Raw genomic sequence first — 57237 nt, 5'->3', positions numbered from 1 at the left:
TGTCGGCGATGTGCTGTTTCAGGGCAGCATAGGCCGCACCGATTTTCCGCGCGGCAACCACCAAGACCTGATCACATCGATCACCCAGCGGCTGTGGCCCTTGGGCGAGGACGTGATGTTCATCCCCGGCCACGGCCCGACCAGCACCTTTGGCCGCGAGCGCAAGACCAATGCGTTTGTGAGCGATTACGCGCTTTCTTGATTGTGCTCGCGCCTCCGCGCGAGCATCCTCGGTGCTGTTCCCTCCGCTCCGCTACGGGGCACCTGCGGGCGGCCGGTCGGCCTTGCGGCCTGTCCTTTGGCGGGCCGAGACGCGTTCGTAGATAGTGGGTTACATCACCCCCATGACAACCAGCACAGCCACCACCGCAAGGCCAACCTGCACCAGCATCGTCGTGAGCGTCCCGATCATTCGGCCGACCTTGAGATTGCCGCCATCCATCCCGAAGCCATGCGCCACACGCCCGATGAAATAGGCCGCCGCGACGTAAGCCAGCCACCAGCTGCCCCGGCCCGCCAGTTCAAGCGCGCCGATCAGCACCAGCACGAAGGCGGTGTTTTCGACATAGTTCAGCTGCGCCCGCATCCGGCGCTGCAGATTCTCGTTCCCGCCATCACCAACCGAGATGCCAAGCGCCGTGCGCACCGCACCGATGCGGATCGACAGCCAGATATTGAGTATGGCAGCAGCCGCCGCAGCGGCGAGCGTTACAGGCAACACAGTCATGATGAGATCCCCTCGATGATATGCCCGCGGTGCTAGGGCCATGGGACGCGGGTTGCAACGCGCGAATTTTGCGTTATAGCGCGCGCCTTCCCGCCGCTGCTGGCCAAGGAATGCGTGCACCTGCTCGTGCTTGTGCGTGCTGCTTCCTTGCCGTAAGGGCGGCCTTCGAGAATCACGCCGTCGCAATCCGCAGGGCCGGTGGCGCAAACAAACGTATTATTTGAGGAATTGGTGCCGCCATGGCTGTCCCCAAGAGAAAAGTATCGCCTTCCCGTCGCGGCATGCGTCGTTCGCACGATTCGCTCAAGGTCGAAGCGTTCCACGAATGCCCGAACTGCGGCGAACTGAAGCGCCCGCACAATATCTGCGGCCACTGCGGCCACTATAACGGGCGTCAGGTTGTGGCCGTCGGCTGATCGCCGCAGGCCCAGACGATAGACCGGAGATTGACACCATGACCTTGCCGCGTATCGCCGTTGACGCGATGGGCGGCGATGAAGGCGTGCGCGTGATGGTCGAAGGCGCAGCGCTCGCCCGCCGCCAGCATGCTGACTTCCAATTCCTGCTGGTGGGCGATCAGCCACGCATCGAAGCCGCGCTGGAAAACCACCCGGGCATGCGCGGCGCCTCCGAAATCCTTCATTGCGACGATGTGGTGGGCGGCGACGAATTGCCCAGCCGCGCAATGCGCCGCGCCAAAACCACCAGCATGGGCCTGGCCGTCAACGCCGTGAAGACCGGCGCCGCCGGAGCCGCGGTCAGCGCGGGCAACACCGGCGCGCTGATGGCCATGAGCAAGATCGCGCTGCGCACCCTGCCGGGGATTGATCGCCCGGCGCTCGCCGCGATCATGCCGACCTTGCAGGCGCATGACGTGGTGATGCTTGACCTCGGCGCCAATACCGAAGCTGACGCCCGCAATCTTGTGCAATTCGCGGTGATGGGCGCAGCCTATTCGCGCATCGTCAACGGTTTTGAACGCCCGGTCGTGCGGCTGCTCAATATCGGGACCGAGGAAATCAAGGGTACCGAGGAATTGCGCGATGCCGCCGCGATGCTGACCGCTGCCTCGGCGCGCACCGATGGCGGGCTGGCGCTGGAATTTGATGGTTTCGTCGAAAGCGACAAGATCAATCGGGGTGAGACCCATGTGGTTGTGACCGACGGGTTTTCGGGCAATATCGCGCTGAAGGCGATCGAAGGTTCGGCACGTTTCGTCACCGATCTGCTGCGGCAGGCGTTCACGTCGTCGCTGCGGTCGAAGGTCGGCTTTCTGGTATCACGCCCGGCGACCGAACTGCTCAAGCACCATCTCGATCCCAATAATCACAATGGCGCAGTGTTCCTCGGCCTCAATGGCGTGGTGGTGAAAAGCCACGGCAGCGCCAATGCCAAGGGCGTGGCCAACGCGGTGGCGGTTGCGGCGCGGCTGCTGGAAAACAAGCTGACCGAGCGGATCGCGCATGACCTTGGCGCGCTGGGGCAGGATGCCCTTGGCCGCAATGGCAAGGCGCGCGGCGACAATGGCAGCGAGGCAGCTGCGTGAACGGTTCGCGCCTGCTGGGCACCGGGTCGGCACTTCCCCGGCAGGTGGTGACCAATGCCGACCTTGCCGAGCGGGTCGATACCTCGGACGAGTGGATCGTCGAGCGCACCGGCATCCGCCAGCGCTATATTGCCGGCGAGGACGAAACCACCGCCACGCTGGCCACGGCCGCGGCGCGCGCGGCGTTGGCTGATGCGGGCGTCGATGCGGCAAGCATCGGGCTGATCGTATTGGCCACCGCCACCCCCGACAACACCTTCCCCGCCACCGCCACCAAGGTGCAGGCCGCACTGGGTTGCACCGGCGGGATCGCGTTTGATGTGGCGGCGGTGTGTTCGGGATTTCTCTACGCGCTCGCCACCGCCGATTCGCTGCTGCGCACCGGCATGGCCAAACGCGCGCTGGTGATCGGGGCGGAAACCTTCAGCCGGATTCTCGACTGGGAAGACCGCACCACCTGCGTCCTGTTCGGCGACGGGGCCGGGGCCGTGGTGCTGGAGGCACCTTCGGGCGACGCGGCTGGCAAGGATGCGCCCGGTATCATCGCCACCCGTTTGCATGCCGATGGGTCGTGCCATGACATGCTTTATGTCGACGGTGGGCCCTCGACCACGCAGACCACCGGCCATGTGCGCATGAAGGGCCGCGAGGTGTTCCGCCATGCGGTGGTGAACCTCTCGGATGTTCTCAAGGAAGTTATTGAGGAAGCAGGGATTTCGGTTGATGAGATCGATTGGGTCGTGCCGCATCAGGCCAATGCCCGGATCCTGGATGCGACCGCGAAGAAGCTCGGCATTGCGCCTGAAAAGGTGATCGTGACTGTTCACACCCACGCCAACACATCGGCGGCCTCGGTGCCGCTGGCGCTTGATGTCGCGCGCAAGGACGGGCGGATCAAGCCTGGCGATCTTGTCATGCTGGAGGCGATGGGCGGGGGCTTTACCTGGGGGGCAAGCCTCATCCGGCTGTGAACTCCGGGGTGAGGTTTGCGGCGTGGCGCAATGGTAACGCTAACACAATTGCTGAAAACTCAACATTCAGCATTCCATCGCATTGCAATCTTGGCGGAAAATAGTAAGCTCAAGTTCTTCTGATGGGTCGCGCCAACGAAGGAGAAGGCGCATGATGCGTTCAGTAGGCACTCTGACCCGGGCTGATCTGGCCGAAACCATCAATCGCAAGATGGGCTTCAGTCGGGCGGAATCGCTCGAAATGGTCGAAGCGATCCTCGACAAGATGAGCGATGCGCTCGCCAAGGGCGAAAATGTCAAGATTTCCGGTTTCGGCAGCTTCGTGCTGCGCGACAAGAACGAACGGATCGGCCGCAATCCCAAGACCGGGGTGGAAGTGCCGATCACGCCGCGCCGGGTGATGACCTTCCGCGCGAGCCAGCTGCTCAAGGAACGGATTGCCAAGGGCTGACGGGCCACGGGCTGACAGGCAAGGGTAAGGGCCAATGACCGAATTCGGTGACGGGAAGGACGAGGGCGCGCTGCGCACCATCGGCGAAGTCAGCGAGGCGCTCGGCATCAAACCCCATGTTCTGCGCTACTGGGAGCAGCAATTCCCGCTGCTCAAACCGTTGAAGCGCAGCGGTGGGCGGCGCTATTATCGTCCTTCCGATGTCGCAATGGTCGAGATGATCGACCGGCTGGTCAACCGCGAGGGCTATACGCTGAAAGGCGCCGAAGCGGTGCTGCGCGCGTCGGGCAAGCCTGGCATTGATCGCCGGCACGAGGATCGCCGCAGCGGTGATCGCCGTGCCGTTGCCGATGGGGCCGACAGTCCGGGAGTGCAGCTGATGGTGACCGAAGGCCCCGAGATGAGTGAAACGATCGCGGCGATCAAGGCGATCCGCGCGCGGCTCGCAGCCGCGCTGGAGGCATGAAGGGGGCTACTCCGCCGCTATCAGCGCGGCTTCACCCAGATCGACGCTGACCAGGCGCGAGACGCCTTTTTCCGCCATCGTCACGCCGAACAATCGATGCATCCGGCTCATTGTCACCGCGTTGTGGGTGACGATCAGATACCGCGTGGTGGTGCTGCGAACCATCGAATCGAGCAGGTCGCAAAACCGTTCCACATTCGCATCGTCCAATGGCGCGTCGACTTCGTCTAGCACGCAGATCGGCGCGGGGTTGGTGAGGAACAGCGCAAAGATCAGCGCGGTCGCGGTCAAGGCCTGCTCGCCGCCTGACAGCAACGACAGCGATTGCAGTCGCTTGCCCGGCGGCTGGGCGTAGATTTCAAGGCCTGCTTCCAAAGGATCATCGCTGTCGACCAGCGCCAGATGCGCAGCGCCGCCTTCGAACAACCGGGTGAACAACACGCGGAAATGGCCGTCGACTTCCTCGAAAGCGGCGCGCAGCCGTTCGCGACCCTCGCGGTTGAGACTGCCGATGGAACCGCGCAGCCGGGCGATCGCTTCGGCAAGGTCGGCCTGTTCGCTGACATTGTTGCCATGCTCGGTCTCGATCCGGGCAAGCTCCTCAGCGGCCACAAGGTTGACCGGGCCGATCCGTTCACGCGTTGCGGTCAGACGTTCGAGTTCCTCAGATTCGCTGCTGGCGGGCGCGATGTCATCCTCAGTAAAGCCGAAATGTTCGCCCAGCAGCGGGGGCGGGCACTGAAAGCGTTCGCCAGAAATGCGGGCGAGTTCGGTGCGGCGCGATTCTTCGTTCTCGGCCCGTGCGGCAAGGCTGGCCCGGCCTTCGCGCGCCTGCGCCAGCGTTTCGGTGCGGGCGGCCAGTTCGGTATCGGCGGCGCGTTGGCGGGCCTCGGTCTCGCGCATCTCGCCTTCGGCCGCGGCGAGTTCGGCGGTCAGCCGCGTGCGGGTGGCCTCGCCCGCCTCGATCTCGGCGGTCAGCGCGGCGGGTTTGGCGGCGTGGACGGCGCGTTCTTCGGCGATTTCGGCCAGCCGCCGCGCAGCTTCGGCCATGCGCCGTTCGGCATCGCTCGATCGTGCTTTCCACCCGGCCTGCTCGGCCTGCTGCGCGGCCAGCCGCTCGCGCGCCACGGCCAGCGCCTGATCCTGCGCGGCCAGTTCGGCAAGGGCAGCCTGCACCGCGTTGCGGGCGGCTGCGTTCTTCGCTTGCGCAGCTTCCAGCGCCGCGCGCCCGGCATCGCGCGCGGGCAGGCGTTCGCGCGCCGCGCGGGTGGTTGCAAGATCGGTGTTCGCCGCCTCCACCTGTGTTTCCAGATCGCTGGCACTGGCGGCCAGTTCGGCCAGCCGCGCGGCAAGCCGTTCCTTCGCTGCCTCGGCCTGATCGAGCCGCCGCAGGGCCTGCCGTTCGGCCTCGATCGCGCCCGCTATGCCCCGTTCCTGCCCGACCAGCGCGGTCTGGAGCGTTGCCAGTTCCTCGCGCACGGCCTTGTCTTCGGCCTCTGCCGCAGCGGCGGCTGCGCGCAAGGGCGGGAGCGCTGTATCCAGTTCGGCAAAGCGGTTGGCGGCTTCCAGCTGGGCGGCTTCCGCTGCCCCTTCGCCGCGCGCGATGAACCCGTCCCACCGGCGCAAGTGGCCCGCGCGGGTCACCAGCCATTCGCCGGGGGTAAGCGTGCGGCCATCATCAGCATCCACGCAATGCACCATTGCAAGGCGGGCGCGCAGTTCCTCAGGGCAATTCCCCAGATGATTGAGCAAGCTGTCGGCCAGCGGTGCGGGCGCTTTGGCCCCGGTCCAGAACCGCCCGTCCTGCGGGGCGGCGGGCGCACCCAGAGGCGACTTGCCGTCACGCCCGAGCACCGCGGCCAGCGCACGTTCATGGCCCGGCGCAACCGTCACCCGGTCAAGCGCGGTGGCCAGCCCCTGGCGCCCGGCCTCGCGCTTTGCCCGCGCGTCCCGGTCGCGGGCCAGCGCGGCATGTTCGCGCTCGACCCCGGCGAGTTCTGCCCTTGCGGTGGCGAGCCTTGCCGATGCCTCGTCGCGATGGGCCTGCAATTCGCCCTTGCGCGCCTGACCGGCGGCGAGTTTTTCCTGCAACCGCGCCAGTTCGCCCGCCGCTGCCTCAGCCGCGGCGCGCGCGGCGACCACCTCGGCTTGCGGATCGCCGCTTTGGGAAAGTTCAGCGCGCGTGCGGGTGAGCCGTGCCAGTTCCGCCTCCTGCCGCGCCAGCCGCGCTTGGGCCTGCTCCACCGCTGCTTCGGCGACGCGCCATTCGGCCTCGACCCCGGCGTGATCGGCGGTCGCCTTGGCCAGCGCGAGTTCGGCGCTGCGGCTGGCGCGATCGCTGTCATCAGCGCGGTTGGCAAGCGCCGGGCGGGCGGCTTCGGCGTCGGTTACCGCGGTGCGGCTGGCTGCAACCTCGGCATCGAGCCGCGCCAGCGCCGCAACCGCGCTGCTGGTCAACCTGTCGGCGTCGGCGCGGTCTTCCTCCAGCCGCGTCTGCTGGCGGGTGAGATCGGCCAGCCGGGTTTCGGCAGCTTCGAGCTTTTCGGCGAGCGCGGCCATCCGGTGTCCATGGGCGCTGGCATCGTCGCGCCGGTCGGCCAGTTCCTCGCGCGCATCGGCGAGCTGTTGCGCGGCCTCGGCCTGTCCGGCCTGCGCTGCGGCGACCAGGCCTTGCGCCTCGGCAACGGCGGCATTGGCGCTTGTCGCGGCGGCGCGGGCTTCCTTTGCGGCAAATGCTGCTTCGCGCCAGCGGGCGAACAGCAATCGGGCCTCGGCAACCTGAATTTTCCGGGTCAGTTCGGTATAGCGTTCGGCCTGCTTTGCCTGCCGTTTCAGCGTGGACATCTGCGCGTCGAGCCCGGCCATCAGGTCTTCCAGCCGGGCAAGGTTCGTCTCAGCCCCGCGCAGCTTGCTTTCGGCATCCTTGCGGCGGACGTGCAGCCCGGCGATCCCGGCGGCTTCTTCCAGCATGGCGCGGCGTTCGGTCGGCTTGGCGGCGATCACCTGCGCGATCTTGCCCTGGCTGACCAGCGCCGGGGAATGCGCGCCCGTGGCCGCATCGGCAAAGGTCAGCGCCACATCCTTGGCCCGCACATCGCGGCCATTGACGCGGTATGCCGAACCCGCGCCGCGTTCGATCCGGCGGGTGACGACCAGTTCATCGTCGCCGTCGTCGCTGGCGTGCAGCACCACTTCGGCGAAATCGCGCGGGGGGCGGGTGGATGTGCCCGCGAAGATCACATCCTCCATCCCGCCCGACCGCAGCGACTTGGCCGAGGTTTCCCCCATCACCCAGCGGATCGCTTCGAGCAGGTTGGATTTGCCGCAGCCATTGGGGCCGACCACGCCCGTCAGCCCTGGCTCGATGCGCAGTTCCGCCGGCTCGACGAAGCTCTTGAATCCGCTGAGCTTGAGCCGGTGGATCTGCATCAGGCTATCGTTTCGCCCCGGTTGCCGTCAGCGCGCGCCGGCGCGCTGCAGGATGGGTTCAAGCTGCGGCCACTGGGTCACGTCGAGCTTCTTGCCGTTGAGCACGAAAGTCGGGGTGCCGGTGATGTTGAATTCCTTGGCCTGGGCCTCGGTCGTCTCGACCATGGTGGTGATCTTCGCGCCATCGCCAAGGCAGCTGCGGGCCTGATCGGCGCTCAGCCCGCGGGCGGCGAAGAAATCGATCAGACCGGTCACTTCGGCAATACGGGCAAAGCGCTGGTCGACCGGAAGCTGACCGGCGGCCTGCACCGCATCGGGATTGCCCTGCAATCCGGCGAAAACCTGCTGCAGGTTCTGCCATACTTCGTCCGACAGCGGCTGCATCCGTTCCTTTGCACCGCACTGGGCCATGGTGGCGATCACGATATCGAAGGGATTGAGGAAGATTTCGCGCTGCTCGAAGCTGACCACGCCGCTGGCGACATATTTGTCCTTGAGCGTTGGCTTGCCGGTCACCGAGAAATTGGCGCAGGCTCCGCAAGTGTGCGAGGCGAATTCGACCAGTTTGAGCGGGGCTTCGGGATTGCCGATCCTGTAGCCGCCTTCGGGGGTAACGGTGACGGTTTCGGCCCAGCTCGTGCCTGCCGGTGCGGCAATCGCGGGCAGGGCTTCGCCATTGGCGACCTCACCGGGGCCGGCGGCATCATCGCACGCGGCAAGCGCGAGCGGTGCGGCGGCGAGCAGGCAAAGTTTGAACAGGCGGCTGGCGTTCATCGGGAAAGGGTCCTTGGACTGGTGGGCAAAGAAAGATAACCGCGCGCGCGCCGTTGCAGCAAGGGTGCGCGCGGACGCTGTGAACAACTCGGTCAGCCGGAGGTGGACAGGCCGCCGTCCGGTGCAGGGGTGAAGTGGGCCGACAGCACCGGATAGAGCGAATCCCAGTTGTGGACGTTCTCCAGCAGCTTGCCATCAAGCGCAAAGCTCGGGGTGCCTGCCACATCGAATTCGGCATTGTCGGCGGCAGCATTATTGACCAGCTGCTGCGCTGCTGCATCATCCATCACGCAGGCATTGACTTCGGACAGCGATTGGCCGCGCTTGACCAGCATGTCGGTAAAGCCCAGCGCATTGGCAGCATTCATGCGCGAGGCCTTGTCGCCGCGCGCCCAGGCCGACTGCTGGCTTTGCGGCGCGTTCTGGTACTTTGCGATCCAGTCCCCCTGGCTGTACATGAAGGCGCGGTGGCGATCCTTGAAGCCCGCCGGATCGCCGCACTGCGCCAACAGCGAGATGGTCAGATCAAGCGCGTTGCGGATCACCGGACGCACTTCCACCCCAATCTTGCCGGGCATCAGCAGCGTCAGATCAAGCGCGGGCTCCCCCTGAACCGCAAAATTGGCGCAGTGGCTGCACGTGTAGCTGATGAATTCGATCAGGCGCGTGTCGGCATCGGGATTGCCGATCAGGTGGCCACGCTCGGTCCGGGCGATCACCGCGTGCCAATTGCCTTGCGGGCGATCATCGACGAAATCGCTGCCGGGATTGGCAAGGCTCTGCTGGCCAGCAACCGGCGTGCTCAAAGTGATCAGCGCGGCGCCAAGGGCGGCAAGGGGACGCAGGGAACGCAAGATCATGTCGGGTCCTGTTCCTGATTGGAGGGTTCGTTGTCGCCAAGGCTGCGGGCGAGAGATTCGAGCACGCTGCGCAATTCGGGATCGCCGATGTCGCGCAAGCTGTCGCCCAGTTCAAGCGGGATCGGTTTGAGCGATGGCGGGGCCTTGGCGGGCTTGTCGGCCTGCGCCGGCTTGACCGCGCCCTGCCGCAGCTTGACCCGCGCCACCGCCTTGTAACCGAAGAAGCGATTCACCCGGTCAATGATTTCGGGGATGACCTGGCTGATCAGCGGGGCATGGGCGGGGACAACCACCAGTTGCAGGATCCCTTCAGCCTTCTCGCCGGGAGGAAAACGGATCGCTTCGGGGCTGCAGATGCGGGCATGGGCCGGGCCGACGATTTCCGGCCAGCGGGTGACGACCGAGCTTTGCACAAAGCCGAACCGGCGGAACGCGGTGCGACCGATTTCGGGCATCAGGTCGCCAATCGCGCGCGCGCCGGTGCCGCGCGGCCGGGTGTAAGGCCGCGCTTTGGACGGTTTGCCGATCTTGCCTGTGTTGTCGCTTCCCATGAGACTTGTCGCCATGCCATAGGCGCGGCGTGACTGCCAGTATCTCCGATCATTTGCTCGCCTGGTACGACAAGCATGCGCGCGCCTTGCCATGGCGCCTGCCGCCCGGTGCGCCGTTGCCCGATGATCCGGCATGGCCGTACCGCGTGTGGCTGTCGGAGGTGATGCTGCAACAGACGACAGTGGCGGCGGTGAAGCCCTATTTCGAAAAATTCACCGCGCTGTGGCCCGATGTCACGGCGCTCGCCGCTGCGCCTGATGATGCGGTGATGGCTGCGTGGGCGGGGCTGGGCTATTATTCGCGGGCGCGCAATCTGATGAAGTGCGCGCGCGAAGTGGCTGTGCGCGGGGGTTTTCCAACGACCGAGGCGGAGCTGCGCCAGCTTCCCGGACTGGGCGATTATGCCGCTGCGGCCATCGCCGCGATCGCCTTTGGCCAGCGGGCCGTGGTGGTCGATGCCAATGTCGAGCGGGTAACGGCGCGGCTGTTTGCGATCACGGACCCGCTGCCGGGGGCAAGAAAGGCGATCCGTGCGGCGACCGCCGGTATCACGCCCGCAACGCGCGCGGGCGATTTTGCGCAAGCGATGATGGATCTGGGTGCGCAAACCTGCACCACCCGCAGTCCGCGCTGCCTGTTATGCCCCCTGCGCGCGCATTGCCGCGCCCATGCAGCGGGCGCGCCCGAACGCCTGCCGGTCAAACCGGCGAAGAAACCCGTGCCCGAACGATCCGGAACCGCGTTCTGGATCACCCGGCAGGGCGGAGCCGAGGTCTGGCTTGTCACCCGTCCGGGCAAGGGGATGCTGGGCGGGATGCGCGCACTGCCCGATGATGGCTGGAGCGCGAGGGCCGATGGTTCGGGCATGGTGCCGCTGGCGGGCGACTGGCGCGAACTGGGCGCGGTGCGCCACGGTTTTACCCATGCGCAGCTGACCTTGCGGGTGATGGCGCTGGACACGGATTCGCCGCCGCCGGGCGAAGGCCAGTGGCGGCCCGTCAGCCAGATCGAGGACGCGGGGCTGGCGACCCTGTTTGCCAAGGCCGCACGGCTGGCGCTGGCGGGCGGTTAAAAGAATCCGCCGCCCAGCATCAGCCGCACCGCCGCAATCAGCAGCACGACAAGGCAGAAATTGCGCCCACCGTCCTTTGACGACAGCGCGCCAAGGATGATCCCGATCACGATCAGCGGCAGCGCGAACCAATTGGCCCATCCCAGCAACGGGATCTGCGCGGGGATCACGATCACAAGGCTGACAAGGCCGACAAGATAGGCAAGGGCGTTGAGCATGTGTTTTATATGCATAGGACACCTGCGATTTGCAAGGTTTTGCAACAATGCAGCAGCCTGAGGCGATTGACCCATGCGCCCGCCTGCCGCAGACAGGGTAGGAAAATGTGCCTTTCGGAGATTCATTTCCCATGACCATCACCGCATTAGACTCCGCCGCCCTGTCGCGTCGTGCCCTGTTCCGGGGCGGTTCGTTGCTGGCGGCGGGCGCGGCGCTTTCGGGCCTGCCGTTCGGTCGCGCCTTGCTGGCCCATGATGTCAGCGAAGCCTGGCCCAATGTCGCGGCGATGGCCAACCGCTATGTTTCGGAACGCAAGGTCGCCAACATGTTCCTGACCTTCGGCTGGGGCCGTGAAAGTCATGCCCATACGGTTGGCGGCGGCACGCTGTCGCTGGCGCGGCCCACGCCGGTGGACGAGGATTCGCTGTTCCGCATCTATTCGATGTCCAAACCGATCACCGGCATGGCGACGATGATCCTGATCGACGAAGGCCGGCTTGCGCTTGATCAGCCGCTGCATGACATCCTGCCCGCCTTCCGCGACATGCAGGTGCTGGTCGACCCGGAAGGGCCGCTGGAGGATACGGTTGCAGCCGAACGTCCGATCACCATCCGCCAGCTGCTGACCCACACCGCCGGGCTGGGCTATCAGATCATCAACAAGGGGCCGCTGCTCGATGCCTATAATCAGGCCGGGCTGGTCGGTGGCAGGGTCAGCCGGATGCCGATTCCGGGCTTTCCGCCGGTCACGCCTGCGCCGGGGCTGGCGGCTTTCGCCGATCGCCTTGCAGAGCTGCCGCTGATCCATCAGCCCGCGACCAAATGGAGCTATTCGTGCAGCATCGACCTGCTCGGCCGGGTGATCGAGGTGGCGAGCGGGATGGCGTTCGAGGCCTTCCTGCGCCAGCGCATCTTCGAGCCCTGCGGCATGACCAGCACCTGGATGCAGGTTCCGCAAAGCGAGGCGGCGCGGCTGACCGACAATTACGGCATCATCGCGGGCAATGCCTTTCCGATCGATCCGGGCGTGAATTCGATCTTCCTTGACCCGCCCGAAGTGCCTGCTGGCGGCGGCGGGCTGGTGTCGAGCCCGAGGGATTATGACCGCTTCCTCAGGATGCTGCTGGGTTATGGCACCATCGACCGGGTGCGGGTGATGGGGCAGGAGGCGGTGCGGGTGGGCACGTCCGACCTGTTGCCCGCCACGGTCGATACCACCGGCAGCTGGATGGAAGGGCAGGGCCACGGCGCCGGCGGGCGGGCGGTCGGGCAAAGCTTTGGCTGGGGCGGCGCGGCGGGGACGCTGGCGGCGGTCGATTACGGGCTGAAATTGCGTTCGACCCTGTTCACCCAGTACATGCCGTCCGAGGCCTATCCGGTGCGTGACGAATTCCTTGCCGCGATGGAGGCTGATATGGTCGCCATGCGCGCAAAGAAGGCAGCGTGATGCATTTGCCCGTTTCTGCCGTACCCCCGATGGCCTTTGCCGGTTCGCCGATCGACCGTGCGGATAATATCCGCGTCGATCCGGCGGCGCTCGGCAATCTGATGAACTGGCGCGCGCGGGTGCTGAACCTTGATGGTCTGCTGCCCGAATTCGATGATGACGGGCGGCTGCTGTGGCACACGCTGGCGGATGTTGGCGAAGATACCGAACTGGTCTTCCTTGGGATGATGGACGACCGCGCGCATTTCGCGCCGGTCCCGGTCGAGGGCGCCAGCGGCCCCGCCATGCCGCGCGCGTGGCAGGTGATGCAGATGCTCCAGCCGGAAGATCTGGCGCTCTATGGCGGGGCGCGCAGCCTGATTGATTGGCACGCCCGCCACCGGTTCTGTGCCAATTGCGGTGCGCCGACCAAACCGGCCAAGGGCGGCTGGCAGCGCAATTGCGATGCGTGCGGCGCGCAGCATTTCCCGCGCACCGATCCGGTCACCATCATGCTGGTCGAACATGAAGACCGGCTGCTGCTGGGCCGCCAGCCGCGCTTTCCGCCGCGGATGTATTCTGCGCTGGCAGGCTTCGTCGAACCGGGCGAAACCATCGAGGAAGCGGTTGCGCGCGAAATCCACGAGGAAGCAGGCGTGCGCGTGCGCGATGTGCGTTACATCGCCAGCCAGCCTTGGCCCTTCCCCAGCCAGCTGATGATCGGCTGCACCAGTGTGGCCGACGATCCGGAAATCACCATCGACCGCACCGAGCTTGACGATGCGCGCTGGTTCACCCGTGCCGAACTGGAGGACGCCCGCGCCGCCGGGCCGGACGGCAACGAGCAGATGATCTTCCCGCAGAAATTCGCCATCGCCCATCACCTGATTGCATGGTGGCTTGACCAGTGACCGGCAACGAACCCCGGCGTCTGACGATCGACATCTATTCCGATGTCATGTGCCCGTGGTGCCTGATCGGCTATGGCCAGATATCGCAGGCGCTGAGCCAGCTTGAGGGCGAAATCACCGCCGAGATTCGCTGGCGACCGTTCGAACTCAACCCCGACATGCCGCCCGAAGGCGAACGGCAGGAAGCGCATCTGCAACGCAAGTATCGCCGCTCGGCTGAGGAAGGCGCTGCGCTGCAAGGGCAGATGAAGGCGATTGCCGAAAGCGCCGGGGTGTCCCTTTCCTACGAAGGCGCAGGCGAGGCGCCGCCGGCGATGATGTGGAACACCCGCGATTGTCACAAGCTGCTGGCCTTCGCGCTGGAACAGGCCGGGCCGGAGGCGCAGACCGCGCTCAAGCTCGCGCTTTTCCGCGCCCATTTCAACCGGCGTGAACATCTGGGCGACCGGGAGGTGCTGCTCGATATCGCCGCCAGCGCCGGGCTCCACCGCGAGGCGGCGCGGGCCGCGCTTGACGATCCCGATCTCGAAGCGCGCGTGCTGGCCGAGGAACAGCAGGCGTGGGACATGAACATTTCCGGGGTTCCGGCGATGATCGTGCAAGACAAGTTCCTGATCCCCGGCGCGCAGGCGCCCGAGGTCTATGTCAACGCGCTGCGCCGGGTGGCAGAGAAGATTCGCGCCGCCGGTTGATGCCGCATCCGCTGCGTCCGGCAGTCAGGGTGAATCCGCTATTCAGCTTTGGGGATTGACGCTGGCGGCGCAATGGTTGACGCTACGTCAATATTCCGGAGTCGTGCTGATGCCCTGGCATTACCGGTACGTCGGAAGCTGGGCTGCCTTTAAGGTGGGATGTCCGGAAGTCGAGAAAATCCGCGGACGGGATCATCCGCCGGGTTGTCGCAAGGGGCCGCGAAGAAGCCCCGCCGGTCTGCCCGCTTGTCCCGAACCGCGCAGGGGAGGGTGCAATGCAGTTGCATACGGGATCCGTCAGCACAAATTCAGCCAGCTGGATCGGCTGCCTGACCTATCAGAGCCGCGCGGTTTTGCGGCCTTCGGAAAGCGAACTCGAACAGCTTGTAGCCCACGCGCGGCAGCGCAATCGCAGCCTTGGCGTGACCGGGATGCTGCTTTACGAAAACGGCCGGTTTCTCCAGACGCTCGAAGGGCCGCCTGATGGATTGGCGACCGTGTGGTCATCGATCCAGTGCGACAAACGTCACCGCGATATCGAAATCCTGACCGAACACATGGTCTCGGGCCGGCTGTTTTCGGACTGGGATCTGCTGCTTTACAGCCGTGAGGACAATCCGCGCCGTACCACCCGCGCCAGTGATCTCGCCCCGCACGCGCTGGCGCATTACGTGCCGGGCCTGGCACAGCTCGCGCTGGCAGGGGATGATGCGCGGATCAACGCGCAACTGGCGAGCATCGCCGAACAGGGCTGGAGCGCGGATGACATCCTGTCGCACCTGATCGAGCCGGTGGCGCGGGCGATGGGCGATGCCTGGCTGGCCGACCAGTGCTGCGAATTCGATCTCACCATCGGGATCAGCATGCTGCAGCTGGCAGGCCATGCGGTGCGCACCCATGCCTGCACCGGCACCCTGCGCCGCAGCCGCTATTCGATCCTGCTGGCGACTGCGCCGGGCGAATCGCACATGCTGTCCACCGCGATGCTGGCCGACCAGTTCACCGATGCCGGCTGGCAGGTCGAAATGGCCTTTCCCGAAACCAAGGAAGCGCTTGCCAACCAGATTGCGGCGCAAGGCCATGACGCGGTCGATATTGCCTTGTCCGATGCCCTGACGCGTCAGCGCGCGCTGGTAAAACTGCGCGAGGCGGTGGAGGCCAGCCGCAAGGCGTCATCCGGGCATCTGGTGGTGGTTTCGGTCGGCGGGCGGCTGTTTGCCGAAGCGACGGCGAGCGCGGCCACGGTCGGTGCCGATCATGCGCGCCGCAATGTCGGCGGCACCAGCGTGCGGCTGGCGCAGTTGATCCGGCAGGGGCGCACGCTGCAATAGCAGGTCACACCAGCCCGAGCCGCTCCAGCTTCATCGCCAGCCTGCCGGGCAGCGCATCGCCGATATCCTCGCCCGCGGCAACATCGCGCGGAGCCTTGTCCTCAGTCAGGTAACGCCAGCCCTGATGCGCGCGTTTGGGCTGGGTGTGGACGCGGATCAGATCAGGCGTGAGGCAGATGTCCCAGCGCCCGTCCTCGGTCTTGGCAAAGCCGGTGATCGGCGAACGCGCGACAATGGCGTGATTGATGATCCAGTACAGCGATCCGCCCACCACTTCTTCATGCCGGGTCGGGCGGTTGCGGGTGGTCAGCCGGATATCGGATCGCCCCTCATACCATCCGGCCAACTGGTCATAGCTTTTCGCGCCGAACGCGATCTTGGTCAGGTGAAGTGGCATGGTGCCAATGTGGGCCAAAGCCTCGCGCGATCAAGCGATAGATAGGCCCCCGTCCACAATGAAGGGCGCCCCGGTCGCAAATTTGCTTTCGTCGCTGGCGAGATAGACCACCAGATGCGCGATATCATCGACCTCGCCCATGCGGCCGATGGGTTGCGCCACCGAAAACGCCGCGCGGGTGGCGTCCGGATCAGGCGTTCCGGCGATCACGCTTTCGACATTGGGCGTGAGGATCGTGCCCGGCTGCACGCAATTGACCCGGATGCCGTTCTGTTCGCGCGCGCAGTAAAGCGCGATGGATTTGGTCAGTGTCACCACCGCCGCCTTGGCGCTGTTATAGGCGGCCAGATCAGGCGAAACCTTGTTGCCCGCCGCGCTGGAGAAGTTGACGATGGAGCCCCCGCCAGAGCGCGCCATCAAGGGGATCGCCGCCTTGCAGCCCATGAAAATCGAATCGACATCGACCGTGTAACAGCGCTTGAAATCCTCCGGCGAAATGTCGGCGATCGAACCGAACACGGTGATTGCGGCATTGTTGACCAGCACATCGAGCCGGCCGTGCGTGGTCTCAACCTCGGCAATCACGTTCTGCCAGCGCGCCCAGTCTGTCACATCCTGCGGCAGGTATTCGCAGCCCAGTTCGGTTGCTGCGGCGCGGCCCGCCGCCTCGTCGATATCGGTGATGATCACGGTTGCGCCTTCGGCCAGCAGCGCCTTGGCCGAAGCCTTGCCCAGACCCATTGCGCCGCCTGTCAGCAGCACCACCTTGCCTTCAACCCGTCCTGCCATGATTTCTCTCCCCGATCATCTCTCGGGGAGGGGGTTAGAGCGGGGCGAGGCCTGCCGCCACTGCCAAACCTAAGAAGGCAAAGAAGCCCATCGAATCCGTGATCATCGTCACAAACACGCTGCTGGCGACGGCCGGATCCTGATCCAGCCGTTCAAAAATCACCGGCACCAGCACGCCTGCAAGGCCCGCCACCGCGATGTTGATCACCATCGCCAGCGCGATCACCACGCCCATCATCGGGCTGAACAGCAGGCCCGCCGCAACCCCGATCAAGGCTGCGATGGTGCCACCATTGAGCAGCGCGACGCGGAATTCGCGCCACAATATCCGCCGCGTGTTGGCGCGGGTCAGCTGGTTGGTGGCAATCGCGCGCACGGCCACCGCCATCGTCTGCGTCCCGGCATTGCCGCCGATGCTGGCGACAATCGGCATCAGCACGGCCAGGGCCACCAATTGTTCGATTGCCGCCCCGAACAGCGCGATGATCGAAGACGCGACCACCGCCGTGCCGAGATTGGCGATCAGCCAGCGCACCCGGCTGGAGAAGGCCTCGCGCAGCGGTTCGTTGATGTCGCCATCGCCAGCGCCCGACATCAGCAGCGCATCCTCGCCCGCTTCTTCGGAGATGATGTGCACCACATCATCCACCGTCATCTGGCCCACCAGCCGCCCGCTTTCATCCACCACGGCGGCGGAAATCAGCGCATATTTCTGGAACATCAGCGCGACTTCTTCCTGATCCATCGTGACGGGAATCAGGGTCTGGTCGCGCTGCATCAGGTCTGTCAGCCGGACAGAGCGCGGGGTGGTGAGGATCCAGTTCAGCGCGCAGGTGCCGACGGGGTGGTGGCCTTCATCGATGATGAAAACCTCGAAGAAATCATGCTCCAGATCGCCTTCGTCGCGCAGGAAATCGATCAGGTTGCCCACGGTCATGTGTTCGGGCACCGCCACGAAATCGCGGCTCATCAATCGGCCCGCGGTTTCTTCCGGGTAGGCCAGCGCGCTGGAGACAGCGGCGCGGGTTTCCGGCTCCAGTTCCGCCATGACGGCGCGCTGATCGGCCTCGTCGAGATCCTCGATCAGCTGCACTGCATCATCGGTGTCGAGCTGTTCGGCGATGACCGCCACTGCCTGCGCGGACAGGGTGTCCATCAGGTCTTCGCGGACGTAATCGTTCAGTTCCGCGATGACATCGCTGGTCATCAGATCGCTGATCGCCGAGGCGAGCTGCGCGCGTTCCGAGCGGTCGAGCAGTTCGATCAGGTCGGCAATGTCGGCGGCGTGGAGCGGCTCGACCAGATCATAGACCGCGCCCTTGTCGCCCGCTTCCAATGCGATGTGGACCGCGCTGACATAGGCAGGCTTGAGCCGGTTTTCCTGATCGTGGCGTTCGTCATCCACGCGGTCGTCAGGGCGCACTTCGACCTCGCCCGTATCGGCGATGAGCAGATCGTCGTCGGGAATGCGATCTTCGGCCATGTGCAGGCGTTTAGGCAGGGGGTGATGAAAAGCAAGCGGGGAGGGTGACAGTCACGCCACGCGCGCTATAGAAGCCGCCAAATTCATTCAGGAGACACGACATGGCCGATACCCTCACCTTCACCCTCGACACCGGCGACGGCGAGGCCCGCGACGTTGTGATCAAGCTGCGCCCCGATCTCGCCCCCGGCCACGTTGCGCGCATCACCGAACTGGCGAGCGAAGGCTTTTATGACGGGGTGATCTTCCACCGCGTGATCAATGGCTTCATGGCGCAGGGCGGCGATCCGACCGGCACCGGCATGGGCGGCAGTGACAAGCCCGATCTGGCGGCGGAATTCAACGCCGAACCCCACGTCGAAGGCGTATGTTCGATGGCCCGCGCGCAGAACCCGAACAGCGCCAATTCGCAGTTCTTCATCTGCCTCGACGATGCGCGCTTCCTCGACAAGCAGTACACTGTGTGGGGCGTGGTCGAAAGCGGCATGGAACACGTCCACGCCCTGCCCAAGGGCGAACCGCCGCGCGCGCCGGGCAAGATCGTCAAGGCGACCGTTTCGTAATTTCCCACAAGTGAGTTCCTGCGAAAGCAGGAACCCATTCTGCCAACACCCGTGCGCTCCTGCTTGCGCAGGAGCGCACGGGTGTTGGCATCTGAGGCGCATGCCGCTAAAGGCGCGGGCCTCATGAAACCGCAATCTCCCCCCAAGACCTACCGGGTCAAAAGCTTCGGCTGCCAGATGAACGTCTATGATGGCGAGCGCATGGCCGAATTGCTGGGGGAACGCGGCATCCAGCCCGCGCCCGAGGGCGAGGAGGCGGATCTGGTCATCCTCAACACCTGCCACATCCGCGAGAAAGCCGCCGAAAAGGTCTATTCCGACATTGGCCGGCTGGTGAAGGCGGGCAACAAGGCGGAGGCCCAAGGCGGAAGGGCGCCGATGATCGCGGTCGCCGGATGCGTCGCGCAGGCCGAGGGTGAGGAGATCATGGCGCGCGCGCCTGCGGTCAGCATCGTGGTCGGCCCGCAGGCCTATCACCGCCTGCCCGAGATGCTCGACAAGGCGGCGCAAGGCGAGCGGGCAACCGATACCGACATGCCCGCCATCGCCAAGTTCGACGGGCTCCCGGCGCGGCGCAAGCGCGGTCCCAGCGCCTTCCTCACCGTGCAGGAAGGCTGCGACAAATTCTGCACCTATTGCGTCGTGCCTTACACTCGCGGCGCGGAAATCTCGCGCCCGTTCAGTCATCTGGTCACCGAAGCGCGCAAACTGGTTGAGACCGGCGCGAAAGAAATCACCCTGCTCGGTCAGAACGTCAACGCCTGGAGCGGAGAGGACGAAAAGGGCAGGGCGGCGGGCCTTGCGGGCCTGATCCACGCGCTCGCCGCAATCGACGGGCTGGAGCGTATTCGCTACACCACCAGCCACCCCAATGACATGGACGAAGCCCTGATCGCCGCGCACGGCGAAGTCAGCAAGCTGATGCCCTACCTGCACCTCCCCGTGCAAAGCGGCAGCGACCGGGTGCTCAAAGCGATGAACCGCCAGCACACCGCCGAAAGCTACCTCAGGCTGCTGGAGCAATTCCGCGCCGTGCGCCCCGATATCGCCCTGTCTGGTGATTTCATCGTCGGCTTCCCCAGCGAAACCGAGGCCGAGTTCGAAGACACGCTGCGGATCGTCGATGAAGTCCGCTACGCCCACGCCTTCAGCTTCAAATATTCCCCGCGCCCCGGCACGCCTGCGGCCACGATGGACGGCCAGATCGCGCCCGAAATCATGGACGAGCGCCTGCAACGCCTCCAGTCGCGTATCGCGCAGCATCAGTTGGCGTTCAATCAGGCGAGCGTCGGCAAGACCTGCAAAGTGCTGGTCGAGCGCACCGGGCGCAACCCCGGCCAATGGCTCGGCAAGTCGCCATGGCTGCAATCTGTGTGGTTTGATGGCGACTATGCGATTGGGGACCTCGTCGAGGTGCAAATCGCCGAAGCTGGGCCGAATTCGCTGATGGGGCTGGTGCGCGAAAACGCCGCGGCCTGAACCCCGGCCATCCTGCCGAGGTTGCAACTCGGTGACTTTCCACCGCCATCTCATCGTCCCCGGCTTGCTTTGCCGCCAGCCGCGCCTACCTTTCCGACTCAAGCGCCGGGCTTTTCCTGCGCCCCGAAGCAAAGGAACCTATGGGCCGACGACCCTCACGCGCCGCCAATCCGGCCCTTTCGCCCGATCCGCGCGGCATTCCCGCTCCCCGGCGCGCCCGGGTTGAGCTGACCTTCGAGAACCAGTCATTGCTCGGCCCGCTGTTCGGCCAGTTCGATGCCAATCTGGTGCAGGTGGAAAACCGGCTCGGGGTGTATATCCACGCGCGCGGCCATCAGGTGGTGATCGAAGGGCCGGAGGATGAAGTCGCCCGCGCCCGCCAGACGCTGAAAGCGATGTATGAACGCCTCTCGCGTGGCGAGGATCTGGATAGCGGGGCGATCGAAGCGCTGATCGCGATGTCCAGCGAACCGACTCTGGAAGGCATCATTTCGGGTGAGAGCGATGCGCCGCCGATCATGATCCGCACCCGCCGCAAGACCATCGTCCCGCGTTCGGCCACCCAGATCGAATATATGCGCAGCCTTGCCAAGGACGATATCATCTTCGCGCTCGGCCCGGCAGGCACGGGCAAGACCTATATCGCGGTGGCGCAGGCGGTCAGCCAGCTGATCACCGGCTCTGTCCAGCGTCTGATCCTGTCGCGCCCGGCGGTGGAAGCGGGCGAAAAGCTGGGCTTTCTGCCGGGCGACATGAAGGACAAGGTCGATCCCTATCTGCGCCCGCTCTATGATGCGCTGAACGATTGCATGCCGCCCGAACAGGTGGAGCGGCGCATTGCCTCAGGCGAGATCGAGATTGCGCCGATCGCCTTCATGCGCGGGCGCACGCTGGCGGACAGCTTCATCATCCTTGACGAAGCGCAGAACACCACGCGTGAACAGATGAAGATGTTCCTGACCCGCTTCGGCCAGAACAGCCGGATGGTAATCTGCGGCGACCCCAGACAGGTCGACATCCCCGGCGGCCCGAACATGAGCGGGCTGAATGACGCGGTGACGCGGCTGGAAGGCGTGGACGGCTTCGGCACGATCCGCTTCACCGCCGCCGACGTGGTGCGCCACCCGATCGTGGGCCGGATCGTCGAAGCCTATGAGGGCGAGGGGGCCTAGACCAGCCCCGCGTCTCACGCCCCACGCCCCACGCCTCACACCCCGGCCCTTGCGTGCGCTCAGCCCGCTTTGGCAACCTGCCGCCAGTGGTGCAGCAGCGGTTCGGTATAGCCGCTCGGCTGCTCCACGCCCTTGAAGATCAGGTCCTTAGCGGCGCTAAAGGCGGGTGCATCCTCGTTGCCGGTCAGCGGGGTATAGAGCGGATCGCCTGCGTTCTGGGCATCGACCTTGGCGGCCATGCGGGTGAGCGAATCCATCACCTGCGCCTCAGTGATCACCCCGTGCAGCAGCCAGTTGGCGATGTGCTGCGATGAAATGCGAAGTGTCGCGCGGTCTTCCATCAGGCCGATATCATTGATGTCCGGCACCTTGGAACAGCCCACGCCCGCATCGACCCAGCGCACGACATAGCCCAGCAGGCCCTGACAATTATTGTCGAGCTCCTCGGTGATCTCGGCCTCGGACCAGTTCACGCCCTCGGCCAGCGGGATGGTCAGCAGCGCGTCCAGTCCCGCCGGTTCGGGCAGGGTCTGCTGGATCGCGAACACGTCTTCGGCATGATAATGCAGCGCATGCAGCGTCGCGGCGGTGGGCGAAGGCACCCATGCGGTGTTGGCACCGGCGCGCAGGTGGCCGATTTTCTCGACCATCATCTGCCCCATCAGATCGGGCGCGGCCCACATCCCCTTGCCGATCTGCGCCTTGCCCGAAAGGCCGTGCTTGAGGCCGATGGCAACATTGCGCGCCTCGTAAGACTTGAGCCAGTCCGAACCCTTCATCGCGCCCTTGCGCAGCATCGGCCCGGCGCGCATCGAGGTGTGGATTTCATCCCCGGTGCGATCAAGAAAGCCGGTGTTGATGAACACGATCCGGTCGCGCACCGCATGGATACAGGCGGCAAGGTTGGCGGATGTGCGGCGTTCCTCGTCCATCACGCCGACCTTGATCGTGTGGCGCGGAAGCTCCAGCAAATCCTCAACGGCGTCGAACAGGTCATTGGTAAAAGCGCATTCTTCCGGCCCGTGCATCTTGGGCTTGACGATATAGATGCTGCCCGCCCGCGAATTGCCGAAGCGCCCATGGCCTTCGACATCGAGCGTGCTGATGGCGCTGGTGAAGACCGCGTCCATGATGCCTTCGGGGATCTCGGAGCCGCCTGCCCCGGCCGCCGAGCCGGGGTCGGGCAGGCGGATCGCCGGGTTGGTCATCAGATGGCCGACATTGCGCACGAACATCAGACTGCGGCCCGGCAATGTCTGATCGCTGTCATCGGCTGCCTTATAGGCTTTGTCGCCCGCCAGCGTCCGGGTGAGCGTACGCCCGCCCTTTTCGAAGCTTTCCGACAGATCGCCGCGGATGATGCCGAGCCAGTTGGTGTAGGCCAGCAGCTTGTCTGCCGCATCGACCGCCGCGACCGAATCCTCGCAATCGGCAATCGTGGTGAGCGCGGATTCGACCATGATGTCGGCAATCCCGGCGCGGTCGGTTGCGCCGACGGGCGTGCTCGAATCGAAGACGACTTCGATGTGCAGGCCGTTGTTTTTGAGCAGCGCACCCTTCTCGGTTGCGCCGATATATTGCGCCGGTTCGGCGAGCGTGATGCCGTCGCGTCCTGCCAGATCGGCCCAACTCCCGCTTGCCAAGGGGAAGGCGGAATCAAGGAACTGCCGCCCGCGCACGATCACCGCTGCGCCGCGTTCCTCGTCATAGCCACCGGGCTTGGCGGGCGGCGCATCCAGCGCGTCGGTGCCGTAGAAGGCATCATACAGGCTCCCCCAGCGCGCATTGGCCGCATTCAGCAAGAACCGCGCGTTGAGGATCGGCACCACCAATTGCGGGCCTGCCATGGTGGCGATTTCGGGATCGACGTTCTGCGTGCCGATCTGGAACGCGCCCGGTTCGGGTACGAGATAGCCGATTTGCGTCAGGAACGCCTTGTAAGCTGCCGGATCATGGGGCTTTCCGGCACGCTCTGTATGCCATGCGTCGATCTGCGCCTGCAAATCCTCACGCTTGGCCAGCAGCGCCCGGTTGCGCGGGACAAAATCGGCCAGCAGCGCGGCAAAGCCTTTCCAGAACGCCTCCGCATCGCGGCCCAGCGGCGCCAGAACCTGCGTTTCAAGGAAGCTTGCCAGCCGGGAATCGATGGCCAGGCCGGCGCGGGTGGTCATTTCAGTCATGCGTGTCCTCTTGGGCTCCGGTTAAGCGGATCCTGGGGAGGAGAGAACGGGCCGCGCTATGACGCAGGGGAGGGCCGATTGCAACGGGTTGGACTGGCGCGCGTGGGCGGCTAGAGGTGGAAGGCCATGAATGATACCAACGCCTTTTCCGCCTTCGATGGCGCCGCCATGCTGGCGCAGGTGCAGGCGTGGAGCGCGATCAACACCGGCACCGGCAATCTTGCAGGTCTGGCCAAGCAGGCCGCCGCGCTGGCCGAGGCTTTCGCCGCGCTGCCCGGTACCGTCGAACTGGTCGATCCCGCCCCCGTCACCGCGATTGCCGCCGATGGCAGCGCCTTCGACAAGCCGCACGGCCAGCATCTGGTGGTGCGCGTGCGCCCGCAGGCCAATCGCCGCATCCTGCTGACCGGGCACATGGACACGGTGTTTCCGGCCGACCATCCCTTCCAGCACCAGCGCTGGCTCGATGACGAGACGCTGGGCGGCCCCGGCGTTGCCGACATGAAGGGCGGCATCGCGGTGATGCTGCATGCGCTGCTGGCGTTCGAGGCGACCGCCAGCGCCTCTGCGCTCGGCTATGACGTGCTGATCAATTCGGACGAGGAGACCGGCTCGCTGGCGAGCAGCGCACTGATTGCCGATCTGGCGGCAGGCAAGCTGGCGGCGCTGACCTATGAGCCCGCGGCCCTGCCCGATGGCACGCTGGCGCATGAACGCGGCGGCACGGGCAATTATTCGATCACCTTCACCGGCAAATCCGCCCACGCCGGGCGCAATCCGCATGAAGGGCGCAACGCGATTGTCGCGGCGGCCGATCTGATCTTGCGGTTAAAGGCGTTGGAGCGTGATGATATCACCATCAACCCCGCCAGGCTGGAAGGCGGGGCGGCCAATAATGTCGTGCCCGATCATGCCGTGCTGCGCTTCAATATCCGCCCGAAATCGACCGCTGCGATGGATAGTTTTGATCGCGATCTCAAAATCTTGCTGGATCAAATTGAGGCTACGCACGAAGTATCGACCCATCGCCACGGAGGCGTCACCCGCCCGCCCAAGGCGGTTGATGCGGCGGCACAGCGCCTGTTCGATCTCGTGCGCGCATGCGGCGCGGAACTGGGGCAGGACATCCGCTGGCAATCGACCGGCGGGGTGTGCGATGGCAACAACATCGCAGCTTGCGGCGTGCCGGTGGTCGATACCATGGGCGTGTGCGGCGGGGCGATCCATTCGCCGCAGGAATATCTGATCGTCCCCAGCCTTGCATCCCGCGCCGCCCTGTCCGCCCGCGTGATCGAGCGATTGTCTCAAGGCGCTTTGACACAAGGCGCGCTTGCCGAAGGAGCATTGCCATGAGCTTCCGCCTGCGCGCCGCGCGCGTCTCTGACCTTGAGGCGCTGTATGAAATGGCCAAGCTGACCGGCGGAGGCTTCACCAATCTGCCCCCCGATCGCGGCGCGCTTGGCGCGAAGCTCGAACGCGCCGAGGCCGCCTTTGCCAACGCCGTCGATGTGCTGACGGACGAACAATTCGTGCTGGTGCTTGAAAACGCGCAGACCGGCGCGGTGCGCGGCACCTGCCAGTTGATGACCAAGGTCGGCCAGCGCTGGCCGTTCTATTCCTATCGCCTCAACACCCTGACCCAATATTCGCAGGAGCTTGACCGCACGGTGCGGGCCGAACTGCTCAGCCTCGTCACCGATCTGGAAGGATCGAGCGAGGTCGGCGGGCTGTTCCTTCACCCCAATGAACGCGCCGGCGGCCTTGGCCTGCTGCTCGCCCGGTCGCGCTATCTGTTCGTGGCGATGCACCGCAAACGCTTTGCCGACCGCATTCTGGCCGAATTGCGCGGGATCATCGACGAACGCGGCGGATCGCCCTTCTGGGAAGGGGTGGCTGGCCGGTTCTTCGGGATGAGCTTTCAGGACGCGGATTATTTCAACGCGATCAACGGCAACCAGTTCATCGCCGACCTGATGCCCAAGCACCCGGTCTATATCGCGATGCTGGATGACGATGCGCGTTCGGTCATCGGCGTGCCTCATCCCACGGGCCGCGCGGCGATGCGGATGCTGGAAAACGAAGGTTTCCGCTATGAAGGCTATGTCGACATCTTCGACGGCGGGCCGACCATGATCGCGCCAACCGATGCTGTTTCCAGCGTGAAAAACAGCATCTGCAAGACCGTTGCCGGCCTGTCGATCGAGGAGGGCGAGCGCGCGATTCTGGCAACCGGCCACCTTGGCACCTTCCGCGCCTGTTACGGCGCACGGGTGCTGGATGCGGACGGCGGCATTGCCATCGATTCGGCCAGCGCCGATCTGCTCGACGTGTGCGCGGGCGACGAAGTGTGGAGCGTGGCGCGATGAGCCTCACTGAAATCAATTTCGACGGGATCGTCGGTCCTTCGCACAATTACGCCGGGCTCAGCCTCGGCAATATCGCCAGCGCCAGCCATGCGGGCGATCCGTCCTATCCGCGCGCCGCTGCCTTGCAGGGGGTGGCGAAGATGCGCAGCAATCTCGCACGGTTGGGGGTGCAGGGCTATCTGCTACCGCTGCCGCGCCCCAACCACGCGCTGGCCGCCGCGCTGGCACTGGACGGCAGCGAGGTGCCGCAGCTGCGCGCCGCGCCGTGGTCGGCATCGAGCATGTGGACCGCCAATGCCGCCACCGTCTCCCCAGCGCCCGATACCGCCGACGGGCGCTGCCACCTCACCCCCGCCAACCTCGTCACCATGCTCCACCGCGCGCAGGAATGGCCCGATACCCAGCGCCAGCTTGCCATCGCCTTCGCCGACACCCGCCATTTTGCGATCCATGATGCCGTGCCGCCCAGCTTCGGCGATGAAGGCGCGGCCAATCACATGCGGCTGTGCGAAAGCCATGACCAGCAAGGCGTCGAAGTCTTCGTCTATGGCCGCACCGGTGGGCGCTTTCCCGCACGCCAGCACGAACAGGCCAGCCGTCTTGTCGCCCGCGCCCACGGCCTCGCGCCAGAGCGCACCGTGTTCATCGAACAGAACCCGCAGGCGATTGCGGCGGGCGCGTTTCACAATGATGTGGTGGCGGTGGCGAATGGCCGGGTGCTGTTCACCCATGCCGAGGCCTTTGCCGACCAGCAGGGTGCCTATGACGCGATCCGCGCCGCCTTCCCCGCGCTGGAGGTGGTCGAGGTGCCATCGCGCGCGGTCAGCCTTGAAGAGGTGATCCGCACCTATCTGTTCAACGCGCAATTGCTGACCCTGCCCGATGGCACGATGGCGCTGATCGTGCCCGAGGAATGCCGTGAAAGCCCCGCCGTGTGGGGCTGGGTCCAGACCATGCTCGCAGGCAATGGCCCGATCCGGCAGGTCATCCCGGTCGATGTGCGCCAATCCATGGCCAATGGCGGCGGCCCGGCCTGCCTTCGCCTGCGGGTGGTGTGCGCGTCCGAAACGGTCGATCCGCGTTTCCTGCTCGACGAAGCCCGCGCCGACCTGATCGAGCGCACCATCGCCGCCCACTGGCCGCAGCAGATCGACCCGTCCGATCTGGGCAGCGAAAGCCTTGCCGCCAGTGTGATTGCGGCCCGGCTGGCCTTGCTCGATGCGCTCGATCTGGCACAGCTTGGTTAACGCGTTTGCGCAATTGCCCGCGATGGGTTTAGGGTCGCCCCAAGGTCAAAGCGGTGCCCAGGGACGGTGCCGGGATTTCGGGAGAGACCATGCTGCGCAAGGTCGGACGGCTGTTCGTGATCAAGAATCGCTTTGAGGCGTTCGCGATCATCTATGCGCTGGCCCTTGGCGCGACGGCGCGCGGTGCGGCCTATCTGGACGAATTTCCCGGCTTTGGCGGCCAGATGCTGTTCATGGCCACCACCGGCGCGGTGTTCCTTGCCGGGGCCAAGATCCTCGATTGCCTCAGGCTTGAACGCGAATTGGCGGTGCTGCGCGCGGATGATGGCCCGGCCTCTGCCGACTGAACGGCGCGGCGCGCTTTCCTACCGCCGGTTCTTCGCGCTATTGGCCAGTGCCATGAACCACCTGCCCATCCCGGTTGTTGTTCCCGCCTGTGCATTGCTGCGCGGCAGGGACGGGTTTTCTGTTCCTGGACAGTGTCTCATGTGTCTCCAACAGGCGCGCGATGCAGCTTGATATCGACATCGAGGATTGGCCTGCGGGCGCGTGGGACGCGCTGGCGCAGCGCGCCGCAATGGCGGCGGGGGCGGGCGAATCGCTGCTCGCCAATCCGCGGCTGATGGTGAGCCTGCTGTTCACCAGCGATGCGGAAGTCCACGCGCTGAACCGCGAATGGCGCGGGCGCGACAAGCCCACCAATGTCCTGTCCTTTCCCATGCTGGGGCGCGATGAACTGGCTGCGCTTGGGCCGGATGGCCCGCCGGTCATGCTTGGCGATATCGCGCTGGCGCACCAGACCTGCGCGCGCGAAGCGGACGAGAAGGGCGTCAGCCTCGATCATCATGCCGCGCATCTGATCGTCCACGGGTTGCTGCATCTGGCCGGTCACGACCATGTCGATTCGGATGCACAGGCCGAGGAAATGGAAGCATTGGAGACAGCGATACTTGCAAAACTGGGTATCGCTGACCCATATGACGCATGACAACAGGAGGAGCATTGTCAAAGGCCATGGCCGATTCCCCATCTTCCGCCTCTTCTTCGGGAGACGCGGACAGTAGCAGCGGGCTTTGGCCTGCTCTGCGCAAGATCCTGAAGCTGGAAAATGCGCGGTCCCTGCGCGAACAGCTTGAGGAAGCGATCGACGAACACGAGGACGAGAACGGCACCTCGGCTGCCGAGGATAGCGGCCAGCAGCGCGGCGACCTGTCGCGGGTGGAGCGCCAGATGCTGCGCAACCTGCTGCATTTTTCCGAACATGATGCCGACGATGTGGCGGTGCCGCGCGGAGAGATCATCGCGGTGGATGCGTCGATCAGCTGGGACGAACTGGTCGCGGCTTTCTCGGAAAACGGCCATTCGCGCATGCCGGTCTATCGCGAGACGCTGGACGATGTGATCGGCATGATCCACATCAAGGATGTCTTTCCGATCATCGCCAACGCTGCTCCGCCGCCCGCGGACTGGACCACGCTGCTGCGCCAGCCGCTCTATGTACCGCAGGCGCGCGGTGCGCTCGACGTGCTGGCCGACATGCGTGCACGACGGGTGCATCTGGCGATCGTGGTTGACGAGTTTTCGGGCACCGACGGGCTGATCACGATCGAGGATCTGGTCGAGGAGATCGTCGGCGAGATCGAGGACGAGCATGACGAAACGCCCGAAGCGCTGATCGTGCCGATCGGCGAGGGGATGTGGGATTGCGATGCCCGCGCCGAGCTGGATGATGTCGCCGAGCAGGTCGACCCGCGCCTTGCTGAGGTCGAGGAGGCGGTCGATACGCTGGGTGGGCTGGCCTTCGTGCTGGCCGAGGCGGTGCCGCCGGTCGGGACCATGCTGGAACATCCCAGCGGCTGGCGGATTGAAGTGACGGCAGGTGATGAAACCCACGTCAAACGCCTGCGGCTGCATCCTCCCGTGACGGAGGGCGAGGTGCAATAGGCGCAACTCGTCGGCTCTGGATGCAATTTTTCTTCGGTTTTTTGCATCCCTTTTGTGTTTTGTCCGTATCTCCTCCCAGCAAGGAGAGATTTTCATGCCGTCACGTCGTCTGCCCCCATTGCGCGCGCTTGAGGCCTTCATGCGCACGGTCCGGCTTGGCTCGGCCCGGGCAGCGGCCGAGGAGATCGGATTGTCCCCTTCGGCGCTGTCGCGGCGGATCACCAATCTGGAAGAATTCGTCGGCAAGAAGCTGTTCACCCGCGCCCGCCAGTCGATGCAGCTGACCGATGAAGGTCAGGCCTTCTACGAGGCGGTCAACCCGCACCTTGAAGCGCTGGCACGGGCGGTCGAAAGCCAGTCGGACAATATCGCCTTGTTGCGGCTGCGGCTGGGCGTGCTGCCGATGTTCGGCAGCCAGCGGCTGTTCCCGCGGCTGGGTGAATTGCGCAAGCGCCACCCGCTGCTGCATATCGACATCGACACTGCGCCGCATCTGGAAGACCGGGTGGGCGACACGCTGGATGCCGCGATCATCCTGTCGCGCGGGCCAGCCAGCGGACTGCACGCGGTGCGGCTCGACCACAATCTCGTCCATGCGATCTGCAGCAAGGAAGCGGCGCGCGCGATCGGCTCGGAAATCACGCCGGAAAGCCTGGCGAAGCAGACCTTCCTGATCCACAATGAACTGCCCGAAAGCTTCATGGCCTGGAAGAAGGCCAACCAGCTCGATGACATGGAAGCGGGCGCGATCGATCATTACGATTCGGGTGCACTGATGCTGGAGGCTGCCGCGCAGGGCCTCGGCATTGCGATCATGCACGATGATCACCTGCGGCGCGCCAATGACAACCGGCTGACCAATCTGCCGGGCGTGGCGGTGGAAAGCCCCTATTCCTACTGGTTCGTGTGCAAGCCGGTGTCGCTGGAAAGCCGCCCTGTGCGATTGTTCCATGATTGGCTGGTAAGGGCGGGGCTGTAGCGCGATTGGCACCGCCGCGCGGCACGGATAGCGCGGCCATGCAAACCGCTCTAGTCGGCGGCTTCGGTCTTCGGCTGGTAGCGGACGGGCGGCACGGTGTGGGCGAATGCCCGAAGAGGCCGTCCGAGAATGTCCAGCAGCGCTTCCTCGATCCGGCGCCGCGATTCATTGCCGATCGCCTTGCGGCCGAGGAAATCTTCCGGGCTGAAGGGTTCAAGGTAATGCAGGTGCAGCCGGAAAGTGCCCTTGCGCGCGAGCACCCGCTTGGCATTGTTGAGCCCGCCTTCCTCGCCGATCCAGCCGATCCACTCGGCCACCGGCCCGTAGTCGAGCACCACCGGCTGCACCAGCACGCCCGGCGGCGGCGGTTCGAGCACCGAAAGCATGCTGGTCTTGAACGGCAGCAGCGATTGCCCGTCGGTGGTGGTGCCTTCGGGAAAGACGGTGACCGACCAGTTGTCGACCAGCGCTTCCTTCAAGGCATTGATCTGCTCGGCCACGCCCATGCGGTGTTCGCGCTTTACGAACACGGTGCGGTTGAGGCTCGCCAGCCAGCCGACCACGGGCGATTGCGCGAGCTCGGCCTTGGCGACGAAGGCCGTGCCGCTGGCCCCGGCGAGCGCGAGGATGTCGATCCACGAAATGTGGTTGGCAACATAGAACACATCGCGCCGCAAATGCGTGCCGATCACCTCGACCTTGGCGCCGCAGACCCGCGCGGCATAGCGCAGGAACAGCATCGGGAAGGGCGAACCATAGGCGACCATGCGGTAGAGGAAATGCAGCGGCACAAAAACCGCGATCAATGCGACCAGCGCCAGCGTCCGCAGCGCGATGCGCACCCAGCCCATGGCCGGGATCGGCGTGATCTCGCCTCGCGCCGCGGCCAGCCTCAGGTCCCAGTCGTGCTGTTCCGAGGCAGACGAGCGCGGCGCGCCCGCCGGATCAGTCCTCACGCGAAAGCCGCACGCCATATAGCTCCATGCGGTGATCGACGAGGCGATAACCCAGCCGCTCGGCAATCTGGCGCTGGAGGGCTTCGACTTCGGGATCGACGAATTCGACGACCTTGCCGGTTTCGACATCGATCAGGTGATCATGATGGGCCTCGGGCACAGGTTCATAGCGCGACCGTCCGTCGCCGAAATCGTGGCGGTCGAGGATGCCCGCTTCCTCGAACAGGCGCACGGTGCGATAGACCGTCGCGATCGAGATCTTGGAGTCGATGGCCGAAGCACGCGAGTGGAGCAGTTCCACATCGGGGTGATCATCGCTTTCGGACAGCACCCTTGCGATGACACGGCGCTGTTCGGTGATGCGCAGGCCTTTTTCGGCGCATAATTGCTCAAGATCGATTTTCTGGCTCAATGACAGCTCCATCGCCAAAGGGGGCGCGGCCCGCAGGTCGGGTCCATGAATAGCAAAGCAACCCCTTCCTTATAGAGACGGGGCTGCTTGCTCAAGCTGGCATGCCACCCCTCTCAACAGGGGCGGGACGCGAGCGTTCAGGCCGGCTTCTTGGTCCGGCGGGGGGTGCGCGTGGCTCCGGGCTTGCGACCCAGACCGATCTTCTTGGCCAGATCACGACGCTTTTCCGCATAGGCGGGGGCCACCATCGGGTAATCGGCAGGCAGGCCCCAGCGCGCACGGTATTCTTCCGGCGTCATGTTGTAATTGGTGCGAAGATAGCGCTTGAGCATTTTCAGCTTCTTGCCGTCTTCAAGGCAGACAATATATTCAGGCTTGATCGAATTGCGGATCGCCACCGCAGGCTGCGGCTTGGGCTCTTCGACGACGGGCTTTTCGCCGAGATTGGCCAGCGCGGCATAGACGTTGGTGATCAGGCTCGGCACATCGCCCACGGCGACGTCATTATTGCTGACATGCGCGGCAACGATATCGCTCGTGAGGGTAATGAGCGTCTCATTCATTTCCAATTCCTGATCTTGCATGATTTCCTCTGCATATTGCTTCGGACCTTTCCGATTATTCAATCATGGCCGAAGCGCGGAGAATTTGCAACTCGGAGAATTTGCTTAGGACCAAGCTTTTGACGAAGCTGTTTCAACTAAACCGAACGGCCAAAAGTAATGGCATCGATTCTTTCGCCATTGGCCATGCGATAATAGTTGGGACGGTGTCCAATTGGCTCGAAGCCCAGCTTGCGATAAAGGCGGATCGCGGGGTTTCCGTTACGCATTTCCAGATAGATGCGGACTATCCCGCGGCTCTGCGCAGCCTCGAACAGCTGCGCGAACAACTGTTCGCCAATTCCGCGGCGGCGGCAGCCGGGAATTACCGCGATCAGCAGCAACTCCTCCTCGTCGAGGACATGGCGGCTCAACACGAAACCAGCCGGATCGCGCCCCGGGCCGACACCTTCGGCAATCGGATGACCATCGGCATCGACCACCAGCGCATGGGTGCTGGCAAGGGTGAGGGCATCGGCGACCTGACGCCGCTTCCACGCCTCGCCATAGGCTGGTTCGAACGCCGCCTCCATCACGGCCATGATCCGGTCGAGATGGTGCGGGCAGGGGGTCATGCGCGCGCCCGCTCTGCCATCGGCTTCGCATCGGCTCCCCGGCCATAGATCGGGGCGAGGTTGGCGGTCAGCAGGTTTTCAGGAACCATTCCGACCTCGCCGGCATCCGGCAGCAGTTCGATCACCAGCCGTCCATCGTCCAGCAGTGCGGCAAGTTCTTTCGTACGATTTCCGGCGATCGCCTTGTGCGCGCCGGCCTCGACCGCCGCCGCCGGAGCAAGCGAGCGCAATGCGTTGTCGGGAAGGCCATTGATGAAATCCTGCACAAACCATTCGCCATGGCCGCCATTCATGCACACGGTGACTGCTGCGCCGGGCTGTTCGGCCCGGGCCTGCGCCGCGACCAGTGCCAGCGTGGGATAGCCCAGCACCTCGGCACCCCAGGCAAAGCCCAGCGCGCGGGCCGTGGCCAGCCCGATCCGCACACCGGTAAAGCTGCCCGGCCCCAGCGATACGAGGATGCGCCCGGCCCGGCCCTTGTCCGGAAGCGCGGCGATCATCGGCACCAGTGCCTCTGCATGGCCGCGTCCGATCAGGCGGTGATCGCGCGCAATCACCCTACCACCTTCGATCAGGGCGATACTGCATGCCTCTGAGGCGGTTTCGATGGCGAGCACCCGCATGGCCCAGAGCGATGCCTCAGCCGGTCGCGGCGTGCAAGCGGCAGATGCGTGTCAGGCGATGCGGTTGAAGGTCGCGAAGTCCGGGCGCGGGCTGCGTTCGAAGATGCTGGCCGGGTCGCCATAGCCGATCGCGCAGATGAAATTGGCCCGGTGGCGCGGGTTGTCGGCGAAGAAGACGGCATTCACCGCATCCGCATCAAACCCCGACATCGGCCCGCAATCGAGCCCCAGCGCACGGGCGGCAAGCATCAGATAGGCGCCCTGCAAGGATGAATTGCGGAACGCGCCTTCCGTGCGTCCTTCCTCGTCGCCGTCGAACCAGCTTTTCGCGTCGGTATGCGGGAACAGCCACGGCAGTTCTTCGTGGAAGTCGATGTCATAGCCGATCACTGCGATCGCGGGGGCGGATGCAACCTTGGCCTTGTTGCCCTCCATCACGCATTCCACCAGCTTCGCCTTGGCTTCAGGTGATTTGACCCACACGATCCGGGCCGGCTGCATGTTGGCCGACGTCGGGGCCATTTTCATCAGGTCCCAGATTGCATGAAGCTGATCATCCGTCACCGCGCGATCGAGCCAGTCATTATAGCTGCGCGCTTCGTTGAACAGCTGCGCGAGCGCCGCGTCCGGCAGGACGTGGTCGTGAAATTTCGTCGTCATGGGAAATCCCCGTGGTGTTGGAGCGGTTTCGAGCGCGGAGCAATCACTGCGCGACTCGGAAATCGCGGAAAAAACATAAGCCTGGAACGTTCGGTCTGATGCAATCAGATCGGAAGCCGCTCTATTGCAAAACTCAGGCAGCCCTGACTTCAACGACTTCGGGGACATAATGTTTCAGCAGGCCCTCGATCCCGTGCTTCAGGGTCGCAGTGCTCGACGGGCAGCCGGAACATGATCCCTGCAGGGTCAGATAGACCACCCCGTCGCGGAAACCGCGATAGGCGATGTCGCCCCCGTCGCCTGCCACGGCCGGGCGCACGCGGGTTTCCAGCAGTTCGTTGATCGCGGCGATGACCTCGGCATCTTCGGCACGCTCTTCCACCACGGCCTCATCTTCCGGCGGAACCGCAAACCCGCCAGCGCTGCCGCCCGCGAACAACGGCGCTTCGGAGACGAAATGATCGAGCAGGATGGCGATCACCTGCGGCTTCAAGGCGCTCCAGTCCGCGCCGGGCGCTGCGGTGACGCTGACGAAATCGGCGCCGAAGAAGACGTTCACGACTTCGCCCGTATCGAAGATCGCCTGCGCCAGCGGGCTGGCTTCGGCTGCTTCGGGCGTGGCGAATTCGCGGCTGCCGGTATCCATCACGGTCTGGCCCGGAAGGAACTTGAGAGCGGAGGGGTTGGGCGTGGTTTCGGTTTCAATGAACATTCTCCCAATCTAGGTGACGGCGATGCCCCCCGCAAGCACAGATGCATGTGCAAGCATTCACTATCGCTTCAGGGTTCAGCGCCCTATAAGCCCGGTCATGACGTTGCTTTCCCGCGCGGCCCGCGCTTTCGCCCTCGTTCTTGCTCCGCTTGTGCTGGTGCAGCCGCTGCTGGCCGGGCAGGCTGCGCAGGCGCCGCAGGAAACGCCCCCCGCCGCGCCGCAGGTGCCAGCGCCCAAGGCGTTGCAGGCCGATGGCGAGGTGCCGTGGCTCTATCGCGGCTCGGACGTTCCGGTCGATGAAAAATGGCTGTTCGGCGAGATGAAAAACGGGCTGCGCTATGCGGTCCGGGGCAATGGCGTGCCGCCGCGGCAGGTGTCGATCCGGGTGCGGGTGGACGCCGGATCGCTGCACGAGGAAGACCCCGAGCAGGGCTTTGCCCATCTGCTCGAACATCTGCTGTTCCGGGAAAGCAAATATCTCGGCCAGGCCGAGGCGATTGCCGCTTGGCAGCGGCTGGGCGCGACCTTCGGCAGTGACACCAACGCCGAAACCAGCCCGACGCATACGGTCTACAAGCTCGACATTCCCGATATCAGCGATGCCAAGCTGTCGGAAAGTTTCAAATTGCTGTCGGGGATGATCCGCGATCCCGTGCTCAATGATGCTAATGTCGCTGCCGAACGGCCGATCGTGCTCGCTGAAAAGCGCGAACGGGGCGGGGCAGGACAGCGCATGGCCGATCTTACGCGGCGGACCTTCTTTGCGGGACAGCGGCTTGCCACCCGCAACCCGATCGGCACCGATGACACGCTGAACGGCGCGACCGGCAAGGCGGTGAAAGCCTTCTACGAACGCTGGTACCGGCCCGAAAACACCGTGATTGTTGTTGCTGGCGATGCCGATCCGGTGGTGCTGGCCGGGCTGGTGGAACAGTGGTTCGGCGACTGGCAGGGCAGGGGCAAGCCCGGCGTTGCGCCCGATTTCGGCGATCCTGTACCGCCGCCCGGTGCGCAGCAGAACCCGGTTTCTGGCACGGCCATCGGCGAGCTGGCGGTGGGGATCGAGCCCGATCTGCCGCGCAGTCTGACCTATGCGATCATGCGCCCTTGGCGTCCGGTACAGGATACGATCGTCTATAATGAAGGCCTGCTGATCGATGCGATCGCCCAGGCGATCATCAACCGCCGGCTCGAATCCCGCGCGCGCGGCGGCGGCAGCTTTCTGTATGCGCAGGTGCAGCAGGACGACATCTCGCGGTCGACCGATGCGACCTTCGTCACCTTTGCGCCGCTCACCGATGACTGGCAGGCCGCGCTGGCCGATGTGCGCGCCGTGATTGCCGACGCGCTGACCAATCCGCCCACGCAGGAAGAGATCGACCGCGAAGTGGCCGAATTCGACGTGGTGTTCGCCAACCAGGTCGAACAGGAGAGCGTGGAATCCGGCCCCAATCTTGCCAATAATCTCGTCAACGCGGTCGATATCCGCGAGACCGTGGCCGCTTCTCAAGTGGTGCTTGATGTGTTTCGCGGGATGAAGCAGCGGCTCAACCCGGCCGAAGTGCTGGCCCACACCCAGACCCTGTTCGATGGCGCGGTGACACGTTCGGTCTATGTCACCCCGGCGGCGGGCGAGGCGGACGAGGCTGCATTGCGGCTGGCGCTGGCGCGCGAGGCCGCAGTCGATGGCAGCGCGCGCTTGGCGGCGTCGAGTGTTTCTTTCGACCAATTGCCCCCCGTCGGCGAACCCGGCACGATCGTGAGTCAGCAGCCGCTGGGCGTGCTGGAGATCGATCAGGTCGATTTTGCCAATGGGGTCAAGGCGCTGATCTGGGCCAATGATGCCGAGCCGGGCCGGGTCACGGTGCGGGTGCGCTTTGGCGCGGGCTATCGCGCTTTCGATGCGGACAGCGCGGTCTATGCCGCGCTTGGCGAATCCGCGCTGGTCGGATCGGGGCTGGGCGAGCTTGGCCAGAACGAGATCGACCGGCTGGCGACGGGCCGCAAGCTCGGCTTTGATTTCGGTATCGACGATGCGGTGTTCAATTTCACCGCTCAGACCCGCTCGGACGATGTCGCCGATCAGCTGTATCTGTTCGCCGCCAAACTCGGGATGCCGCGTTGGGATCCCGATCCGGTAATCCGCGCCAAGGCCGGGGCGGAACTGGCCTACAACACCTATTCGACAAGCCCCGGCGGCGTTCTCAACCGCGATCTCGAATATCTCGTGACGGGGCGCGATGCGCGCTTTGCCACCCCTGATCCGGCGACGCTCAGGGGTGTGACGCCCGAAGGTTTCCGCAAGGTGTGGGAGCCGCTGCTGCAGCAAGGCCCGATCGAAGTGCTGGTGTTTGGCGAGTTCGACAAGCCTGCGCTTGTCGAGCAACTGCGCCTGACCTTCGGCGCGCTGCCACCACGCGCGCCAATCCCGGCCGAGATCGCCGCGCGGGTGCCAGACTTTGCGCCGACCACGCAGGAACCCGCGATCGTGACCCACCGCGGCGATGCCAATCAGGCCGCAGCCGTGGTCGCCTGGCCAAGCGGCGGTGGGGTCGCATCCTTGCGCGAAAGCCGCCAGCTCGAAATCCTGACCCAGCTGTTCAACAACCGCCTGCTCGAAGCCCTGCGCGAACGGGCCGGGGCGAGCTATTCGCCGCAGGTCTTTTCCAAGTGGCCCGAAGACCTGCCGAGCGGCGGGCGCATCACCGCGCTTGCTCAGCTTGAGCCGGAATTCGTGCCCATCTTCTTCACCGAGGCGGATCGTATCGCCCGCGAACTTGCCACAGAGCCGCCGACTGCGGACGAGCTTGCCCGCGTCACCGAACCGCTGGCGCAGCTGATCCGCCGCGCCTCGACCGGAAACCAGTTCTGGCTCTACAACCTCGAAGGCGCGACTCAGGATCCCCAGCGCGTTGCCCTGCTGCGCACGCTGCTGGCCGATTATTCGCAGACCAGCCCGCAGGTGATGCAGTTCCTTGCTGATCGCTATTTCGGGCAGGTCACGCCGTTCCGGTTGGCGATTATCCCTGAAGGGCAGGAGCTGGCCGAGGCGCCTGCGCTGGGGACGGCAATTTCAGGCCGGGCCGCAGCAGTCGGCGCGGCAGGGCGTTGACCGGCTTTGTCGGATACACACAGCGGGAAATAAAGTTGTCGCAAAAGCCATTCCCGCTTTACAATTGAAACCCGCCTCCTGTAGCGGGCGCCCCCGCGCCTTGCGCGCCGCAGAGTGAATGAAAGAGTTTGATCGTGCCCAAGACCTGGAATCCGGAAAGCTGGAAAAGCCACGAAGCCCGGCACCTCCCGCATTACGAGGATGCCGCCGAACTGGCCGAGGCCGAAACCACGCTTGCGTCCTATCCGCCGCTGGTTTTCGCCGGAGAGGCGCGCGCGCTCAAGGCTGATCTGGCCGAGGTCGCTGGCGGTCATGGGTTCCTGTTGCAGGGCGGGGATTGCGCGGAAAGCTTCGCCGAATTCCACCCCAACAATATCCGCGATACCTTCCGCGTGCTGTTGCAGATGGCGGTGGTGATGACCTTCGCCAGCAAGCGTCCGGTGGTGAAGGTGGGGCGCATGGCCGGCCAGTTCGCCAAGCCGCGGTCCTCTGCCACCGAGACGATCGGCGACATGACCCTGCCGAGCTATCTCGGCGATAATATCAACGGCATCGATTTTGATCCGGCATCGCGCCGTAATGATCCCCAGCGCATGGTGCGCGCCTATTCGCAGGCCGCCGCGACCTTGAACCTGCTGCGCGCCTTTGCGGGCGGTGGCTATGCGAACCTGCGGCAGGTTCACCAATGGACGCTGGATTTCATGGGCCGCACTCCGTGGGCCGAGAAATTCAGCCAGATGGCCGACCGGATCGGCGAAGCGCTCGATTTCATGGAAGCGTGCGGGATCGATCCCGGCACCGTGCCGCAATTGCAGGGCACCAGCTTCTACACCAGCCATGAAAGCCTGCTGCTGCCCTACGAACAGGCGATGACGCGGCAGGATTCGCTGACCGGGGACTGGTATGCAACCAGCGCGCATATGCTGTGGATCGGGGATCGCACCCGCTTTCCGGGCAGCGCCCATATCGAATTTGCACGCGGGATCGGCAATCCGCTGGGCATGAAGTGCGGGCCGTCGCTGGAACCGGACGCATTGCTCAGGCTGCTCGATGAACTCAACCCGGCGCGCGAGGCCGGACGCATCACGCTGATCAGCCGTTTCGGCCACGACAAGGTCGAGGATGGCCTGCCCCGTCTGGTGCGCGCAGTGACACGCGAAGGCCATCCGGTGGTGTGGAGCTGCGATCCGATGCACGGCAATGTCGTGAAATCGGACAGCGGCTTCAAGACGCGCCCCTTCGATCGCATCCTGCGCGAAGTGAAAGGATTTTTCGCGGTCCACCGCGCCGAAGGCACGCATCCGGGCGGGATCCATATCGAGATGACCGGGCAGGACGTGACCGAATGCGTCGGCGGGGCAGTGGCGATCACCGAGGAACGCCTCGGGGACCGCTACCACACCCATTGCGACCCGCGCCTCAATGCCGAACAATCGCTTGAACTGGCGTTTCTTGTGGCCGAAATGCTCAACGAGGCAGCCGGATCGCGCGATGCCGAGGTCAGCGCCGACGCGGCGTAAACGGCCGGCCGATTTGCGTTCGCGGCAAGCGGGAGGCTATGCCTTTCATTTGTCACGGGCCTACGGCATGGTTGGCCCCTCGAAGCAAGGCGGCAACAGGAGAAGCCCGTGCCCCGAAGCGAGCCCATTGGCGATGCCGGTGATCCCGCAGCAGCATCGCCGAGCGCGCAATACCGTTCCACTCGCGCCCTGACAGAGGCGCTGGTTGGCCCGCTCAGCGATGCCGATGCGAGCCTTCAGTCGATGGAGGATGCGTCCCCCGCCAAGTGGCATCTGGCGCATACGACGTGGTTCTGGGAAACCTTTCTGCTGCGTGCTTCTGCGCCGGGATACCGGCTGCACAATCCCGAATGGCCGTTCCTGTTCAATTCCTATTACGAGGCAGAAGGCGCGCGGATCGACCGGTTTGCGCGCGGGATGCTGTCGCGCCCGACGCTTGAAGACGTGCTGGAATGGCGTGCCGCAGTGGATGACGCCATGACGCCGCTGCTGGATGATCCGGCGCTGGTGGGCCTGATCGCATTGGGTGTTGCGCATGAACAGCAGCACATCGAATTGCTGCTGACCGATATCAAGCACGCCTTGTTCCAGAACCCGCTTGGCCCGGCGATGTGGGGCGGGAGGCCGCCGCCCGCAGCGCCGTGCGCGCCGCTCGGCTGGCTTGAACATCCCGGCGGAATGGCGCTGGTCGGCCATCAGGGTGATGGTTTTGCTTTCGACAATTTTGCTTTCGACAATGAAGGGCCGCGCCACCGCGTACTGCTTGAACCTTTCGCGCTGGCTGACAGGCTGGTGACGAATGGCGAATGGGACGAATTCATCGCTGATGGCGGCTATCGCGAGCCGCGCCTGTGGCTGGCCGATGGCTGGGGCTGGGTGCAGCGCGAAGCGATCACCGCACCCCTTTACTGGCGCGAGGACGGCTATTTCACCCATCAGGGCTGGCACGAGCGCGACCCCAACGCGCCCGTCACCCACATCTCGCATTTCGAGGCCGATGCCTACGCCACTTGGGCCGGTGCGCGCCTGCCGACCGAGTTCGAATGGGAGGCGATAGCCGCTGGCCATGATCCGGCTGGCGGCAACCAGATCGATCATGCCGCGCCGCCCATGCCCCGAGGCGCAGCGGGCCTGTTCGGCGATGGCTGGCAATTCACCCGCTCGGCCTATCTGCCCTATCCCCGGTTCCGCCCGGCAGAGGGCGCGGTGGGCGAATATAATGGCAAGTTCATGAGCGGGCAGGTGGTGCTGCGCGGGGCAAGCTGTGCCACGGTAAGGGGCCATTCGCGCGCCTCCTACCGCAATTTCTTCTACCCTCATCAGCGCTGGCAATTCACCGGTCTGAGGCTGGCAAAGGATGTCACGACATGACGAGCCCCAAGGGCCTCAAGCTCGTCGAGAGCGATGCCAGCGGGGTCAATCCCGCGTTCCGCGCCGATGTGCTGGCCGGCCTTTCCGAGGCGCAGAAGGCGATCCCAGCCCGCTGGTTCTATGACGATGCCGGATCGCAGCTGTTCGAGGACATCACCCAGCTCCCCGAATATTATCCGACCCGTGCCGAGACCGAGATCCTGCGCGCGCAGGCTGACGAGTTCGCGCGGTTGATCGGGCCGGGGCGGGCTGTGGTGGAATTCGGCTCGGGCTCGTCGGTCAAGACCCCGCTGCTGCTGTCGGCCATTGCGCCGAGCGCCTATGTCCCGCTCGATATCGCAGGCGATTTCCTGCGCGCGGCGGCGGCGGAACTGGCAGCGAAGTTTCCGGGGCTTCCGGTCTGTCCGGTCGAGGCCGATTTCATGCGCCGGGTGGAATTGCCGCGCGAGGTGGATGGCCTGCCCAAGCTTGGCTTCTTCCCCGGATCGACCATCGGCAACATGGTCGCCCGCACGGCGACCGACCTGCTGCGCTCGATGCGCGAGACATTGGGTGTGGGGGCATTGCTGCTGATCGGCATGGACCTGATCAAGGACGAGGACATTCTGGTCGCCGCCTATGACGATGTCGCCGGTGTCACGGCACGGTTCAACCTCAACCTGCTGGCCCGGATCAACCGCGAGCTGGGCGGCGATATTCCGATTGATGCCTTCGTCCATGAGGCGCGCTGGAACGATACCTATGCGCGGATCGAGATGCATCTGGTGGCGCGCAAGGCTGTGACATTCACCGTCAGCGCACAAAGCTTCGCCATGGCCGAGGGTGAGAGCATTCACACCGAAAACAGCCACAAGTTCACCCGCCGCACCGCCAATGTCCTGCTGGCGGCGGGCGGATGGGAGCCGCGCGCGCGCTGGACCGATGGCGAGGGGCGCTTTTCGCTGTTGCTGGCGGAGGCTCGGCCCCCACGCAGCGCACCCTGAAACTTCGCCGCGCCGAAACCTCTTGTGAGTTTGGGCGTTGGCGCGGGATGGACGGACATTTCAGCGATTTTCTTGTCATTGGTGCGGGCATGGCCGGGCTGGCCTGCGCCGCGCAATTGTCGCGCACTGGCGCAAGCGTCACCGTGATTGACAAGGGGCGCGGACCCGGCGGGCGGATGGCGGCCCGGCGGGCCGAGATTGGCGGGCAAAGCGTCAGCTTCGATCACGGCGCACAATATTTCACGGCGCGCGAGCCGGCGTTTCAGGCGGCTGTCGCGGCATGGGAACACGCGGAGGTGGTGGCGCGCTGGCCTGCTGCTGGCGACGATGCATGGGTCGGGGTTCCGGGCATGAATGCGCCGATCCGCGCCATGGCCGATGCGCTCGACGTGCGCTGGGGCGTGCGGGCCGAGACGATCACGCGCGCTGCGGATGGCTGGCAGGTCGGGGCAGGCGCGCAAGTCTTTGCCGCTGCCACTTTGCTCGTCGCCATTCCTGCCGAGCAGACCCAGGTGCTGCTTGCGGAAGTCGCGCCTGACCTCGCAGCACTCGCGGGCTGCGTTGAGTCCGCGCCATGTTGGGCGGTGATGGTCGCCTTTGGCACGCGGCTGCCAATCGCCGAAGACGCGTTCCGCAGTGGCACCGCGCCGGTCAGCTGGGCGGCGCGAAACTCCGCCAAGCCGGGACGAGCGGGCGTTGAGAACTGGGTGATCCACGCCAGCCCCGCGCGCAGCCGCCAACTTATCGATCTGCCCAAAGACGCGGCCGCCAAGACCCTGCTGGCCGATTTCTTCGCCGCCACTGGCATCATGCCCGCCGCGCCCCTTCACGGCGATGCGCACCGCTGGCTTTATGCCCTGCCCAAGGCGATGCCGGGCGAGGGCGCGCGGTTTGACCCGGCGCTGGGAATCGGGATCGCGGGTGATTATCTCCACAGCCCGCGCGTCGAAGGCGCGTGGCTTTCGGGCCGGGCGCTGGCGGAAATGGTGCTGGCCTAGGCTGCGACCGGCGCGGGACAATAGCGCGCAAGATAATCGCCGTGCCCCGGCATGTGCTGGACGAGATAGCGGATCGATTTTTCCATCTCGTCGATCTCGCTCCGGGTCTTGCCCGGATCCAGCGCGTCGGCCATCGCGTTGTGCCCGTCCATGCCGATGCCCTGACCCATCATCACCGCCGCCCAGCTGGTTTCGGTGAACAGCTCGTCCTCCTCGCGGAAGATCTGCCCGTTGGCTTTGAATATCTCCACCTTTTCGGTGAGCGTATCGGGCACCTCCATCGTGCGCACATAGTTCCAGAAATCGGAATCGTCGCGCTGCGTGGCGTTGTAGTGCAGGATCAGGAAGTCACGGATGCGAGCATATTCGCGCCCTGTCAGGCGGTTGAAGGCATCTTCCTGCGCCTGCGTGATCCCATCAAGCGACAGCAGCGATAAGAGCTTGTCGAGCCCGGTGTTGATGAGGTGGATCGACGTGGATTCAAGCGGCTCCATGAACCCTGCCGCAAGCCCCAGCGCCACGACGTTCCTGTTCCAGAACTTCTTGCGCCGCCCGGTGACAAACCGCAGGAAATTCGGCTCGGCCTGCGGCTTGCCCGCGATATTGCCGAGCAGGATGTCGAGCGCTTCGTGATCTTCCATGTAACTTGAACAATAGACATGGCCGTTGCCGTTGCGGTGTTGCAATGGCACCTGCCACTGCCATCCGGCCTTGTGCGCGGTGGCGCGGGTGAAGGGCGGGGGCGGGCTGCCGTCCTCGCGCAGGCAGGGCAGGGCGACCGCGCGGTTGCAGGGCAGATAGTGGCTCCAGTCGTCATAGCCGGTTTGCAACGCCTGCTCGATCAGCAAACCGCGGAAGCCCGAGCAATCAATGAACAGATCGCCGGCGAACTGGCGGCCATCATCAAGCGTGACCCCGGTGACGAATCCGGTTTCGCCGTTCAATGCGACATCGGCGACCTTGCCTTCCTGCCGCACCACGCCCCGGCTCTCGGCAAGGCGGCGAAGAAAGGCGGCATAGCGGCCCGCATCGAGGTGATAGGCGTAATTGATCGGCGGCAGATCGTCGCGCGCAAAATCCTCGGTCCGGGCAAACTTGCCGAAATAGGCGGCCATGGTTTCAAGGTTGAAGACCTGGATCGGTCGCTTGTCACCGGCGTCTGCCATGCGGTGCCAGACATGGTGGAAGGAAATCCCGCCCATCGTGTAACCATAGGCACCAAAGGGGTGGATGTAACTGTCGCCCAGCTTGCCCCAGTTTTCGAACTGGATGCCCAGTTTGAAGGTGCCGCCCACCGCTGCCAGCATTTCGCGCTCGTCGACGCCGATCAGCTGGTTGAAGCCGACAAAGGGTGGAATCGTTGCCTCGCCCACGCCCACAGTGCCGATGCTCTCGGATTCGATCAGGGTGATTTCCACAGGCCGTCCGGCCTTGAGGCGCGACAATGCGGCCGCCGCCATCCACCCGGCCGTGCCGCCGCCGACGATGATTATGCGTTGAATTACCATATGTTCCTCGATCCCCGCAGAGCGGTTGTGCGCTTGATCTCCGGGTTTCTGCCGCCCCGACAAGTGTTGCCAGAATGCAATATGCCACGCAGATTACAAGTCTTGAGAACGCTAACAACATGCGCTACGAATCCATCGGCAAGCTCCAGTGGTCGGCAAGAATGTGCCACGGGGTCAGGGGAGAGTTGAAACATCATGAAATACGCAAGAGTTGCGCCGCATCGGCGTCTGTTCGTTCTCGGCACCGCATCGGCGCTTGCCATGTCCGCAGCCCTCGCATCACCTGCCCTCGCGCAGGATGCGGAAGATGATGCCGATCAACAACAGTCTGCCGACGCGGATGAGGTAGCAGCCGATCCGGTCGCAGGCGAGATCATTGTGTCCGGCTTCCGGGCATCGCTGTCCTCCGCCCAGAATATCAAGCGCGATGCCGACACCTTCGTCGATGCGGTGACTGCCGAGGATATCGGCGCTCTCCCCGATCGTTCGGTCGCCGAGACGCTGCAGCGCATCCCCGGCATCACCATCGGCCGGTTCGAGAAGGCAACCGATCCTGACCGTTTTTCGGTCGAGGGCACCGGGGTCATTATCCGCGGCCTGCCGTTTGCGCGGTCGGAGCTCAATGGTCGCGATATCTTCTCGGCCACGGGCGGGCGTGAACTGAGCTTCAACGATGTCTCGCCCGAATTGCTCGGCCGGGTCGAGGTGTTCAAGAATGTCACCGCCGACATGATCGAAGGTGGTCCCTCGGGGACCGTCAACCTCGTCACCCGCAAGCCCCTGGATACCAAGGGGCTCAAGCTCGCTGGCACGGTCGGCGCCAATTATGGCGACCTGCGCGAAGAGTGGTCGCCCGAATTCTCGGTGCTGGCTTCGAACACCTTTGAAACCGGCGCGGGTTCGTTCGGGATCCAGGCGTCCTATGCCTATTCCGAACTCAAGAGCCGCACTGATGCATCGCAGGTGGCCGATCCGTGCTATCGTGCACCGTCGCTCGACGGCCCTTGCTTGCGTGCGCTGTCGGTCGGATCTGGTGGCTTTGTCGGCGATTCGAATTTCGATTCGTCCAATTTTCCGCCGGCAGGTTCGGTGCTGGTGCCCAAAGGGGCCGGGATCCGCACCACCGATCTCGACCGGACGCGCGAAGCATTCTCGGGCGTTCTTCAGTACGAGGACCCGACCGGGAATTTCGTCGCGACCTTCCAGTGGTTGCGCGCCGAGGCCAGCTTCGAAACCGAGGAATTTGCGCTCATCTCGCGTGTGGATGACGAGCTGCTGTTCCCGGAAGCCCGCGCCGGCACCGCATTTGAATATGATGCGAACGGCATCTTCCAGCGCGGCATTTTGAGCCAGCGTCAGGGCGATGCCTATGCAAACCCCTTTGGGCGCGGCGGTATCCCGCTGGATTCGCTGCGCTTCCTGCGGGCACTGGACACGACGACCGAGGATTTCTCGCTCGACATCAAGTGGAACATCACGGATCGTTTCCGGGTCAATTTCGAAGCGCAGATGATCAGTTCCGATCTGACCCGGGATTCGGTGTTTGGCGCGCTTTCGACCTGGGCCGACGTTGATCTTGACCTTACCGGGTCGGTGCCGAACGTTCAGTTCCTCGCACCCGTGGGATCGCCCGCCGATTACTTCACTTCCGGGCTCAACAGCTATTATTGGTTCGGCCTCGACAGCCGGGAAAAGAACGAGGGCGAACTCGGCAGCCTGCGTTTTGATGGTGAATATGACATCAGCGACGATGGCTTCTTCAAGGCTGCACGCTTCGGTGCGCGCTGGGCCGAGCGCGACCGCACGACCCGGAACACCAATTTCAGCACCTGGGGCAACCTTTCGGCCCCGTGGGCGGGCCGCGCCGGTTGTGCGCCATGGGGTGAGGGGCCAGGATGCGGTGCCAGCGGGCCAGGCCCGTTTGGTAACGGCTTTATTCCCGGGCGGTATTTCACCGGCCTTCCCGGACAGGAATTTGCCATTGCAGGCGGTGCCTTCGTCGACGAATTCCCGAATTTCGCACAATATCGCACTCCGTTCGGCGATAATTTCCAGCGCGGCAATGTGCCGCTGCCGATCGAGAATGGCGCTGCATGGTATTTTGGCGGCGATGATTTCCTCGGCGAATATCTCTCGGGCCTGACCGACCAGCAGTTCGAAGAGATCCAGACCTTTGGGCAGTCGCCCGAGCGGTTCAATTACGGAGTCAACGACCGCGTCCGTCCCGATGAGGTCACCGGCGAACTGCTGCCCTGCGATATCGAAGGCGTCTTCTGCCCGGGCGAAGTCTCGGTGGTGACCGAAGTCACCAAGGCGGCCTATGCCCGGATCGATTTTGGCCATGATTTCAGCAACGGCTGGAACATCGAAGGCAATTTCGGCCTGCGCTATGTCGAAACCGAAATCTCGACTTCCGGGCGCATCGGGTTCCCTGATCCGGAACGGTTCGATACGCCCGTGATCGACAATGGTGTGCAGGTCGGTGGCGGCAATGGTGACGGCGTGGTTCAGCCTGCCGAAGTGACCGCCGGCTGCAATTTCGGCAATGGTGCGCCGCCGCCGATCAGCCTTGCGGGGATCTGCCAGTTGTCGCCTGAGCGGATTGCCCAATTTGCCGCTGCCCATACCGGCGAAGTGCTGATCGATAACCGTGACATCGTGTTCGAACACTGGCTGCCGAGCGTGAATGCGAAGCTGGACGTGGGCGACGGCCTGCTGTTCCGTGCCGCAGCGTCCAAGAACATTTCGCGTCCGGACCTCCAACTGTTCCGTGCCGGCGGCGGGATCGGTGACAACACTGTCGCGCTGGCCAATGCGGGCGGCAATGCGCTCGCCAACGGGCCGCTGTTCGCGCTGCAGACGGGTAACCGGAACCTTTTGCCGGTCGAAGTCTGGAACTATGACCTTTCGGTCGAATGGTACTTTGCCGAGGTCGGTTCGCTGACCTTCTCGGTGTTTGCCAAGGATGTGAACGGGTTTATCGACACCGGTTTTTCGCGGGTGAACTACGAAGGAGCAAACGGTCCGATCGATGTCAATGTTGAGGGGCCGGCCAACTTCCAGGACGGCTGGCTCAAGGGGTTCGAGATTGCGCACCAGCAAGTCTACGACTTCCTGCCGGGCGTGCTCAGCGGACTTGGGACGCAGTTCACCTACACCTATATTGATGGCGGTGACTTCTCGAACCCGAACCTGTCGGATTTCGGCCAGTCCTCGATCACCAGCGGCGCGAACCAGCTTGGTGGCGGTGCATTTGTCGGACAGCAACCGCTGGCGGGGATTTCCGAGCACACGATCAACGCGACGGTCTTCTACGAGAAGGGCCCGCTTTCAATGCGTGCCGCCTATAACTGGCGTTCGGAGTTCCTGATCACACCGCGCGATGATATCTTCCCGTTCTCGCCGATCTGGCAGGAAAGCACCGGGCAGCTTGATGCGTCGATCTTCTATTCGGTCAACAAGCAGCTGAAAATCGGCATCCAGGGCGTGAACCTGCTCGACGAGATCACCGAGACAAGCCAGGTGGTGGATTTTGATGGCACCCGGGTGACGCGCTCGGCGTTCCGCAATGACCGCCGGTTCACGTTCCTCGCGCGGTTCGACTTCTGAGGGAGGCACGGATGATGGCAGGGCGGCGCAGGTTCAGCATGCTGGCGGCGCTCCTGCTGATCGCGGGCGGGTGTGCGGCTTCGGCCATATCCCCGCCCGCTTCGTCCGAAGTGCGGCTTGCCCCGCTCGAAGGCGCTGGCTGGGAGATGGTCTGGGCTGACGAATTCGATGGCGACACGCTTGATCGCAGCAAATGGCAGCCCGAAGTCTCATGCTGGGGCGGGGGCAATGCCGAGCGGCAGTGCTATACCGACCGTCCGGATAACATCGTGGTCGAAGGTGGGCTGCTGCTGCTGAAGGCGCGCGAGGAGCGCTTCACCGGCCCCGCGCGTCCGCCGGAAATTGCCGCAGACCCCAACCCCCGTCTGACCCAGCCCTACACCTCGGGCAAGGTTCGCACCCGCGGGCTCCACGCGTGGCGCTATGGCCGGATCGCGGTGCGCGCCAAGGTGCCGCCGGGGCAGGGGATGTGGCCGGCGGTGTGGATGATGCCGGCCGAAGATCACTACGGCCCATGGCCGCTCTCGGGCGAAATCGACATCCTCGAAGCGGTCAATATCGGCGCGACGTGCAAGGCCTGCAAAGGCGGACGCGGGGAGAACCGCACCATCAGCGCGCTGCATTTCGGCAACCTGGCACCCCGCAACCGTTTCGTCGACAACCGCACTGCGCTGCCCGATCTGGCGCTGCCATCCGACGGGTTCCACGTTTATGCCGTCGAATGGGGCGAGGGGCTGATCCGCTTTCTGGTCGATGACCGGGTGCATCTGACAGTCCCTGCCGAACGCTGGAGCACGGCCTCGCCGCTTGCCCGCGGGAACCCGGCGGCACCGTTCGACCGGCCCTTCTATGTCATGGCCAACCTCGCCGTGGGCGGACGTTTGTCGGAAGAAAACAACGCGAAAGGGCTTGCAGCCGGCAGCTTTCCCGCGCAATTCGCGATCGACTGGATCAGGGTCTATCGCTGCGCTGCCGATCCCGATACAGGGCGTGCGTGCATGCAATAAACGGGACGGAAAGACGCAGAGCAATGGCGCGCGGGCGCAAGACAGTCACGATCAGAGACGTTGCCGATGACGCTGGGGTCTCGCTTCAGACCGTAAGCCGGGTCGTCAACGGCGGGCCCAACGTGCGCCCGCAGCTGCGCGACAAGGTGCGCGCCTCGATCGACCGGCTCGGCTACGTCCCGTCGCTTGCTGCCCAGCGGATGAGCGGCTCGCGCTCCTACATCATCCTGGCCATCAATGATCGCGAACGCACGCTGGCCGACTGGCGCGAACGGCGCGGCACCGATTGGGTTGACCAGATGCTGCTGGGCGGCATCCTGACCTGTTCGAAGCATGGCTACCGGATGATGGTGGAGTTGATCGACACCCATTCCGACCATGTCGAGCGCGAACTGGGCGCGGCGATCTCGGCGCTCCAGCCTGACGGGGTGGTGTTGACCCCGCCGCACTCGGAAAACCGGTTGATCACCGATCTGCTGGCGGAACGCGGCATCCCCTTTGCGCGGATCGGTTCCAAGCAGCCGGGGCCGGGCATTGCGATGACGATGGGCGATGAAGGCGCGGCGCATCTTGCGACCAGCCGCCTGGTCGAACTGGGCCACCGCAGCATCGCGATGATCGCAGGCCCTTCGCAATACAGCCTCAGCGGGTGGCGTATCGAAGGCTGGAAGCGGGCGCTGGCCGAGCATGGCCTGCCGCATGACGGGCTGCTGGAAGGCGGCGATTTCGGTTACGAATCCGGCACGCGCGCGGCGCGCGCGCTGCTCGATCGCAATCCCCATCTTACCGCGATCATCGCCAGCAGCGACCAGATGGCGCTTGCCGCGCTCGAAGTGGCGCGCGACCGCGGGCTGCACGTTCCGCGCGACCTGTCGCTGGTGTCCTTCGACAATACCCCGATCGTGCGCTTTACCCAGCCGCCGCTGACCGCCATCGATCAGCCGATTGCCGAAACGGTGTCGCGCGCGGTCGAGCAACTGATCGCGCGCGCGGAGCACAGCGAAAATGACGCGGTGATCGAAGTTACCGCCGGTCTGGTCGAACGGTCTTCCACCGCGCTTGCGCCTGCACCCGCGTCGGGCACGGCTTGATCGCGCCGCTGCCGCCGGATCCGCAACGCCAGCCAACCTGGTTCGTGGCCCTGTTCGCGCTCGCGGCGGCGGGCGGGGCTGTCGCCTTTGTCCCGCTGCTGACCGTGCTTTTGCCGCAGCGCATCGCCGACCTGCAAGGCGGCGAGGATGTTGCGGTGCTGGCGCAGGTGACGTTCTTCGGCGCGGTGGTGGCCAGCCTTGCCAATATCGCCGCCGGGATGGTGAGCGATCGCACCGGCACGCGCCGGGGGTGGATATTGGCAGGACTGGCGCTGTCCAGCGTGCTGTTGCTGGCCGCGGGCGAAGCGCGTTCGGCGGGCGAGCTGGTGCTGCTGGTGATGGCTTGGCAGGTCGGGCTCAATCTCATGCTCGCGCCGCTGATGGCATGGGCGGGGGACTGCTTTCCCGATAGTCAGAAAGGCATGCTGGGCGGGGCGCTGGCGCTGTCTCCGGCGCTGGGCGCGCTGGCCGGGTCGCTGGTGACCTATGGGGGGCTGGTCGCGCTCGAAGCACGGCTGTGGCTGGTTGCGATGCTGGTGGCGGCGTTGGTGCTGCCTGCGGTGATTTGCGGTGGCGGACGGACGCGCCCGGAACTGATGCGGCCGCGCCCGTCCGTTCGACCCGGGGCCCTTATCCCGTCGGATGAGGCCGTGCGGCGGATGTGGCTTGCGCGGTTTCTGGTGCAAGTGGCCGAGGGCGGTATGTTCGCCTTTCTGCTGTTCTGGCTGCGCTCGCTTGCGCCCGGTTTTTCCGAAAACACCGCGGCCAACATCTTCAGCCTCGTGCTGGTTTGCGCCGTGCCCTTGTCGCTGCTGCTGGGGCGCTGGTCGGATCGCCATGCCCGCCCGATCCTGCCGCTGGCGGGCTGCGCGCTGCTTTGTTCGACAGGGATGCTGGTGATGGCGACGGCCGGCACCCTGGCGATGGCGATTGCCGGTTATGTGATCTTTGCCATTGCCGCTGCGATTTTTCTTTCGCTCCATGCCAGTCAGACGCTGCGTGTCCTGCCTGCGCCCGAACATCGCGGGCGCGATCTTGGCCTGTTCAACCTCACCAACACATTGCCGGCGATGGTGATGCCGTGGCTGACCGTGCTGCTGGTGCCCGGTTTCGGCTATTCGGCGCTGTTCGTGCTGTTCGCGCTGCTGTCGCTGGCGAGCGCGGGGCTGTTGGCCTCTTTTGCCCGCCCTGTGGGAAGTCCGGCAACCTGAACGCTTGGCGCTTGCAAAACCGGGCGGGGTTTGTAGTATATTGATAACGTTCTCAACTGAACACCTGGCCAGCAAAGCAATGGTCTTGGGAGGGACTTGTCTGGTGATGCGAAAGAATTTCGGGCAGCTCGCGGCGAGCGCGGGTCTTGCCGCGCTGCTGGCTGGCTGTGCGGCCACGCCGTCGGTGAAATCAACCGGTGCAATGGTCGGCGCTTCGTCAGAGGCCGGGCCTGTCACCCCGGAGCGCATGCTGGCGCGCATGAGCCTCAAGCGCAAGGTCGCGCAGATCATCATGCCTGATATCGGTTCGATCACGCCTGCTGATGTCCGGCGTTATCGCTTTGGGACGATCCTCAACGGCGGCAATTCCGGCCCTGGCGGTGATGACAAGGCACCCGCGCGGGAATGGCTGGCGTTGGCCGATGCCTTCTGGGACGCTTCGAACGCGCCGCTGCGTGGCGGCGAACCGGCAATCCCGGCGCTGTGGGCGACCGATGCGGTGCATGGCCATGCCAATATCATCGGGGCGACGGTGTTCCCCCACAATATCGCGCTTGGCGCGACGGGTGATACCGATCTGATCCGCCGGATCGGCGCGGCCACCGCGGTCGAAATCGAAGTGACCGGTATCGACTGGACCTTCGCCCCGACGATTGCAGTGGCGCGCGACGATCGCTGGGGCCGCACCTATGAAAGCTATTCCGAAGACCCGGCTTTGGTTGCCCGGCTCGGCGCGGCGATGGTCGAAGGGCTGCAGGGCCGCGCGGGCGATCCGGGTTTCCTCGGGGTCGGCAAGGTTGCGGCCACGGCCAAGCATTTCTTCGGCGATGGCGGAACCGAACAGGGCGTTGATCAGGGCGATGTCAACGGCGATCTGGCCGAGCTGATGGCGATCCACGCCGCGCCTTATCCAGCCGCGATCGAGGCGGGCGTCGCCAGTGTCATGGCCAGCTTCAACTCGATCAACGGCACCAAGATGCACGGCAATGCCCCGCTGCTGACCGGCGAACTGCGCGGCAAGCTCGGCTTTGGGGGATTGGTGGTCGGGGACTGGAACGGCCATGGGCAGGTCGACGGATGCACCAATGCCAATTGCCCGCAGGCGTTGCTGGCGGGGCTTGATGTCTACATGGTGCCCGAGGACTGGAAGGCGCTGCATGACAGCCTTGTCAAGCAGGTGAAGAGCGGCACGATCCCGCTGGCGCGGCTGGATGAGGCGGTGCTGCGCGTGCTGCGATTGAAGCAGGCGCTCGGCATTTTCGATGGCGAAGTGAAGCCTTCGGAACGGGCCAATGGCGGACGCTGGGAATTGCTCGGGTCGCGCGAACACCGCGCCATCGCGCGCGAGGCGGTGGCGAAATCGCAGGTGCTGCTCAAGAACCACGGCCTGTTGCCACTGAAGCCCGGCGCGCGCATCGAAGTCGCCGGGATGGCGGCGGACAATATCCCGCAGCAGGCCGGCGGCTGGTCGGTGACGTGGCAGGGCGGCGGTGAACTGACCGCTGATGATTTCCCCGGTGCGACCTCGATCTTTGACGGGATTGCCCGGGCCGCGCGCGATGCGGGCGGCGAGGCGTTACTGGCGCAGGACGGCACATCCGGCACCGCGCCCGATGTCGCCATCGTCGTCTTCGGCGAGGAACCCTATGCCGAATTCGTCGGTGACCGGAAGGATCTGGCCTTCCGTGACGAGGAAGGGCTGGCATTGCTCAAGGCTTACCGCGCGCGCGGCATCCCGACTGTTGCGGTGTTCCTGTCTGGCCGCCCGCTTTGGGTCAACCGCGAGCTCAACGCCGCCGATGCCTTTGTCGCGGCATGGCTGCCCGGCAGCGAGGGCGCAGGCGTGGCCGACGTGCTGTTTGGCCATCGGCCCGCCACCGGGCGGCTGTCGTTCAGTTGGCCTGCCGGTTGCGACGGGGCTCCGCTCAACGGGGCAGAGGGCGCGCTGTTTCCGCTCGGCTTCGGGCTTGGGCTTGGTGATGAGGTGCGGCTGTCCCCGCTCGACGAGACCTGCGATGCGCTGACCGCCGATAGCGGCGCGGTGTGGTTTGCTGCCGGGCGGCTTGGCGCGCAGGTGCAGGCGGTGGCAGACAATGCGGTGCTTCCCGATCTGCGCGGCACCGGCAACGGCATCACTGCCACCGGGGTCGACCGCAAGGCGCAAGAGGACGCGCGCCGCATCGCCTTTGCACCGGGGGCGCAAATAACATTGTCCGGGCCGAAGAGCGCCGCGGGCTGGCGGATCGCCTATCAGGTGAACGAACGCCCCAAGGCCCCGGTGACGGTCACCGCCGGCGGCAAGGCCTTCAACATCACGCAAGCGCTTTCCGTCGCAGAGGGCAAGGGCTGGCGCGAGATGGTGCTGACCAGCACCTGTCTTGGCGAAGTCGGCGACCGCCTGACTTTCAGTTCAAAGGGAAGGTTCGGCATCGAGATCAGCGAGATTTCCCGTGACGAACGCAGCGAGGCGGCGGAGTGCTCGTTCTGACCGAAACGCCGGGTCTGGGAACAATCGGCCCCTTTTCATGAAGGCGGCCTTGGCCTAATCGCGCGGACATCGTGCCGCGTAATCGCTCTCCGTCTGTCCGTTTTGCCCTGCTGGTCGCTGCGCTGGCAGCGCTGCTGCAATGGGCGGTGCCGCATGGATGGATGGTGGGGAATGGGCGCGAAGGTGCAGCGCTGCTGGTGCCCTGTCCCGGCGTCTCGCCAGCGCTGGCCGCACTGGCTAAGCGCACGCCTGCCTCGCCTGCGACGGAACATCGCATGGGGCATGACGGGCATCATGCCCATCACATGCCGCACCCGTTCGCGTATAGCGCCGCGGCCGAGCCAGCCGCCGATCATTCAGGGCATGACGAAGATGCAAGCTTTGCCAGCGCGTTGTGCGATTTCGCCGCGCTCGGTGCTCCGATATTGCCGCCCGGCTCGCCCGTTCCCGAAATTCCTGCTCCGGTTGCTGCTGACCGGCTGGCGCTGACACCTCTGGCCACCGCGCCCGGCCGCGGTCTTGCCGCGCCGCCGCCGCCTGCAACCGGTCCTCCCTTGGCCACGGCCTGATTCCAGCCGCGCTGCCTGCGACCCCGACCAATATCGGGCCGCGGCGTGCTGTCATGCCTTGACCGGGATTTTCCCGGGCCGTCGGCGCTGTCCGCAAGCACGGACTGCGCCGGGCGGAGATTGTGGATGCAACATCATGAATTTGTGTAACCTGCCGCGCTTGCTGAGCGGCGCCTCCATGCTCGCCATTCCGGCGTTGTTCACCGCAGCGCCAGCCGCTGCCGAACATAATCCCCCGTCCGCCGATCCTGACGCGGTGCTGACCGACACCATCATCGTTACCGCCCGCAATGCCGAAGCGATCACGCTTGATGGCATCGCCCCGCCGCAGCAGATCCCGCTGCCCGCCGATGCTGCGGCAATTGCCGCGCGTGTGCCGGGTGGCGACATCTTCGGCAATGGCGCGCTGTCGGGGCAATTGTCCTATCGCGGCCTTGCGGGAGAGCGGGTGCTGGGCCGCGTCAACGGCCAGCGTTTTGCCACCGGCGGCCCCAATGCAATGGACCCGCCACTGCATTATGCGCCGTCAATCCTCGTCGATCGGATCGAGGTCGCGCGCGGGGTCGCGCCGGTGAGTATCGGCCCGGCCCTCGCAGGGGCGGTCAATGCCGAGCTGGTGCAGGCGCAATTTTCGGACAGCTCCAGTCTCACGCCGCAACTGCGCGCCGCCGCGCAATATCGCAGCGTCGATGACAGCTATGCCGTGGGGGGCATAGCGGGGCTCGCCAATGAAAGCTGGCGGCTCGGCGTCATCGCCGCGCGCGAGCAAGGGGAAGACTATGATTTCCCCGGCGGGAGCGCCGTCGGCACGGCGTTCGAACGCAATCTCTACGGCGTCCACGCGGGTTTCCGCACCGCGTCGGGCGAGCTGTTCATCGAATATCGTCGCAGCGAAACCGATCCTTCGGGCAACCCGCCCTTCGCGCTCGACGTCGTCTTTTTCGATACCGATTTCGTGCAGGGCGGTTTTCGCGGGGAGATTGCCGATGATGTGACGCTCAACCTGCGGCTCGGCCATGTCGCGGTGCGCCACCTGATGGACAACCAGACCGCCCGCCAGCCGGCCGTGCCGCCAATGCGTGCGCGCGCGACCTTTGCCGATGCCGACACGACGACGGCGGAGGCATCGCTGCGGTTCGGCGGTCCGGGCAGCTATGTCCAGATCGGCGGCGATGCGGAGCTGACGGAGAAATTCGTCACCATCACCAATCCCTTCAACCCGGCCTTCTTCGTCGAAAGCCAACCCGATGCCCGGTCCGACCGCATCGGCGGTTTTGTCCAGTGGCGCGGGGGGCTGGGCGCGGCGGAATTCGAGGCGGGGGCGCGGATTGACCGAACCCGGCAATCGGTCGGCATGCCGCGGCTGGGGGACGCGGTGCCGATGGGGCCGCGCAATCTTGCCTCCGCTTTCATCGCTGCCGGTCGCGAAGCGTCCGATACCACGATGGATGTGGTACTGCGCGGCTGGGCACCGCTGGGGGCCTTCATCCCGCGCATCACGCTTGCCCGCAAGACCCGCGTGCCGAGTGTGCTCGAACGTTTCGGCTGGCTGCCGACCGAGGCGAGTTTCGGGTTGGCCGACGGCAATATCTATGTCGGAAATCGCGCGCTCCGGCCCGAAACCGCGTGGATCGCCGAAGCGGGGTTCGATCATGATGGCGATTGGCTCACCATCCGTCCGACATTGTTCTATCGCCGGGTGGATGATTTCATTCAGGGTGTGCCGGTCGATGCCACGATCGGGGTGATCGAAAGTACGGTGGAAATGGTCGCCAATATGAACGGCGATTCCACCCCGCTGCGGTTCGCCAATACCGACGCCGAGCTTTATGGTGCCGATGTCGATTTCAGCATCCGCCCGCTGGCGCAGATCGAGTTGTCCGGCACGGCGAGCTTCGTGCGCGGGACAAGGCGCGATGTGAACGATGATCTCTACCGCGTGCCGCCTGCCAACCTCCGGCTGTCAGCCGTGTGGGCGAACAACCGGTTGGCGCTGGGGGCCGAGCTGTTCGCCGCCGACGCGCAGGAACGGGTGGCGGCGAGCAATGGCGAAGACGCCTCGGACGCCTTCGCCACGCTCGGCCTCTTCGCGCGCTACGCCCTTGCAGAGGGGCTGGCACTCGAAGCCGGGGTCGAGAACCTGCTGGACGAGGCTTATGCACCCCACCTCGCGGGTCGCAACCGGGTCGGCGCGTCTGACGTTCCGGTGGGCGAGCGCCTGCCGGGGGCGGGACGCGGCGGCTGGGTGCGGGTGACGGCGCGCTTCTGAGCGCGTGGCGCTGGCCGGGAGAGGCGGGTCAGGCCCGCACGATCCCGGCCAGTGGCCGGGTTGTCCGTCCCGGACAAAACCTTGCCATGGCGACCACCGGGTCAAGCCCCAGATGTTCGGCCACCGCGCCTGCCAGCACGCTTTCGAGCGCAATGGTCGGTGCAAGGTCGCGGCCTTGGTGGAGCTGGCCGGGAGTCAGCCACGGCCAGTCAGCCACCACGCGTTCGCCGCGCACGTTTCCGCCGACGACCAGCGCCTGCTCCGGCCCGCCTGCAGCATAGCGCCGTCGGAGGATCATGCGCGCGCCCGGCTCGTGCGCCAAAGCAACGAAGGCCGCGCCATTGGTCTGGTCTTCGGAAAAGCGCCCGATCCGCCCGATCCCCGGTATTGTCCAGCCCGTCAGCGCGCGGGCAAGTTCGGTCACGTCAGCCTGCGTGTATCCGCCGCCCACACCGAGCGTGTGCAGTTCGAGGAATTCGCGCGCGAGGTTCTCGTTCAGGCCGCCGCGTCCGCCCGCCTGTGCCGGACGCCGTCTGCGGCGCTGCTGGAACGGCGATAACGGCCCGGTCGACTGGAACTGGTCGAGATAGAGCAGCATCGCCGGGTGCAATGCTGCCGGCTTGAGCATGTCGGAAAAGCGGCCCAGCACATGCGGGCGGATCGCCATGAATTCGTGTGGCCCGACCTCGTACTGCGTCCCGCCTCTGCCATCGCCGGGTCGGCCATCTCCCGCATCTGCTCGCGCAGATCCCGCAGCAATTGCAGCATCTCGCCGGTCTTGCCACGGCTCGCGGCGCGCGTCGCGCCGTTTTCACGGCTCGACGATGGTATAACCCTGCGGCATCGGGTCGAGTGCGTCGATCAGGCGTTGCAGTGCGGCCGCATCGCCTTCGACCTCAAGCCCGGCGGCCTGCATCGCTGCAACCGGCTGTTTC

Annotated in this window: 53 protein-coding genes (2 of these 53 only partly in view); 33 read left to right on the top strand and 20 right to left on the bottom strand. The window is 65.0% G+C overall.

Going from position 1 to position 57237, the window contains the following annotated elements; genetic code table 11:
• Positions 1-202, top strand: the 3' end of a protein-coding gene (locus BUA05_RS04155; protein WP_072673526.1) for an MBL fold metallo-hydrolase. 440 nt of this gene lie to the left of the window's left edge; only the last 202 of its 642 coding nucleotides appear in the window; the start codon falls outside the window, past its left edge; it ends in the stop codon at positions 200-202.
• A gap of 129 nt (positions 203-331) precedes the next feature.
• Here BUA05_RS04155 and BUA05_RS04150 read toward each other — a convergent pair whose 3' ends face one another.
• On the bottom strand, positions 332-727 hold the full coding sequence (locus BUA05_RS04150; RefSeq protein ID WP_072673396.1) for an MAPEG family protein: 396 nt from the start codon (positions 725-727) through the stop codon (positions 332-334).
• A gap of 239 nt (positions 728-966) precedes the next feature.
• Between BUA05_RS04150 and rpmF the strand changes: the two genes are divergently transcribed.
• The 5 genes from rpmF (at position 967) to BUA05_RS04125 (ending at position 4161) form a co-directional block, all read left to right on the top strand.
• Entirely contained in the window at positions 967-1143 is a 177-nt protein-coding gene (gene rpmF / locus BUA05_RS04145; RefSeq protein ID WP_036797151.1) for a 50S ribosomal protein L32, read from the top strand.
• A 38-nt stretch (positions 1144-1181) separates the two neighbouring features.
• Positions 1182-2273 (top strand): phosphate acyltransferase PlsX, encoded by a 1092-nt coding sequence (gene plsX / locus BUA05_RS04140; protein WP_072673395.1) that lies wholly within the window; start codon positions 1182-1184, stop codon positions 2271-2273.
• Complete coding sequence (locus BUA05_RS04135) at positions 2270-3244, top strand: beta-ketoacyl-ACP synthase III (RefSeq protein WP_072673394.1); 975 nt, start codon at positions 2270-2272, stop codon at positions 3242-3244. The genes plsX and BUA05_RS04135 overlap by 4 nt, the downstream gene beginning before the upstream one ends.
• A gap of 100 nt (positions 3245-3344) precedes the next feature.
• Entirely contained in the window at positions 3345-3695 is a 351-nt protein-coding gene (locus BUA05_RS04130; protein WP_281247008.1) for an integration host factor subunit alpha, read from the top strand.
• Positions 3696-3729: 34 nt separating this feature from the next.
• Positions 3730-4161: a MerR family transcriptional regulator gene (locus tag BUA05_RS04125; protein ID WP_072673393.1), complete on the top strand. Its 432-nt coding sequence runs from the start codon at positions 3730-3732 to the stop codon at positions 4159-4161.
• A 6-nt stretch (positions 4162-4167) separates the two neighbouring features.
• On the opposite strand, the gene BUA05_RS04120 is transcribed toward BUA05_RS04125, so the two are convergent.
• From BUA05_RS04120 to BUA05_RS04105, 4 genes are all read right to left on the bottom strand, one after another.
• Positions 4168-7590: a chromosome segregation SMC family protein gene (locus BUA05_RS04120; RefSeq protein ID WP_072673392.1), complete on the bottom strand. Its 3423-nt coding sequence runs from the start codon at positions 7588-7590 to the stop codon at positions 4168-4170.
• A 27-nt stretch (positions 7591-7617) separates the two neighbouring features.
• A complete protein-coding gene (locus BUA05_RS04115; RefSeq protein ID WP_072673391.1) occupies positions 7618-8364 on the bottom strand; it encodes a DsbA family protein in 747 nt (248 codons plus the stop codon).
• Positions 8365-8456: 92 nt separating this feature from the next.
• Complete coding sequence (locus tag BUA05_RS04110) at positions 8457-9224, bottom strand: thioredoxin domain-containing protein (protein WP_072673390.1); 768 nt, start codon at positions 9222-9224, stop codon at positions 8457-8459.
• Positions 9221-9790: a DUF721 domain-containing protein gene (locus BUA05_RS04105; RefSeq protein WP_178139137.1), complete on the bottom strand. Its 570-nt coding sequence runs from the start codon at positions 9788-9790 to the stop codon at positions 9221-9223. The genes BUA05_RS04110 and BUA05_RS04105 overlap by 4 nt, the downstream gene beginning before the upstream one ends.
• 14 nt (positions 9791-9804) lie before the next feature.
• Between BUA05_RS04105 and BUA05_RS04100 the strand changes: the two genes are divergently transcribed.
• The gene (locus tag BUA05_RS04100; RefSeq protein ID WP_072673388.1) at positions 9805-10848 is read left to right on the top strand and encodes an A/G-specific adenine glycosylase; all 1044 of its coding nucleotides are present in this window, start codon (positions 9805-9807) and stop codon (positions 10846-10848) included.
• Here the strand turns inward: BUA05_RS04100 and BUA05_RS04095 are convergent.
• Positions 10845-11066 carry a hypothetical protein gene (locus BUA05_RS04095; RefSeq protein WP_072673387.1) on the bottom strand — a complete coding sequence of 74 codons (222 nt, stop codon included), beginning with the start codon at positions 11064-11066 and terminating at the stop codon, positions 10845-10847. The two genes, BUA05_RS04100 and BUA05_RS04095, sit on opposite strands and share 4 nt — an antisense overlap.
• Positions 11067-11197: 131 nt before the next feature.
• Between BUA05_RS04095 and BUA05_RS04090 the strand changes: the two genes are divergently transcribed.
• From BUA05_RS04090 to BUA05_RS04075, 4 genes are all read left to right on the top strand, one after another.
• Positions 11198-12514, top strand: a complete 1317-nt coding sequence (locus BUA05_RS04090; RefSeq protein ID WP_072673386.1) for a serine hydrolase domain-containing protein — start codon at positions 11198-11200, stop codon at positions 12512-12514.
• Positions 12514-13404: an NAD(+) diphosphatase gene (nudC, locus tag BUA05_RS04085; protein WP_072673385.1), complete on the top strand. Its 891-nt coding sequence runs from the start codon at positions 12514-12516 to the stop codon at positions 13402-13404. Before BUA05_RS04090 ends, nudC begins: the two co-directional genes overlap by 1 nt.
• Complete coding sequence (locus BUA05_RS04080) at positions 13401-14096, top strand: DsbA family oxidoreductase (RefSeq protein ID WP_072673384.1); 696 nt, start codon at positions 13401-13403, stop codon at positions 14094-14096. The genes nudC and BUA05_RS04080 overlap by 4 nt, the downstream gene beginning before the upstream one ends.
• A gap of 281 nt (positions 14097-14377) precedes the next feature.
• On the top strand, positions 14378-15427 hold the full coding sequence (locus tag BUA05_RS04075) for a BLUF domain-containing protein (protein ID WP_178139136.1): 1050 nt from the start codon (positions 14378-14380) through the stop codon (positions 15425-15427).
• A 4-nt stretch (positions 15428-15431) separates the two neighbouring features.
• Here BUA05_RS04075 and BUA05_RS04070 read toward each other — a convergent pair whose 3' ends face one another.
• The 3 genes from BUA05_RS04070 to mgtE are packed head-to-tail and all read right to left on the bottom strand — an operon-like array spanning position 15432 to position 18096.
• A complete protein-coding gene (locus BUA05_RS04070; protein ID WP_072673382.1) occupies positions 15432-15824 on the bottom strand; it encodes a DUF1489 family protein in 393 nt (130 codons plus the stop codon).
• 30 nt (positions 15825-15854) lie between these two features.
• Positions 15855-16613: a glucose 1-dehydrogenase gene (locus BUA05_RS04065; RefSeq protein WP_072673381.1), complete on the bottom strand. Its 759-nt coding sequence runs from the start codon at positions 16611-16613 to the stop codon at positions 15855-15857.
• A 34-nt stretch (positions 16614-16647) separates the two neighbouring features.
• The gene (gene mgtE, locus BUA05_RS04060; protein WP_084662462.1) at positions 16648-18096 is read right to left on the bottom strand and encodes a magnesium transporter; all 1449 of its coding nucleotides are present in this window, start codon (positions 18094-18096) and stop codon (positions 16648-16650) included.
• Positions 18097-18197: 101 nt separating this feature from the next.
• On the opposite strand from mgtE, the gene BUA05_RS04055 reads away from it, so the two are divergent.
• The 3 genes from BUA05_RS04055 to BUA05_RS04045 all read left to right on the top strand — a co-directional run bounded on the left by BUA05_RS04055 (position 18198) and on the right by BUA05_RS04045 (position 21310).
• Complete coding sequence (locus tag BUA05_RS04055) at positions 18198-18659, top strand: peptidylprolyl isomerase (protein WP_072673380.1); 462 nt, start codon at positions 18198-18200, stop codon at positions 18657-18659.
• A gap of 123 nt (positions 18660-18782) precedes the next feature.
• Positions 18783-20138, top strand: a complete 1356-nt coding sequence (miaB, locus tag BUA05_RS04050; protein WP_072673379.1) for a tRNA (N6-isopentenyl adenosine(37)-C2)-methylthiotransferase MiaB — start codon at positions 18783-18785, stop codon at positions 20136-20138.
• Positions 20139-20278: 140 nt separating this feature from the next.
• On the top strand, positions 20279-21310 hold the full coding sequence (locus BUA05_RS04045) for a PhoH family protein (protein WP_072673378.1): 1032 nt from the start codon (positions 20279-20281) through the stop codon (positions 21308-21310).
• A gap of 59 nt (positions 21311-21369) precedes the next feature.
• Here the strand turns inward: BUA05_RS04045 and BUA05_RS04040 are convergent, their stop codons facing one another.
• Positions 21370-23490: a malate synthase G gene (locus tag BUA05_RS04040; protein ID WP_072673377.1), complete on the bottom strand. Its 2121-nt coding sequence runs from the start codon at positions 23488-23490 to the stop codon at positions 21370-21372.
• Positions 23491-23616: 126 nt separating this feature from the next.
• On the opposite strand from BUA05_RS04040, the gene BUA05_RS04035 reads away from it, so the two are divergent.
• The 7 genes from BUA05_RS04035 to BUA05_RS04005 all read left to right on the top strand — a co-directional run bounded on the left by BUA05_RS04035 (position 23617) and on the right by BUA05_RS04005 (position 30026).
• Complete coding sequence (locus BUA05_RS04035; RefSeq protein ID WP_072673376.1) at positions 23617-24843, top strand: hydrolase; 1227 nt, start codon at positions 23617-23619, stop codon at positions 24841-24843.
• The gene (locus BUA05_RS04030) at positions 24840-25856 is read left to right on the top strand and encodes an arginine N-succinyltransferase (RefSeq protein ID WP_072673375.1); all 1017 of its coding nucleotides are present in this window, start codon (positions 24840-24842) and stop codon (positions 25854-25856) included. Before BUA05_RS04035 ends, BUA05_RS04030 begins: the two co-directional genes overlap by 4 nt.
• Positions 25853-27103: an N-succinylarginine dihydrolase gene (locus BUA05_RS04025; protein WP_072673374.1), complete on the top strand. Its 1251-nt coding sequence runs from the start codon at positions 25853-25855 to the stop codon at positions 27101-27103. The genes BUA05_RS04030 and BUA05_RS04025 overlap by 4 nt, the downstream gene beginning before the upstream one ends.
• Positions 27104-27192: 89 nt before the next feature.
• Positions 27193-27450 carry a hypothetical protein gene (locus BUA05_RS04020; RefSeq protein ID WP_072673373.1) on the top strand — a complete coding sequence of 86 codons (258 nt, stop codon included), beginning with the start codon at positions 27193-27195 and terminating at the stop codon, positions 27448-27450.
• A 161-nt stretch (positions 27451-27611) separates the two neighbouring features.
• On the top strand, positions 27612-28091 hold the full coding sequence (gene ybeY / locus BUA05_RS04015; protein WP_072673372.1) for an rRNA maturation RNase YbeY: 480 nt from the start codon (positions 27612-27614) through the stop codon (positions 28089-28091).
• 26 nt (positions 28092-28117) lie between these two features.
• Positions 28118-29047: a hemolysin family protein gene (locus tag BUA05_RS04010; protein WP_072673371.1), complete on the top strand. Its 930-nt coding sequence runs from the start codon at positions 28118-28120 to the stop codon at positions 29045-29047.
• 94 nt (positions 29048-29141) lie between these two features.
• Entirely contained in the window at positions 29142-30026 is an 885-nt protein-coding gene (locus BUA05_RS04005) for a LysR substrate-binding domain-containing protein (protein WP_072673370.1), read from the top strand.
• A gap of 50 nt (positions 30027-30076) precedes the next feature.
• Here BUA05_RS04005 and BUA05_RS04000 read toward each other — a convergent pair whose 3' ends face one another.
• The 7 genes from BUA05_RS04000 to BUA05_RS03970 form a co-directional block, all read right to left on the bottom strand.
• Positions 30077-30877, bottom strand: a complete 801-nt coding sequence (locus tag BUA05_RS04000) for a lysophospholipid acyltransferase family protein (protein ID WP_245790080.1) — start codon at positions 30875-30877, stop codon at positions 30077-30079.
• Positions 30878-30971: 94 nt separating this feature from the next.
• On the bottom strand, positions 30972-31394 hold the full coding sequence (locus BUA05_RS03995) for a Fur family transcriptional regulator (protein WP_072673524.1): 423 nt from the start codon (positions 31392-31394) through the stop codon (positions 30972-30974).
• A 137-nt stretch (positions 31395-31531) separates the two neighbouring features.
• Positions 31532-31978 (bottom strand): Ros/MucR family transcriptional regulator, encoded by a 447-nt coding sequence (locus BUA05_RS03990; RefSeq protein WP_072673523.1) that lies wholly within the window; start codon positions 31976-31978, stop codon positions 31532-31534.
• Positions 31979-32094: 116 nt separating this feature from the next.
• Positions 32095-32571: a GNAT family N-acetyltransferase gene (locus BUA05_RS03985; protein ID WP_072673368.1), complete on the bottom strand. Its 477-nt coding sequence runs from the start codon at positions 32569-32571 to the stop codon at positions 32095-32097.
• A complete protein-coding gene (gene tsaB, locus BUA05_RS03980; RefSeq protein WP_072673367.1) occupies positions 32568-33194 on the bottom strand; it encodes a tRNA (adenosine(37)-N6)-threonylcarbamoyltransferase complex dimerization subunit type 1 TsaB in 627 nt (208 codons plus the stop codon). The genes BUA05_RS03985 and tsaB overlap by 4 nt, the downstream gene beginning before the upstream one ends.
• 51 nt (positions 33195-33245) lie before the next feature.
• Positions 33246-33854, bottom strand: coding sequence for a malonic semialdehyde reductase (locus tag BUA05_RS03975; RefSeq protein ID WP_072673366.1), 609 nt, complete (start codon positions 33852-33854; stop codon positions 33246-33248).
• Positions 33855-33987: 133 nt separating this feature from the next.
• A complete protein-coding gene (locus BUA05_RS03970; RefSeq protein WP_072673365.1) occupies positions 33988-34566 on the bottom strand; it encodes a NifU family protein in 579 nt (192 codons plus the stop codon).
• Between the two features lie 97 nt (positions 34567-34663).
• Here BUA05_RS03970 and BUA05_RS03965 point away from each other — a divergent pair, with 97 nt between their 5' ends.
• The 5 genes from BUA05_RS03965 to BUA05_RS03945 all read left to right on the top strand — a co-directional run bounded on the left by BUA05_RS03965 (position 34664) and on the right by BUA05_RS03945 (position 42550).
• On the top strand, positions 34664-37678 hold the full coding sequence (locus BUA05_RS03965; protein WP_072673364.1) for a M16 family metallopeptidase: 3015 nt from the start codon (positions 34664-34666) through the stop codon (positions 37676-37678).
• 134 nt (positions 37679-37812) lie between these two features.
• The gene (locus tag BUA05_RS03960; protein ID WP_072673522.1) at positions 37813-39198 is read left to right on the top strand and encodes a class II 3-deoxy-7-phosphoheptulonate synthase; all 1386 of its coding nucleotides are present in this window, start codon (positions 37813-37815) and stop codon (positions 39196-39198) included.
• Positions 39199-39324: 126 nt separating this feature from the next.
• Positions 39325-40569 carry an ergothioneine biosynthesis protein EgtB gene (gene egtB / locus BUA05_RS03955; protein ID WP_086616502.1) on the top strand — a complete coding sequence of 415 codons (1245 nt, stop codon included), beginning with the start codon at positions 39325-39327 and terminating at the stop codon, positions 40567-40569.
• On the top strand, positions 40566-41552 hold the full coding sequence (egtD, locus tag BUA05_RS03950; protein ID WP_072673362.1) for an L-histidine N(alpha)-methyltransferase: 987 nt from the start codon (positions 40566-40568) through the stop codon (positions 41550-41552). Before egtB ends, egtD begins: the two co-directional genes overlap by 4 nt.
• A gap of 47 nt (positions 41553-41599) precedes the next feature.
• A complete protein-coding gene (locus BUA05_RS03945) occupies positions 41600-42550 on the top strand; it encodes an NAD(P)/FAD-dependent oxidoreductase (protein WP_072673361.1) in 951 nt (316 codons plus the stop codon).
• Here BUA05_RS03945 and BUA05_RS03940 read toward each other — a convergent pair.
• Positions 42547-44058, bottom strand: a complete 1512-nt coding sequence (locus tag BUA05_RS03940; protein WP_072673521.1) for a tryptophan halogenase family protein — start codon at positions 44056-44058, stop codon at positions 42547-42549. The genes BUA05_RS03945 and BUA05_RS03940 overlap by 4 nt on opposite strands.
• A gap of 195 nt (positions 44059-44253) precedes the next feature.
• On the opposite strand from BUA05_RS03940, the gene BUA05_RS03935 reads away from it, so the two are divergent.
• The 7 genes from BUA05_RS03935 to BUA05_RS03905 all read left to right on the top strand — a co-directional run bounded on the left by BUA05_RS03935 (position 44254) and on the right by BUA05_RS03905 (position 56302).
• On the top strand, positions 44254-47667 hold the full coding sequence (locus tag BUA05_RS03935; RefSeq protein WP_072673360.1) for a TonB-dependent receptor domain-containing protein: 3414 nt from the start codon (positions 44254-44256) through the stop codon (positions 47665-47667).
• A gap of 11 nt (positions 47668-47678) precedes the next feature.
• Positions 47679-48674, top strand: a complete 996-nt coding sequence (locus BUA05_RS03930) for a glycoside hydrolase family 16 protein (protein WP_084662461.1) — start codon at positions 47679-47681, stop codon at positions 48672-48674.
• A gap of 23 nt (positions 48675-48697) precedes the next feature.
• A complete protein-coding gene (locus BUA05_RS03925; protein ID WP_072673359.1) occupies positions 48698-49765 on the top strand; it encodes a LacI family DNA-binding transcriptional regulator in 1068 nt (355 codons plus the stop codon).
• A complete protein-coding gene (locus tag BUA05_RS03920) occupies positions 49762-50976 on the top strand; it encodes an MFS transporter (RefSeq protein ID WP_245790077.1) in 1215 nt (404 codons plus the stop codon). The genes BUA05_RS03925 and BUA05_RS03920 overlap by 4 nt, the downstream gene beginning before the upstream one ends.
• 202 nt (positions 50977-51178) lie before the next feature.
• Positions 51179-53464: a glycoside hydrolase family 3 protein gene (locus BUA05_RS03915; protein ID WP_425429513.1), complete on the top strand. Its 2286-nt coding sequence runs from the start codon at positions 51179-51181 to the stop codon at positions 53462-53464.
• A 71-nt stretch (positions 53465-53535) separates the two neighbouring features.
• Positions 53536-54033: a hypothetical protein gene (locus tag BUA05_RS03910; RefSeq protein WP_072673358.1), complete on the top strand. Its 498-nt coding sequence runs from the start codon at positions 53536-53538 to the stop codon at positions 54031-54033.
• 136 nt (positions 54034-54169) lie between these two features.
• Positions 54170-56302 (top strand): TonB-dependent receptor plug domain-containing protein, encoded by a 2133-nt coding sequence (locus tag BUA05_RS03905; RefSeq protein ID WP_072673357.1) that lies wholly within the window; start codon positions 54170-54172, stop codon positions 56300-56302.
• A gap of 28 nt (positions 56303-56330) precedes the next feature.
• Here BUA05_RS03905 and BUA05_RS15005 read toward each other — a convergent pair whose 3' ends face one another.
• Together BUA05_RS15005 and BUA05_RS03895 are read right to left on the bottom strand one after the other, a co-directional pair.
• Positions 56331-57062 (bottom strand): DUF1800 family protein, encoded by a 732-nt coding sequence (locus BUA05_RS15005; RefSeq protein WP_281247007.1) that lies wholly within the window; start codon positions 57060-57062, stop codon positions 56331-56333.
• Between the two features lie 51 nt (positions 57063-57113).
• Positions 57114-57237, bottom strand: partial view of an alkyl/aryl-sulfatase gene (locus BUA05_RS03895; protein ID WP_158093681.1) — the 3' end only. It continues 1835 nt past the right edge of the window; only the last 124 of its 1959 coding nucleotides appear in the window; its start codon lies beyond the right edge, outside the window — the gene reads right to left on this strand; it ends in the stop codon at positions 57114-57116.

This window comes from Erythrobacter sanguineus, from assembly GCF_900143235.1.
GTDB lineage: Bacteria > Pseudomonadota > Alphaproteobacteria > Sphingomonadales > Sphingomonadaceae > Erythrobacter > Erythrobacter sanguineus.
This window is presented reverse-complemented; position numbering and strand designations above follow the sequence as displayed.

Excerpts from the sequence above, each read along its gene's own strand:
- BUA05_RS04070 (WP_072673382.1), bottom strand. The coding sequence starts at position 15,824 with ATGCCACTTCACCTGACCAAGATCGCGTTCGGCGCGAAAAGCTATGAC.
- nudC (WP_072673385.1), top strand. The coding sequence starts at position 12,514 with ATGCATTTGCCCGTTTCTGCCGTACCCCCGATGGCCTTTGCCGGTTCG.
- BUA05_RS04125 (WP_072673393.1), top strand. The coding sequence starts at position 3,730 with ATGACCGAATTCGGTGACGGGAAGGACGAGGGCGCGCTGCGCACCATC.
- BUA05_RS04025 (WP_072673374.1), top strand. The coding sequence starts at position 25,853 with ATGAGCCTCACTGAAATCAATTTCGACGGGATCGTCGGTCCTTCGCAC.
- mgtE (WP_084662462.1), bottom strand. The coding sequence starts at position 18,096 with ATGGCCGAAGATCGCATTCCCGACGACGATCTGCTCATCGCCGATACG.
- BUA05_RS04150 (WP_072673396.1), bottom strand. The coding sequence starts at position 727 with ATGACTGTGTTGCCTGTAACGCTCGCCGCTGCGGCGGCTGCTGCCATA.
- BUA05_RS04010 (WP_072673371.1), top strand. The coding sequence starts at position 28,118 with ATGGCCGATTCCCCATCTTCCGCCTCTTCTTCGGGAGACGCGGACAGT.
- egtD (WP_072673362.1), top strand. The coding sequence starts at position 40,566 with ATGACGAGCCCCAAGGGCCTCAAGCTCGTCGAGAGCGATGCCAGCGGG.
- plsX (WP_072673395.1), top strand. The coding sequence starts at position 1,182 with ATGACCTTGCCGCGTATCGCCGTTGACGCGATGGGCGGCGATGAAGGC.
- BUA05_RS03905 (WP_072673357.1), top strand. The coding sequence starts at position 54,170 with ATGAATTTGTGTAACCTGCCGCGCTTGCTGAGCGGCGCCTCCATGCTC.
- BUA05_RS04115 (WP_072673391.1), bottom strand. The coding sequence starts at position 8,364 with ATGAACGCCAGCCGCCTGTTCAAACTTTGCCTGCTCGCCGCCGCACCG.
- BUA05_RS04110 (WP_072673390.1), bottom strand. The coding sequence starts at position 9,224 with ATGATCTTGCGTTCCCTGCGTCCCCTTGCCGCCCTTGGCGCCGCGCTG.
- tsaB (WP_072673367.1), bottom strand. The coding sequence starts at position 33,194 with ATGCGGGTGCTCGCCATCGAAACCGCCTCAGAGGCATGCAGTATCGCC.
- BUA05_RS03990 (WP_072673523.1), bottom strand. The coding sequence starts at position 31,978 with ATGCAAGATCAGGAATTGGAAATGAATGAGACGCTCATTACCCTCACG.
- BUA05_RS04090 (WP_072673386.1), top strand. The coding sequence starts at position 11,198 with ATGACCATCACCGCATTAGACTCCGCCGCCCTGTCGCGTCGTGCCCTG.
- BUA05_RS03935 (WP_072673360.1), top strand. The coding sequence starts at position 44,254 with ATGAAATACGCAAGAGTTGCGCCGCATCGGCGTCTGTTCGTTCTCGGC.
- rpmF (WP_036797151.1), top strand. The coding sequence starts at position 967 with ATGGCTGTCCCCAAGAGAAAAGTATCGCCTTCCCGTCGCGGCATGCGT.
- ybeY (WP_072673372.1), top strand. The coding sequence starts at position 27,612 with ATGCAGCTTGATATCGACATCGAGGATTGGCCTGCGGGCGCGTGGGAC.
- BUA05_RS03945 (WP_072673361.1), top strand. The coding sequence starts at position 41,600 with ATGGACGGACATTTCAGCGATTTTCTTGTCATTGGTGCGGGCATGGCC.
- BUA05_RS04040 (WP_072673377.1), bottom strand. The coding sequence starts at position 23,490 with ATGACTGAAATGACCACCCGCGCCGGCCTGGCCATCGATTCCCGGCTG.
- BUA05_RS03975 (WP_072673366.1), bottom strand. The coding sequence starts at position 33,854 with ATGACGACGAAATTTCACGACCACGTCCTGCCGGACGCGGCGCTCGCG.
- BUA05_RS04095 (WP_072673387.1), bottom strand. The coding sequence starts at position 11,066 with ATGCTCAACGCCCTTGCCTATCTTGTCGGCCTTGTCAGCCTTGTGATC.
- BUA05_RS03915 (WP_425429513.1), top strand. The coding sequence starts at position 51,179 with ATGGTCGGCGCTTCGTCAGAGGCCGGGCCTGTCACCCCGGAGCGCATG.
- BUA05_RS04000 (WP_245790080.1), bottom strand. The coding sequence starts at position 30,877 with ATGGGCTGGGTGCGCATCGCGCTGCGGACGCTGGCGCTGGTCGCATTG.
- BUA05_RS03930 (WP_084662461.1), top strand. The coding sequence starts at position 47,679 with ATGATGGCAGGGCGGCGCAGGTTCAGCATGCTGGCGGCGCTCCTGCTG.
- BUA05_RS03970 (WP_072673365.1), bottom strand. The coding sequence starts at position 34,566 with ATGTTCATTGAAACCGAAACCACGCCCAACCCCTCCGCTCTCAAGTTC.
- BUA05_RS03940 (WP_072673521.1), bottom strand. The coding sequence starts at position 44,058 with ATGGTAATTCAACGCATAATCATCGTCGGCGGCGGCACGGCCGGGTGG.
- BUA05_RS03985 (WP_072673368.1), bottom strand. The coding sequence starts at position 32,571 with ATGACCCCCTGCCCGCACCATCTCGACCGGATCATGGCCGTGATGGAG.
- BUA05_RS04035 (WP_072673376.1), top strand. The coding sequence starts at position 23,617 with ATGAATGATACCAACGCCTTTTCCGCCTTCGATGGCGCCGCCATGCTG.
- BUA05_RS04065 (WP_072673381.1), bottom strand. The coding sequence starts at position 16,613 with ATGGCAGGACGGGTTGAAGGCAAGGTGGTGCTGCTGACAGGCGGCGCA.
- BUA05_RS04005 (WP_072673370.1), top strand. The coding sequence starts at position 29,142 with ATGCCGTCACGTCGTCTGCCCCCATTGCGCGCGCTTGAGGCCTTCATG.
- BUA05_RS04105 (WP_178139137.1), bottom strand. The coding sequence starts at position 9,790 with ATGGCGACAAGTCTCATGGGAAGCGACAACACAGGCAAGATCGGCAAA.
- BUA05_RS04030 (WP_072673375.1), top strand. The coding sequence starts at position 24,840 with ATGAGCTTCCGCCTGCGCGCCGCGCGCGTCTCTGACCTTGAGGCGCTG.
- BUA05_RS04055 (WP_072673380.1), top strand. The coding sequence starts at position 18,198 with ATGGCCGATACCCTCACCTTCACCCTCGACACCGGCGACGGCGAGGCC.
- BUA05_RS03965 (WP_072673364.1), top strand. The coding sequence starts at position 34,664 with ATGACGTTGCTTTCCCGCGCGGCCCGCGCTTTCGCCCTCGTTCTTGCT.
- BUA05_RS03925 (WP_072673359.1), top strand. The coding sequence starts at position 48,698 with ATGGCGCGCGGGCGCAAGACAGTCACGATCAGAGACGTTGCCGATGAC.
- BUA05_RS04020 (WP_072673373.1), top strand. The coding sequence starts at position 27,193 with ATGCTGCGCAAGGTCGGACGGCTGTTCGTGATCAAGAATCGCTTTGAG.
- miaB (WP_072673379.1), top strand. The coding sequence starts at position 18,783 with ATGAAACCGCAATCTCCCCCCAAGACCTACCGGGTCAAAAGCTTCGGC.
- BUA05_RS04045 (WP_072673378.1), top strand. The coding sequence starts at position 20,279 with ATGGGCCGACGACCCTCACGCGCCGCCAATCCGGCCCTTTCGCCCGAT.
- BUA05_RS04120 (WP_072673392.1), bottom strand. The coding sequence starts at position 7,590 with ATGCAGATCCACCGGCTCAAGCTCAGCGGATTCAAGAGCTTCGTCGAG.